The sequence below is a fragment of the Nostoc sp. LEGE 06077 genome (assembly GCF_015207705.1).
GTDB lineage: Bacteria > Cyanobacteriota > Cyanobacteriia > Cyanobacteriales > Nostocaceae > Nostoc_B.
This window is the reverse complement of sequence record NZ_JADEWI010000013.1, coordinates 57,672-115,342: the sequence shown is the minus strand read 5'-3', so window position 1 is coordinate 115,342 and position 57,671 is coordinate 57,672. Positions and strand designations below refer to the sequence as shown.

The 57,671-nt window shown below is 41.8% G+C and carries 57 protein-coding genes and 2 pseudogenes (2 of these 59 cut by a window edge); 36 read left to right on the top strand and 23 right to left on the bottom strand.

The window, feature by feature from the left end:
• The 6 genes from IQ244_RS11835 to IQ244_RS11810 form a co-directional block, all read left to right on the top strand.
• A protein-coding gene (locus tag IQ244_RS11835; protein WP_416209770.1) for an HNH endonuclease crosses the window boundary here: on the top strand, positions 1-350 show its final stretch. 388 nt of this gene lie to the left of the window's left edge; 350 of the gene's 738 nt are visible here — the last part of the coding sequence; its start codon lies beyond the left edge, outside the window; the stop codon is at positions 348-350.
• Between the two features lie 107 nt (positions 351-457).
• On the top strand, positions 458-601 hold the full coding sequence (locus IQ244_RS11830) for a hypothetical protein (RefSeq protein WP_228058866.1): 144 nt from the start codon (positions 458-460) through the stop codon (positions 599-601).
• 1 nt (position 602) lies between these two features.
• The gene (locus IQ244_RS11825; RefSeq protein ID WP_193893977.1) at positions 603-827 is read left to right on the top strand and encodes a DUF433 domain-containing protein; all 225 of its coding nucleotides are present in this window, start codon (positions 603-605) and stop codon (positions 825-827) included.
• Positions 828-949: 122 nt separating this feature from the next.
• Positions 950-1,180, top strand: a complete 231-nt coding sequence (locus IQ244_RS11820) for a hypothetical protein (protein ID WP_193893974.1) — start codon at positions 950-952, stop codon at positions 1,178-1,180.
• A 407-nt stretch (positions 1,181-1,587) separates the two neighbouring features.
• Positions 1,588-2,952, top strand: a complete 1,365-nt coding sequence (locus tag IQ244_RS11815; protein ID WP_322746056.1) for a radical SAM protein — start codon at positions 1,588-1,590, stop codon at positions 2,950-2,952.
• A 24-nt stretch (positions 2,953-2,976) separates the two neighbouring features.
• Positions 2,977-3,303: a hypothetical protein gene (locus tag IQ244_RS11810; protein ID WP_193893968.1), complete on the top strand. Its 327-nt coding sequence runs from the start codon at positions 2,977-2,979 to the stop codon at positions 3,301-3,303.
• A gap of 3 nt (positions 3,304-3,306) precedes the next feature.
• Here IQ244_RS11810 and IQ244_RS11805 read toward each other — a convergent pair whose 3' ends face one another.
• The 3 genes from IQ244_RS11805 to IQ244_RS11795 are packed head-to-tail and all read right to left on the bottom strand — an operon-like array spanning position 3,307 to position 5,667.
• Positions 3,307-4,185 (bottom strand): aspartoacylase, encoded by an 879-nt coding sequence (locus IQ244_RS11805; protein ID WP_193893965.1) that lies wholly within the window; start codon positions 4,183-4,185, stop codon positions 3,307-3,309.
• A gap of 4 nt (positions 4,186-4,189) precedes the next feature.
• Positions 4,190-4,894, bottom strand: a complete 705-nt coding sequence (locus tag IQ244_RS11800) for a Uma2 family endonuclease (protein ID WP_193893962.1) — start codon at positions 4,892-4,894, stop codon at positions 4,190-4,192.
• Positions 4,895-4,923: 29 nt separating this feature from the next.
• Positions 4,924-5,667 (bottom strand): hypothetical protein, encoded by a 744-nt coding sequence (locus IQ244_RS11795; protein WP_193893959.1) that lies wholly within the window; start codon positions 5,665-5,667, stop codon positions 4,924-4,926.
• A 116-nt stretch (positions 5,668-5,783) separates the two neighbouring features.
• Between IQ244_RS11795 and hemE the strand changes: the two genes are divergently transcribed.
• The 6 genes from hemE to IQ244_RS11765 all read left to right on the top strand — a co-directional run bounded on the left by hemE (position 5,784) and on the right by IQ244_RS11765 (position 9,678).
• Positions 5,784-6,845, top strand: a complete 1,062-nt coding sequence (gene hemE / locus IQ244_RS11790) for a uroporphyrinogen decarboxylase (protein WP_193893957.1) — start codon at positions 5,784-5,786, stop codon at positions 6,843-6,845.
• An 83-nt stretch (positions 6,846-6,928) separates the two neighbouring features.
• On the top strand, positions 6,929-7,120 hold the full coding sequence (locus tag IQ244_RS11785) for a type II toxin-antitoxin system HicB family antitoxin (RefSeq protein WP_193893954.1): 192 nt from the start codon (positions 6,929-6,931) through the stop codon (positions 7,118-7,120).
• A gap of 12 nt (positions 7,121-7,132) precedes the next feature.
• The gene (locus IQ244_RS11780; protein ID WP_193893951.1) at positions 7,133-7,708 is read left to right on the top strand and encodes a Uma2 family endonuclease; all 576 of its coding nucleotides are present in this window, start codon (positions 7,133-7,135) and stop codon (positions 7,706-7,708) included.
• A 97-nt stretch (positions 7,709-7,805) separates the two neighbouring features.
• Positions 7,806-8,762, top strand: coding sequence for an NAD-dependent epimerase/dehydratase family protein (locus IQ244_RS11775; protein ID WP_193893948.1), 957 nt, complete (start codon positions 7,806-7,808; stop codon positions 8,760-8,762).
• Between the two features lie 119 nt (positions 8,763-8,881).
• On the top strand, positions 8,882-9,244 hold the full coding sequence (locus IQ244_RS11770) for a hypothetical protein (RefSeq protein WP_193893946.1): 363 nt from the start codon (positions 8,882-8,884) through the stop codon (positions 9,242-9,244).
• A gap of 11 nt (positions 9,245-9,255) precedes the next feature.
• On the top strand, positions 9,256-9,678 hold the full coding sequence (locus IQ244_RS11765) for a type II toxin-antitoxin system VapC family toxin (RefSeq protein WP_193893943.1): 423 nt from the start codon (positions 9,256-9,258) through the stop codon (positions 9,676-9,678).
• Between the two features lie 16 nt (positions 9,679-9,694).
• On the opposite strand, the gene IQ244_RS11760 is transcribed toward IQ244_RS11765, so the two are convergent.
• Entirely contained in the window at positions 9,695-10,309 is a 615-nt protein-coding gene (locus IQ244_RS11760; RefSeq protein ID WP_193893940.1) for a Uma2 family endonuclease, read from the bottom strand.
• A gap of 207 nt (positions 10,310-10,516) precedes the next feature.
• Here IQ244_RS11760 and IQ244_RS11755 point away from each other — a divergent pair, with 207 nt between their 5' ends.
• From IQ244_RS11755 to IQ244_RS11745, 3 genes are all read left to right on the top strand, one after another.
• Positions 10,517-12,106: a B12-binding domain-containing radical SAM protein gene (locus IQ244_RS11755; protein ID WP_193893937.1), complete on the top strand. Its 1,590-nt coding sequence runs from the start codon at positions 10,517-10,519 to the stop codon at positions 12,104-12,106.
• An 80-nt stretch (positions 12,107-12,186) separates the two neighbouring features.
• On the top strand, positions 12,187-12,750 hold the full coding sequence (locus IQ244_RS11750; protein WP_193893934.1) for a Uma2 family endonuclease: 564 nt from the start codon (positions 12,187-12,189) through the stop codon (positions 12,748-12,750).
• Between the two features lie 529 nt (positions 12,751-13,279).
• Positions 13,280-13,528 (top strand): hypothetical protein, encoded by a 249-nt coding sequence (locus IQ244_RS11745; protein ID WP_193893931.1) that lies wholly within the window; start codon positions 13,280-13,282, stop codon positions 13,526-13,528.
• Positions 13,529-13,655: 127 nt separating this feature from the next.
• On the opposite strand, the gene IQ244_RS11740 is transcribed toward IQ244_RS11745, so the two are convergent.
• Together IQ244_RS11740 and IQ244_RS11735 are read right to left on the bottom strand one after the other, a co-directional pair.
• The gene (locus tag IQ244_RS11740) at positions 13,656-16,790 is read right to left on the bottom strand and encodes an efflux RND transporter permease subunit (protein ID WP_193893928.1); all 3,135 of its coding nucleotides are present in this window, start codon (positions 16,788-16,790) and stop codon (positions 13,656-13,658) included.
• Positions 16,791-16,873: 83 nt separating this feature from the next.
• On the bottom strand, positions 16,874-18,439 hold the full coding sequence (locus tag IQ244_RS11735) for an efflux RND transporter periplasmic adaptor subunit (protein WP_193893926.1): 1,566 nt from the start codon (positions 18,437-18,439) through the stop codon (positions 16,874-16,876).
• Positions 18,440-19,212: 773 nt separating this feature from the next.
• On the opposite strand from IQ244_RS11735, the gene IQ244_RS11730 reads away from it, so the two are divergent.
• A complete protein-coding gene (locus tag IQ244_RS11730) occupies positions 19,213-20,184 on the top strand; it encodes a sodium-dependent bicarbonate transport family permease (RefSeq protein WP_193893923.1) in 972 nt (323 codons plus the stop codon).
• A 4-nt stretch (positions 20,185-20,188) separates the two neighbouring features.
• A complete protein-coding gene (locus IQ244_RS11725; RefSeq protein ID WP_193893920.1) occupies positions 20,189-20,497 on the top strand; it encodes a P-II family nitrogen regulator in 309 nt (102 codons plus the stop codon).
• Between the two features lie 152 nt (positions 20,498-20,649).
• Here IQ244_RS11725 and IQ244_RS11720 read toward each other — a convergent pair whose 3' ends face one another.
• From IQ244_RS11720 to IQ244_RS11710, 3 genes are all read right to left on the bottom strand, one after another.
• Positions 20,650-21,780, bottom strand: coding sequence for a CO2 hydration protein (locus IQ244_RS11720; RefSeq protein WP_193893917.1), 1,131 nt, complete (start codon positions 21,778-21,780; stop codon positions 20,650-20,652).
• A 69-nt stretch (positions 21,781-21,849) separates the two neighbouring features.
• Complete coding sequence (locus IQ244_RS11715; protein WP_193893912.1) at positions 21,850-23,343, bottom strand: NADH-quinone oxidoreductase subunit M; 1,494 nt, start codon at positions 23,341-23,343, stop codon at positions 21,850-21,852.
• A gap of 54 nt (positions 23,344-23,397) precedes the next feature.
• Positions 23,398-25,254, bottom strand: coding sequence for an NAD(P)H-quinone oxidoreductase subunit F (locus IQ244_RS11710; RefSeq protein WP_193893909.1), 1,857 nt, complete (start codon positions 25,252-25,254; stop codon positions 23,398-23,400).
• A 659-nt stretch (positions 25,255-25,913) separates the two neighbouring features.
• Here IQ244_RS11710 and IQ244_RS11705 point away from each other — a divergent pair.
• The 10 genes from IQ244_RS11705 (at position 25,914) to IQ244_RS11665 (ending at position 34,896) form a co-directional block, all read left to right on the top strand.
• Complete coding sequence (locus IQ244_RS11705; protein ID WP_010995042.1) at positions 25,914-26,222, top strand: carbon dioxide-concentrating mechanism protein CcmK; 309 nt, start codon at positions 25,914-25,916, stop codon at positions 26,220-26,222.
• Between the two features lie 84 nt (positions 26,223-26,306).
• Positions 26,307-26,654: a carbon dioxide-concentrating mechanism protein CcmK gene (locus IQ244_RS11700; protein WP_015111750.1), complete on the top strand. Its 348-nt coding sequence runs from the start codon at positions 26,307-26,309 to the stop codon at positions 26,652-26,654.
• A gap of 6 nt (positions 26,655-26,660) precedes the next feature.
• Complete coding sequence (locus IQ244_RS11695; protein WP_193893906.1) at positions 26,661-26,963, top strand: EutN/CcmL family microcompartment protein; 303 nt, start codon at positions 26,661-26,663, stop codon at positions 26,961-26,963.
• A gap of 45 nt (positions 26,964-27,008) precedes the next feature.
• The gene (locus IQ244_RS32980) at positions 27,009-27,140 is read left to right on the top strand and encodes a hypothetical protein (RefSeq protein ID WP_265578930.1); all 132 of its coding nucleotides are present in this window, start codon (positions 27,009-27,011) and stop codon (positions 27,138-27,140) included.
• Between the two features lie 18 nt (positions 27,141-27,158).
• A complete protein-coding gene (locus tag IQ244_RS11690; RefSeq protein ID WP_193893903.1) occupies positions 27,159-28,826 on the top strand; it encodes a ribulose bisphosphate carboxylase small subunit in 1,668 nt (555 codons plus the stop codon).
• Between the two features lie 286 nt (positions 28,827-29,112).
• Complete coding sequence (locus tag IQ244_RS11685; protein WP_193893900.1) at positions 29,113-29,859, top strand: transferase; 747 nt, start codon at positions 29,113-29,115, stop codon at positions 29,857-29,859.
• Positions 29,860-30,061: 202 nt separating this feature from the next.
• A complete protein-coding gene (locus IQ244_RS11680) occupies positions 30,062-30,853 on the top strand; it encodes a BMC domain-containing protein (protein ID WP_193893897.1) in 792 nt (263 codons plus the stop codon).
• 276 nt (positions 30,854-31,129) lie between these two features.
• Positions 31,130-32,059, top strand: a complete 930-nt coding sequence (locus IQ244_RS11675) for a LysR family transcriptional regulator (protein ID WP_193893894.1) — start codon at positions 31,130-31,132, stop codon at positions 32,057-32,059.
• A 95-nt stretch (positions 32,060-32,154) separates the two neighbouring features.
• Entirely contained in the window at positions 32,155-33,774 is a 1,620-nt protein-coding gene (locus tag IQ244_RS11670; RefSeq protein WP_193893891.1) for a mucoidy inhibitor MuiA family protein, read from the top strand.
• Between the two features lie 138 nt (positions 33,775-33,912).
• Positions 33,913-34,896 (top strand): GntR family transcriptional regulator, encoded by a 984-nt coding sequence (locus tag IQ244_RS11665; RefSeq protein WP_193893888.1) that lies wholly within the window; start codon positions 33,913-33,915, stop codon positions 34,894-34,896.
• A gap of 145 nt (positions 34,897-35,041) precedes the next feature.
• Here the strand turns inward: IQ244_RS11665 and IQ244_RS11660 are convergent.
• From IQ244_RS11660 to tig, 5 genes and pseudogenes are all read right to left on the bottom strand, one after another.
• Positions 35,042-35,698, bottom strand: a pseudogene (locus IQ244_RS11660) (Uma2 family endonuclease); the annotation flags it as partial.
• Positions 35,699-35,841: 143 nt separating this feature from the next.
• The gene (locus tag IQ244_RS11655; RefSeq protein ID WP_193893885.1) at positions 35,842-36,762 is read right to left on the bottom strand and encodes an alpha/beta fold hydrolase; all 921 of its coding nucleotides are present in this window, start codon (positions 36,760-36,762) and stop codon (positions 35,842-35,844) included.
• Between the two features lie 128 nt (positions 36,763-36,890).
• Positions 36,891-38,231, bottom strand: a complete 1,341-nt coding sequence (gene clpX, locus IQ244_RS11650) for an ATP-dependent protease ATP-binding subunit ClpX (protein WP_193893882.1) — start codon at positions 38,229-38,231, stop codon at positions 36,891-36,893.
• A 9-nt stretch (positions 38,232-38,240) separates the two neighbouring features.
• Positions 38,241-38,939, bottom strand: a complete 699-nt coding sequence (gene clpP, locus IQ244_RS11645) for an ATP-dependent Clp endopeptidase proteolytic subunit ClpP (RefSeq protein ID WP_193893880.1) — start codon at positions 38,937-38,939, stop codon at positions 38,241-38,243.
• Positions 38,940-39,312: 373 nt separating this feature from the next.
• Positions 39,313-40,743: a trigger factor gene (tig, locus tag IQ244_RS11640; protein ID WP_193893877.1), complete on the bottom strand. Its 1,431-nt coding sequence runs from the start codon at positions 40,741-40,743 to the stop codon at positions 39,313-39,315.
• A gap of 599 nt (positions 40,744-41,342) precedes the next feature.
• Between tig and IQ244_RS11635 the strand changes: the two genes are divergently transcribed.
• The 3 genes from IQ244_RS11635 to IQ244_RS11625 all read left to right on the top strand — a co-directional run bounded on the left by IQ244_RS11635 (position 41,343) and on the right by IQ244_RS11625 (position 45,447).
• Positions 41,343-42,386, top strand: coding sequence for an aspartate-semialdehyde dehydrogenase (locus IQ244_RS11635; protein ID WP_193893874.1), 1,044 nt, complete (start codon positions 41,343-41,345; stop codon positions 42,384-42,386).
• 139 nt (positions 42,387-42,525) lie between these two features.
• Positions 42,526-43,410 carry a 4-hydroxy-tetrahydrodipicolinate synthase gene (gene dapA / locus IQ244_RS11630; RefSeq protein WP_193893854.1) on the top strand — a complete coding sequence of 295 codons (885 nt, stop codon included), beginning with the start codon at positions 42,526-42,528 and terminating at the stop codon, positions 43,408-43,410.
• Positions 43,411-43,677: 267 nt separating this feature from the next.
• Entirely contained in the window at positions 43,678-45,447 is a 1,770-nt protein-coding gene (locus IQ244_RS11625; protein ID WP_193893851.1) for a ribonuclease J, read from the top strand.
• A gap of 51 nt (positions 45,448-45,498) precedes the next feature.
• Here IQ244_RS11625 and IQ244_RS11620 read toward each other — a convergent pair whose 3' ends face one another.
• The 4 genes from IQ244_RS11620 to IQ244_RS11605 all read right to left on the bottom strand — a co-directional run bounded on the left by IQ244_RS11620 (position 45,499) and on the right by IQ244_RS11605 (position 49,700).
• Entirely contained in the window at positions 45,499-45,696 is a 198-nt protein-coding gene (locus tag IQ244_RS11620; RefSeq protein ID WP_193893848.1) for a hypothetical protein, read from the bottom strand.
• A 50-nt stretch (positions 45,697-45,746) separates the two neighbouring features.
• The gene (locus tag IQ244_RS11615) at positions 45,747-47,261 is read right to left on the bottom strand and encodes a peptidoglycan-binding domain-containing protein (protein WP_193893845.1); all 1,515 of its coding nucleotides are present in this window, start codon (positions 47,259-47,261) and stop codon (positions 45,747-45,749) included.
• A 309-nt stretch (positions 47,262-47,570) separates the two neighbouring features.
• On the bottom strand, positions 47,571-48,032 hold the full coding sequence (locus IQ244_RS11610; protein ID WP_193894046.1) for an SH3 domain-containing protein: 462 nt from the start codon (positions 48,030-48,032) through the stop codon (positions 47,571-47,573).
• A 153-nt stretch (positions 48,033-48,185) separates the two neighbouring features.
• A complete protein-coding gene (locus IQ244_RS11605; RefSeq protein WP_193893828.1) occupies positions 48,186-49,700 on the bottom strand; it encodes an AAA family ATPase in 1,515 nt (504 codons plus the stop codon).
• A gap of 237 nt (positions 49,701-49,937) precedes the next feature.
• Here IQ244_RS11605 and def point away from each other — a divergent pair, with 237 nt between their 5' ends.
• From def to IQ244_RS11590, 3 genes are all read left to right on the top strand, one after another.
• Positions 49,938-50,501, top strand: coding sequence for a peptide deformylase (gene def, locus IQ244_RS11600; protein ID WP_193893826.1), 564 nt, complete (start codon positions 49,938-49,940; stop codon positions 50,499-50,501).
• A gap of 10 nt (positions 50,502-50,511) precedes the next feature.
• A complete protein-coding gene (locus IQ244_RS11595; RefSeq protein WP_096583337.1) occupies positions 50,512-50,715 on the top strand; it encodes a hypothetical protein in 204 nt (67 codons plus the stop codon).
• A 197-nt stretch (positions 50,716-50,912) separates the two neighbouring features.
• Positions 50,913-51,110, top strand: coding sequence for a hypothetical protein (locus IQ244_RS11590; RefSeq protein WP_096585629.1), 198 nt, complete (start codon positions 50,913-50,915; stop codon positions 51,108-51,110).
• Between the two features lie 6 nt (positions 51,111-51,116).
• Here the strand turns inward: IQ244_RS11590 and IQ244_RS11585 are convergent.
• Positions 51,117-51,347 (bottom strand): annotated as a pseudogene (locus tag IQ244_RS11585) (Uma2 family endonuclease); the annotation flags it as partial.
• Between the two features lie 123 nt (positions 51,348-51,470).
• On the opposite strand from IQ244_RS11585, the gene IQ244_RS11580 reads away from it, so the two are divergent.
• Positions 51,471-52,214, top strand: a complete 744-nt coding sequence (locus IQ244_RS11580) for a dienelactone hydrolase family protein (protein WP_193893823.1) — start codon at positions 51,471-51,473, stop codon at positions 52,212-52,214.
• Positions 52,215-52,333: 119 nt separating this feature from the next.
• Positions 52,334-53,239, top strand: coding sequence for a S1 RNA-binding domain-containing protein (locus tag IQ244_RS11575; RefSeq protein ID WP_193893820.1), 906 nt, complete (start codon positions 52,334-52,336; stop codon positions 53,237-53,239).
• Positions 53,240-53,263: 24 nt separating this feature from the next.
• Here the strand turns inward: IQ244_RS11575 and IQ244_RS11570 are convergent, their stop codons facing one another.
• Positions 53,264-53,749 (bottom strand): hypothetical protein, encoded by a 486-nt coding sequence (locus tag IQ244_RS11570; RefSeq protein ID WP_193893817.1) that lies wholly within the window; start codon positions 53,747-53,749, stop codon positions 53,264-53,266.
• Positions 53,750-53,907: 158 nt separating this feature from the next.
• On the opposite strand from IQ244_RS11570, the gene IQ244_RS11565 reads away from it, so the two are divergent.
• A complete protein-coding gene (locus tag IQ244_RS11565) occupies positions 53,908-54,120 on the top strand; it encodes a helix-turn-helix domain-containing protein (RefSeq protein ID WP_062293164.1) in 213 nt (70 codons plus the stop codon).
• Positions 54,121-54,156: 36 nt separating this feature from the next.
• Here IQ244_RS11565 and IQ244_RS11560 read toward each other — a convergent pair whose 3' ends face one another.
• The 3 genes from IQ244_RS11560 to IQ244_RS11550 all read right to left on the bottom strand — a co-directional run.
• Positions 54,157-55,230: a glycosyltransferase family 4 protein gene (locus IQ244_RS11560; RefSeq protein WP_193893814.1), complete on the bottom strand. Its 1,074-nt coding sequence runs from the start codon at positions 55,228-55,230 to the stop codon at positions 54,157-54,159.
• A 105-nt stretch (positions 55,231-55,335) separates the two neighbouring features.
• The gene (asnB, locus tag IQ244_RS11555) at positions 55,336-57,267 is read right to left on the bottom strand and encodes an asparagine synthase (glutamine-hydrolyzing) (RefSeq protein WP_193893811.1); all 1,932 of its coding nucleotides are present in this window, start codon (positions 57,265-57,267) and stop codon (positions 55,336-55,338) included.
• 9 nt (positions 57,268-57,276) lie between these two features.
• Positions 57,277-57,671: the end of a glycosyltransferase gene (locus tag IQ244_RS11550; RefSeq protein ID WP_193893809.1), read on the bottom strand. It continues 679 nt past the right edge of the window; the window shows 395 of its 1,074 coding nt (coding positions 680-1,074); its start codon lies beyond the right edge, outside the window — the gene reads right to left on this strand; it ends in the stop codon at positions 57,277-57,279.

Sequence of the window (57,671 nt, the reverse complement as noted above, 5' to 3'; positions counted from 1 at the left end):
ATGTAGGTGCAGGTTTTATTAAGAAAGAGATTGGCACCCTATGGTCTAATTATGCAAACTATCCTGTCACAACTGAAGTGGTTCGTTTTAGCGGAAAGTTGATAGCTGAGTTGGTAATTTACAAAGATTCCCTAAGCCCACATTCCTATGAGCTATATCAAATTGATCAGGATAGATATGTTGTCTACTATAACTATATCCATCGTGCAGATTATGGGTGTGCAAAACTCATTGGTGCAAATCTTGACATTGATCCAGATCCACCTTTATCACTAGAGGAAGTACAGATACTATTCCCAGAACTTGTAACAAAAGCAGGGTTATCTCGGACTATGAATCTAGAGTTTTAGTCGCAGCCTAACCCCGCTACAGCAAAGAAGAATTTGCTAGGCGTGGTGACGAAATATACGAATCTCAGGTTCGTCGCAAAGTCGAAGCAGGTAATCACGACAAAATTGTGGTGATTGATATTGAAACTGGAGATTTTGAAGTTGACACAAGTGAAATAGCTGCTTGCGATCGCCTTGAAGCTCGTCACCCAGATGGGCATTTATTGTATAGGCTAAAATATTACAACATATCACTGCTAATCAATAATTGATATGACAGCCACAGCACGTGTTATTCATAGTGACCCTGACATACTGGGAGGAACCCCTATTTTTGTCGGAACTCGTGTGCCAATGAAAACGCTGCTTGATTATCTTGAAGCAGGCGATACACTAGATGAATTTTTAGAGCATTTTCCAAGTGTTAGGCGTGAGCAAGCGATCGCAGCCCTTGAATTAGCAAAGGAAATGCTGACAGCCTGTGCGAATCCTACTTGATAAATGTGTCCCACTTTCCCTGATATGAACTCCGAGTTGCAGAACCCGATCAATTGCTCTAGCTGGCAGGGATTAACCGATAAAATAAAAGTAATTTTAATTGAGTTATTCCCAGATAATTTATGTCTTCGCCGACTATCTCCACAATCATCAAAATGGTTGAATCTCTGCCTGATGAATTACAAGAGCGTGTTGCAGAGCATCTTCGTGAGTTCATTGCCGATTTGGAAGATGAAGCACGATGGGAGTCTTCCTTTAAAAAGACGCAGAATAATCTAATTGCCGCAGCCCAGTGTGCCAAGCAAGAAATTGCAGAGTGTCAGTCGGTTCCGATGGATTACGAACAGTTATGAAGTCCGCAACGCTGCCATCATTTTGGGCAGAGAATCCATTTCATACGTCTTTACATTTCAAATGTATCAACAGTGATGAAGCGATTTGGGCAGTTCGCGTAACACGCAGCTATCGTGCGCTTGGAGTTCTTGAAGGTGACACGGTGACGTGGTTTTGGATAGGCAGTCATGATGATTATGAGCGATTTTTCTCATGATTTGCCAGCAGTAGAACAATAAGCAATTTTGCTAATTTGAGTTTTTCTGTATACATTTAAAGCTATTTTTCAGTAAATAAACTATGCTTTCTTTTATCTCACGCAGAGACGTAGAGACACAGAGAAGAGTGTAAGAGTAGAAATATTATGAATCCTACAAGAAACTACCTTTTTTATGCTTTAACAAATAGCATTTGCTCAAAATGCCTTGTGAAAGTCGAAGCTAAAATTATTTTTCAAGATGGTTGTGTTTATATGATTAAACACTGTCCGACGCATGGACAGGAAAAAGTTTTGATCGCAGATGATATTGAATATTACAAAAAATCATTAGAATTTATTAAACCAGGGGATATGCCTTTAAAGTTTAATACGCCAATTAAACACGGCTGTCCTTATGATTGTGGGTTGTGTCCTGACCATGAACAGCATAGTTGTTTAACTTTAGTGGAAGTAACAGATAGATGCAATCTTTCTTGCCCGATTTGTTATGCTGATTCTGGTGCGGAAGAGGTTTCGGAAATATCTCAGCAACCCCGTCGCCATCGCAGTTTGGCACATATCGAAAAAATGATGGATGCGGTGGTGACAAATGAAGGTGAACCGCAGATAGTCCAACTAAGTGGCGGTGAACCGACTATTCATCCAGAGTTTTTTGAAATCTTAGATATTGCTAAAACTAAGCCAATTAAGCATTTAATGATTAATACCAATGGTGTGAGAATTGCCAAGGATAAATCATTTTGCGATCGCCTGAGTCAATATATGCCGGGAATTGAATTATATCTGCAATTTGATAGTTTTGAAAAGGTAGCTTTAGAAGAATTACGCGGTGCGGATTTGCGTGAAGTTCGAGAGAAAGCCATTGAAAACCTCAACGAATATAATATTTCGACAACTTTGGTTGTGACTGTCAAAAAAGGACTTAATGATCACGAAATTGGTAAAATTATCGATTATGCTTTAAAACAAAAATGTATTCGTGGCGTAACTTTTCAACCGATTCAAGTAGCAGGTAGATTAGAAGGATTTGATGCAAAACGAGACAGATATACTTTAACCGAAGTGCGGCGGTCAATTCTGGAACAAAGTCCTCATTTTAAACCAGAAGATATTCTACCAGTTCCCTGTCATCCTGACTGTTTAGCAATGGGTTATGCTTTGAAACTTAACGGTAAAGTTATCCCGTTAACTAGCTTAATTAATCCTGATGTTTTTGTCGATATTGTACCTAATAGTGTACTTTATGAGCAAAATGAAGAACTCAAAAAGCATATTTTTCAATTGTTTTCTACCAGTCACTCACCGAATTCTGCGGCGATGTCTTTAAAGCAGCTTTTGTGTTGTTTACCTATGTTACCGGTTCCTGAAGGGATTAACTACAGTAATGTATTTCGAGTTATGATTGTGCAGTTTCTTGACCCTTTCAATTTTGATGTGCGTTCAGTCAAGCGTTCCTGTATTCATATTGTTCACCCAGATGGGAGAATTATCCCCTTCGATACTTTCAACATTTTTTACCGCGAAGGTAGTGCTGGGTATGACTTGGTAAATCAGAAATACTCTTTAGTTTGATTAATATAAATTCAGGTTTAATTAATGTCGCAAAGAAATCCCAGTAATGAAATTTTTCAAACAATTTTAGGTATTCTATTACTTTTAGGATGCCATATTATAGCCATTATCATAATCTTTGGGCTTGGTTATGTCTTGGAGTTAAATTCCCGCTCTGGTAGCTATGTTGGCGTACAAGTTTGGATTATTGGTGGTGTTGGCTTTTTATTCTGGCAACTTCTATATGTAATACCCCTTTGTATTTTTCTACAACGGAAACGACAAATAGCTATGAGGAATGGTGTCGTGATTGGTGCAGCTATTACGGCTTTATTGAATGGTGGCTGTTTTTTGCTAATGAATGTACGTTAAAAGTTAAATCTCTATGGTTTTATTTTCGGTTAAACACATGGCAATTCCTTTTTCATAATATGCAGCTTCGTTGATAAAAATAGGATAAACTGTGGATGTGCCTTGATAGGCGATCGCACTCCCCTCAAAGGTTAAAAATATCGGTTCATCAGGGTTAAGCGGTTCATAATCTCGAAACTGGAGTTGTGGATGAATCATCGCTTGAATTTCTCCAGCTTCGTTACGTGGATAATCAATGACTCCCGCATATTGATAATATGTAAGGGTAGTATTTTCTGGTTGTTCTAAGCCTTGATTGTAACTTTCTATATAATCTAAAACTTGATAAATTAATGCTTCAGTTTTTTGAAATAACTCAGCATTTAAAACTCCCTGTGCTACAGGCCCTACTTCAATAGCAAAACCTAATTCAGATATTGAACAAAGAAAGTTAGAATCTCTGGTAGGTTGAGAATAACAAATTCTCACTTCAGGATTAATTGCGCTTAATTGGGCAGCTAATTTTAGTAAAAATGGATGTTTACTTCCTAAAATGATAGTTAGCTGCATATTGGCAGTTGAAGTATGTAAATCAATAATAACTTGTTGCTGATTTTTACTTTCTTCTGCTAACAAATAATAAATATTTTTAGCCAGAATATCTTCATAACTCGCAAGTTGGGGATTTTGTAAGTCTGCTGTTGCAAAGCAGCGATTTAAGTCCTTTTCAATATAACGTCTAGCTACTGCAAATGCTTTAGGATTACTCAATAAAACGCGCGTATTAAAACTGGAACGCTGAATTAAGTTAGGAAACTGCCCAAACTTTTTCCCCAAATATATGCCTGTAAATTCATTGCCATGTGTGCCAGTAGCAATCACCACTGAATTAATGTTTCCCATAGTTTTAAAGATTGTTTGGATCGATTCCCTTTTGTTGTAATTTAGCTAGGAGTTCTTGAAGCTGATTCTGAGTTTCTTCTAATTGCTGTTGTCGTGCAGTTGCTAATTCTTCTGGTGTGGAATATCGCCTACCATTTTCGTCGTACCAATATAACCATTCTCGTGTTATTCCTTGATATATTCCGCGTTCATGTCCAATACCTAAACCTACTTCTGGCATCCAAACTTTATCACCAGATTGTAAAATGTATTCTCCATCAACTAAGTGATAAACTTCGAGACGTTGGCGCTTCCGCCGCAAGCGTGTTGGGGCGTAAATAACATAATACAACACTCCTAATTGAGCATTATCTAATTTCTTTTGTTCATACGCGTAGTTATAAGATTGGGACACAATTTCTAACGTAAAAATTGGCGGGATGCCATCTTCTTCCCACATCACATAACTAGAACGTCCATTTTCGCCAATAAAACGTTCGACACCTAAGCTTAAAAATCCATCAGGTACGATCGCAGGTGTACTAGCTGCATAATAAATTCCCATATTTATGCCAAAAAACCAGTCCTCGCGTGTCTGCCAAATACTGGTTAAAATTGATAATAATAAGCTGGGAATTAATATTTGTAATTCATTATCCACAGGTGTATCGTCAGAGTCGGGTAATTCTGCTGAGGAAGGTAAACATTCTAATGGGTTGTAGTGAAACATAAGTGTATTTCCTACTAAAAAGTTTCTGCTTAACTTGCTTGAGTCTGTCTTGGTAAGCGTCTTTTTAAACTACAAAAACTAATTGCTGGTACTATTCCTAGGATAATTGCTGTAAATCCTTGTTGACTGCCATACAATATTGCTTCAGGAATAAAATTTTGCATAAATGATAGCAACCAAACCAAGAGACTAATCAACAAAAAAGCAACTGAAGGGACAAAAATCCACCACCAAGCTTTGCTTGCGTAACGCCACACGACTAACCATTGAATTAATCCCAACCAAATTCCTGAAAAAATATAAGCAATTGTTGATAAGAATCCAAAGATAATAACTAACTCAGAAGATAAATTTTCATTAAGCGAACTGGCTATGGAGGAAATATAATTAATCCAAGCTGTCGCAACACAGTCAGCAGTTAGCCAACCTATGGTAGTAGCAACCATCCAACGCCAACCAGAGAGATAGCGTCGCATGACTAAAGCTTGGTCGCCAGCAAAAACTAAGGCAAACACAATATTACTGAGTAATCTTATCCCATAACTCCATGTTTGCAATTGTACAGACCCAGCCGCAGCTAGACTTTGCGTGAGAATTCTTTCGAGCGCCAAACTAGCTACACCACCTACTACCCAACCCAAAACTGTCATAGAAGTAAACAATAAAAAAAACTTACGCCGTTGGGTGCGGGGAATGAAAAATTTTACTGATGGAGAATTGCTATTAGTAGCTGCAACATTAGAAGGATTTGGATTATTAGAATTAGTTTGCATATTAAGTTAAGTAAAGCTAAGACTTGGGCTTTTCAAGCAAGCCTTCTGAAAAAGCGTAATCCCAGAATGATAAGCTAAACAGTGACATAACAAAGTGACTTAGGATGAAGTGTTAAATGGGTGTTTCGTCAACGGCCCCTCATCTCCTGCGGGCTGCTCGTGGTGAAATAGTAGATCGTCCCCCCGTATGGATGATGCGACAAGCGGGACGATATATGAAGGCGTACCGAGACTTAAGGGAAAAGTATCCTTCATTTCGCGATCGCTCCGAAATTCCTGAAGTAGCGATTGAAGTATCCCTGCAACCTTGGAGAGCCTTCCAGCCGGACGGAGTGATTTTATTTTCCGACATCGTAACTCCATTGCCTGGTTTGGGCATTGATATGGACATTGCGGAAGGTAAAGGGCCAATCATTCATTCGCCCATTCGCACTCAAGCACAAATTGATAGCCTGCATACCTTAGAACCAGAGGCGGCTCTACCGTTTATTAAACCCATCTTGCAGGCATTACGCCAAGAAGTGGGCGACAAATCAACAGTATTAGGCTTTGTCGGTGCGCCGTGGACGTTAGCTGCTTATGCAGTGGAAGGAAAAGGTTCTAAAACCTATTCCATCATCAAAAACTTGGCCTTCTCAGACCCGGCAATTCTACACCAACTGCTGACAAAATTGGCAGATGCGATCGCTATTTACGCGCGTTACCAAATTGACTGCGGCGCTCAAGTAGTGCAAATGTTCGATTCTTGGGCGGGACAATTAAGCCCTCAAGATTACGATACCTTTGCCCGTCCCTATCAGCAACGCGTATTCCAGCAGGTCAAACAAACTCACCCTGATACACCGTTAATTTTATTAGTTAGCGGTAGCGCAGGTGTATTGGAAAGAATGGCTCAATCTGGTGCTGATATCGTCAGCGTCGATTGGACTGTAGACATGGCGGATGCTCGCGCCAGATTAGGCAAGCACGTTAAAGTACAAGGTAATCTTGATCCTGGTGTACTCTACGGTTCCAAAGAGTTTATCCGCGATCGCATTCATGATACCGTTCGCAAAGCTGGCAATTGGGGTCATATCCTCAACCTCGGTCATGGTGTATTACCAGATACTCCAGAAGAAAACGTCGCTTTCTTCTTTGAAACAGCCAAGCAACTCAGTACAGCAGCACTGGTGAGTTAATTATCTTTGTGTCTTTGTGGTAACAATTGGTTAACCACAAAGACATAATAATTGGATTGCTGAGACAGAAAAGTCTATTTTTTATGAAAACTTTTACCGCGATCATCGAACGAGATCCTGACACAAATCTATATGTTGGGTACGTTCCTGGTTTTCCTGGAGCGCATTCTCAAGGTGAAACATTAGATGAGTTAAACGAAAATTTACGCGAAGTAATTGAGATGCTACTAGAAGATTTTATATGTCGTACTGCTAGTAATTGTGAAAATAGATAACAATTTACTTGTATGACTCTTAGCCAATCTCACCCCTATCTTTCACCAGAAGAATATCTAGAAAATGAAAAATCTAGCCCCATTAAACATGAATATATCCAAGGGCAGATTTATGCAATGGCGGGAGCAAGTGACGCTCATGTAACTATTACTGCTAACTTAGTTACATTACTGAGAAATCACATTCGCGGAACTGGGTGTCGTCTTTATGTCGCTGACATGAAAGCACAAATCGAATCTCTGAATGTGTTTTACTATCCTGATATTATGGTGACTTGTGACCAACGAGATACAAATTTTGAATATTTCAAACGCTATCCCAGTTTAATTATTGAAGTTTTATCGCCTTCCACTGAAGCTTTAGATAGAGGTGATAAATTTAGTGACTATCAAGAAATAGAAATATTGCAAGAATATGTATTAATCAGTCAAAACCGTCAGAGGATTGATTGTTTCCGACGGAATGCAGAAGGGAGATGGGAACTTTATAGTTATAAAGGGAATCAAGAATTACACTTTAGTAGTTTGAATTTCTCTTGTTCTCTCACTGATGTTTATGAAGATGTATCCTTAAAAGAAACTTTGTAAGAATTAACTAACCAGAAGTTGTAAATTCAGGCGGTAAAAATAAATTTTCAAGCGGAACATTTCATCTTATTTTTAACTCTAAATTAAAAAACTCACTATGAGTCAGAAAAGAATTTTAGTTACAGGCGCAAGTGGCTGCATCGGTCATTACATCTCAGAAACATTAATTCAAAATACAAATCACGAGCTATTTTTACTAGTTAGAAACCCTAATAAGCTGCAAGTCAATACGCAATATCGCCCAGGTGTTACTGTCTTGCAAGGCGATATGCAAGAAATTAAACACTTTGCGGATTTGTTATCGACAATTGATGTAGCAGTGTTAACAGCAACAGCCTGGGGCGGCGATAATACGTATGATATCAATGTCTCGAAAACGCTAGAATTACTAAGTTTGCTAGATCCAGAACGCTGCCAACAGGTAATTTATTTTTCTACAGCTAGTGTTTTAGATAACAAAAATCAACCTCTGAAAGAAGCAGGTGAGATTGGCACAGATTATATTGGTTCTAAATACCAATGCTTGCATGAAAAAGAAAAACTAGCGATCGCGCCTAAAATTACCACAGTTTTTCCCACATTAGTGTTAGGCGGTGATGCTAGTAAACCATATTCGCACCTCACCTCTGGCATACCCGAAGTTACAAAATATATTAATTTAATTCGCTTTTTACAAGCCGACGGCAGTTTTCACTTTATCCACGGAAAAGATATTGCTACCGTCGTGGAATATTTAATTGAAAATCCACCCGGAAGCAAGGAACAACGCAAGTTAGTTTTGGGTCAAGAAAGACTCACCGCCAACCAAGCAATAGAAGAAACCTGCGCTTATCTGGGTAAAAAAATTTATTTTCGTATTCCTCTATCTATATCATTAGCTAATTTGATTATTGCCGTCTTCCGCATTCAAATGGCAGCTTGGGATAGATTCTGTATGAACTACCGCCATTTTACATATAAAAATGCCGTCAATCCTGCTAGTTTTGGCTTGCCAAATTATTGTGCAACCATGAGTGATGTGTTGAAAATTAGTGGTGTGCCAATAAAAAACTAACCTGCTAAGTGGTGTTTTTTCAGATATAGCTAACTCTAGAAATGGTTTTGGCGATCGCCTACGGTCGGCAATTACATCATCTACAGTAGAATGAGAAAGACACTTAAAGTGTTTCAAACATGGTCATCAATATAAATGTAAGGCAATCTCAGCCATCAGCTAACCTTAAGGTGACACTCCTAATAGAAACCCTCAAAAATGGTCAGTTTGCTGCATCTATTTTTGAATTTCCCAACTTTCGCGTCGAAGCACAAACACGAGAAGCCGCGATCGCCCAACTGCAAACCACCTTTTTAGAACGACTCAGCCACATCGAAGCTATTTCCTGGAATGTACCACTACTAGACGCTTCAGAACCTACCTGGATGCAATTTGCGGGTGTCTTTCAAGACGATCCAGATTTTCAGGAAATCATGAATGAAATTCGAGCGCAGCGAACCTCAGATGATGAAGCTGAAATTGACTCCTCATACTACTTGTAGCGGTCACTTGAGTGTCTCGATATATTCTCGATACTGACCATGTTTCACTAATTCTTTGCAATCACCCTCAAGTTATCGCCAATGCTTCTCTGCATCAAATTGCTGTTACTGTAATTACGGTTCAAGAACTTTTCAACGGCTGGATTGGTAGAATTAACGATCCATCAACAGTGCATAATCTCCCTGCACTTTACTCAAAACTTTGGACAACAGTCAAATATCTCCAAACAGTTGAGATCCTAGATTTCACACCCCTAGCTGATGACTGTCTCAAACACCTGTTGAAAGAGAATCCTCCCCTGCGAAAAAATCGTCTGCAAAAAGATATGCGAATAGCTGCGATCGCATTATCTCTTAATGCCACAGTCGTTACTCGTAATCAACGAGATTTTGGTCTAGTACCCAAACTAGCAATCGTAGATTGGACGCTGTAAGCATGATGATCTGAATTCAACCCCACACCCGACGCAAATCTAAAACAAAACCCGGTAACATTGTTTCCTCCGACAACTCAACCGGATTTTCCAACACTTCCACTACCAAATTGGGACGATGAATTTCCACCCGCTGCTGTTGTGGATCGATTAACCAACCGAGTTTCGCGCCATTTTCCATATACTCCCGCATTTTCTCTTGCAGAGACTTGAGAGTATCTGAACTTGAACGTAATTCAACTACAAAATCTGGACAGATATTTGCAAAAGTTCCTTTTTGTTCGGGAGTCAGTGCTTCCCAACGTTCTTCACTTACCCAAGAAGTATCGGGAGAGCGAATCGCACCGTTAGGTAAGATAAAGCCAGTGGAGGAATCAAAGGCTTGACCAGGTTCACCCGCATTTCGCCACCATAAATATAATTCTCCCGAAATGGTCACATTACGTTTACCAATCTCCCAACCTGTAGGCGGATTCACTATTAATTCTCCTTTTGCAGTTCTTTCCAGCCGCAAATCTCGATTAGCTGCGGCTAAAGCGGTAAACTGTTCTTGAGTGACATACAGTGCGATCGCTTTAGGTAACTCAATCAATAGAGTTTCGCTGTCTGGGTTTGGAGATACCTGTACCATCTTGACCTCTTACACAATAGGGAATCGAGGATCATCCTATTTTTGACAATATTGAATATTCTTGACAACTAAGGTAGAAAATTTCTAGTTAATAATTGCAGAGTTAAATCTATTAACGGTAAGCTAAAGCCAATAATAGTTAAAAGTCAATAAGTAATTATTTTCGTTAGAGTGGGATAACAATTAGAGTGTGAGGATTGCTACTACATGAGAATTTTATTAGTTTATCCGATATTTCCTAAAACCTTTTGGTCATACGAAAAGATTCTAGATTTAGTTGATCGCAAGGTTTTGTTACCACCTTTGGGTTTAGTCACTGTAGCAGCAATTCTGCCCCAAGAATGGGAATTCAAACTGGTCGATCGCAACATTCGCCCAGCAACAGAAGCAGAATGGGAATGGGCTGATGTCGTGATTTTATCGGCGATGATTGTCCAGAAGCAAGACTTACTGGAGCAAATTCAAGAAGCAAAACGCCGTGGTAAGTTAGTCGCAGTTGGTGGCCCTTACCCAACCTCCACACCTTCTGCTGTGCAAAACGTTGGCGCAGATTTCCTGATTCTGGATGAAGGCGAAATCACCTTACCAATGTTTGTGGAAGCAATTCAACGAGGTGAAAAATCCGGGACTTTCCGCACTGCTGAAAAACCTGATGTGACAAGTACACCAGTACCCCGCTTTGATTTATTAGAATTAAACGCCTATGACATGATGTCGGTGCAATTTTCGCGCGGTTGTCCCTTCCAGTGCGAATTTTGTGACATTATTGTTCTCTATGGTCGTAAACCACGCACCAAAACCCCAGAACAACTTTTAGCAGAGTTAGATTCTCTCTATGAACTGGGATGGCGGCGGGGTGTGTTCATGGTGGATGACAACTTTATCGGTAACAAACGAAATGTGAAATTGTTGCTGAAAGAGTTAAAAGTTTGGATGGAGGAACACCAATATCCCTTTAAATTTGACACCGAAGCTTCTGTAGATTTAGCCCAAGACGAAGAATTGCTGGAATTAATGGTTGAGTCTGGTTTCTCGGCGGTGTTTTTGGGAATTGAAACCCCAGACGAAGATAGCTTGCAATTAACCAAGAAGTTTCAAAATACCCGTAGTTCTTTGACAGACGCAGTACAAACCATCATCAAAGCTGGGTTGCGACCAATGGCTGGGTTTATTATCGGGTTTGATGGCGAAAAAGCCGGCGCAGGCGATCGCATCGTCCGTTTTGCCGAACAAGCAGCTATTCCTTCAACCACCTTCGCCATGTTACAAGCGCTACCAAATACAGCACTGTGGCATCGCCTGAAAAAAGAAGGCAGATTGCGGGAAAATACCGAAAGTAACATCAACCAAACTACGTTGATGAACTTTATTCCCACCCGACCTTTAGAAGAACTTGCCAGGGAATATGTCGAGGCTTTTTGTGCTTTATACGACCCAGTACAATACTTAGATCGGACTTATCGCTGCTTTTTAATGATGGGTACACCAAAATGGAAAGCACCTTTCAAAATGCCAGAGTGGGTAGTAATTAAAGCATTGTTGATTGTAATTTGGCGACAAGGAATTAAACGGGAAACTCGCTGGAAATTCTGGCATCATTTGTTCAGTCTCCTCAAGCGGAACCCTGCTGTTGTTGACCACTACATTGCTGTTTGCGCCCATAACGAGCATTTCTTAGAATATCGCCAGATTGTCCGCGATGAAATTGAAAGCCAACTAGCTGTATATTTGGCACAAGGTGCTGAAAAACCTTATGTCCCAGTAGTCGCAGAAAAAGCCGAAGCGATCGCGAGTTAAATTTAAAATAGGGTGTAGGGAGTGGAAAATAAAGACGAAAATGCACTCCCTAAATCCAAAATCGGACATCCAAAATTTGTATGACTTCTACTGCATCAGAACAAATTCGTTGGACAACGGCTGACTTAGAGTTATTTCCTGACGATGGCAAGCGTTATGAGATAATTGACGGAGAATTATTTGTGACTAGAGCGCCTCATTGGAAACATCAAAATGTTGGTGATAATATTTGTACGCAGCTAAAACTCTGGTCTAGAGAAACAGGGTTAGGTGATGCTGCTACTGGTGTGGGAATTATTTTCACCGATACTGATAACGTAATTCCTGATGTAGTTTGGGTGAGTAATGAACGTTTATCAGAAATATTAGATGAAGCTGGACATTTAACAGGTGCGCCAGAGTTAGTAATTGAAGTGCTTTCTCCTGGCGAAGTGCAGAAGAAACGAGATAAGCAGTTAAAGCTGAAGCTGTACTCAGTTCAAGGAGTACAAGAATACTGGATTTTTGACCGCGAAAAAGAGACAGTAGGAATTTACCGTCGGGAAAATGGTGTTTTAAAATTAGCGGCTACTTTATATAAAGAAGATAATTTAACTAGTCCAGTTTTGCCGGGATTTAGTTGTGCTGTTAAAAGTTTGTTTTAGTTAGCGATCGCCTGATAATTGCATAGCAAAGATACTGAGTATTAATTTGATTGTGACGAGCTTCATCTTGATTACCTTATGCTCGACACATAACGACCAAACTCACCGAATGCAGATAACTTTTGTAACTCAAGTAACTATATTTCGGCGTTCCGGGGAAGCGATTTGTTAGCCTCAAATTTAAAAGGGTTCGGTCTTGCTCACGAGTTAAAAATCCCCTTAAACGCGCACCCATATTTTTGGTACCGATGTAGATACATTCTCCGCCTTTACTTATCTTTACATAGTTTGGGTTTTTCGTGCCTACTTACTTAATGCCAATTCACCAAAATATTGATACACATACAAGTTCTTGTAGGGGTAAACGTTCGTAACTGATAGGAAGGTAGAGCCTGCACCTCTACAGAGATGTTTTCAACAATCAAACCTCACTGCTATCGGAATTTTTATAAATCTGCATACTTATGTGATGTTCTTCCTATTAACAATTGTGGCTTGATGTCAGCATTATTCATCTGAGGAGGATACTATGACAACACAATTGTACTCCAAATTAATTACCTCCTCTCTTGCATCTGGATTAATCGCTTTTGGTTACTCTGTGCCTGGGCAAAACCTTTATACCGAAACAACTTTAGCTATAAACACTCCAGCCAATCAAACCCATCAAGCATTCTCAGAAACATCAATACATCAGATGTCTGCGTCTATAGTGCAACCAGGATTTATGTTAGATGGCGTACTTCCTGAACGATTAGTTATTGCTGGTAGTCGTTAGTCAGGTTGAGGTACTCAACAGTGAGTCTCACGACACCTCAACAGGACTTATGCACAAAGGGTTTATGGGGGTAAGGGTAAAGGGGTGTCAGGGGATTTTGGCTAAAATCCCCATATACATAACTGCCTCAGTGCATTGTTTTTTCTGGATGTGGCTTCATCAATCGTTCTGTGAAAGATTTAATCACGATGTACAACACAGGTACGACAAACAAACTTAAGAATGTGGCAATTAACATCCCACCAAATACCGCCGTCCCCAAAGATTGACGGCTACCTGCACCTGCACCAGTCGCCACGGCCAAGGGAAAAATCCCCAAAAGCGTAGAAAAAGCAGTCATCAAAATTGGGCGTAAGCGTTCTTGAGAAGCTTCAATTACGGCTTTAGTAATCGAAAGCCCTTGTTCTCGCAATTGGTTAGCAAATTCCACAATCAAAATCGCATTTTTACTGGCCAAACCAATCAACATGACTAGACCAATTTGACAGTAGACATCGTTAGCGTAACCCCGCATTGACTGGGCTAACAGTGCGCCAAAAATCGCTAAAGGCACTGACAGCATAATAATTAAAGGGTCAATGTAATTTTCGTATTGGGCTGCTAGAACTAAGAAGACAAAAACTAATCCTAAGCCAAAAATTACGGGTGCTAAACCACCAGATTCTAGTTCTTCTAAGGCTGTACCTGACCATTCATAACCGTAACTGGATGGTAAAACTTCTTGAGCTACCTGTTCCATTTTTTGGATAGCGTCTCCCGAACTAGAGCCTGGTGCTGCGGAACCATTGATTTCGATGGAGCGAAATAGATTGTAGTGGTTAATTGTTTGCGCTCCTGTGGTAGGAGTAATTTTCACCAAATTACTCAAAGGTATCATTTCATTCTTGCGAGAACGAACATATAATTGCCCGATATCTTGAGGGTTAGAGCGAAACTGTTCATCAGCTTGAACATACACCCGATAGTTACGCTGCTGGAGGTTGAAATCGTTGACATATTGCGACCCTAAAGCAGTTTGCAAGGTGGTAAATATATCATCTACATTCACTTGTAGCGCATTGGTTTTGTTGCGGTCTACTTCTACAAGTAGCTGGGGTGTATTAGCGGCAAAGGTGGTGAATACAGCTTGTAGTCCGGGGGTTTGATTGGCACGACCTAGCAATTGACCCATTGTTTGAACTAGGTTGTCTAAACCGCCATTACCTCTGCGGTCTTGGAGTTGAAAGGTAAAACCACCAAAGTTACCTAAACCTTGAATCCCTGGAGGATTGACAGCAAAGATTCTCGCTTCGGGAATGGCGAAAAATTTGCCTTGTAATTTACCGATAAGGGCTTTGACTGCCTGATCTGGTCTTTCACGCTCTCCCCAAGGCTTTAAGGTGGTAAAGATGATACCGCTGTTGGCAGTACTACCACTGAAACCAAAGCCACCAACTGCAAAGGTGCCAACAACTTCGGGAATTTGCAGAATTTCTTTTTCTACTTGGGACATGACATCGCTGGTATATTGCAGCGACACCCCTTGTGGCCCTTGGATAATTGTGATGAAATAGCCTTGATCTTCTTCGGGGAGAAAAGCTGTAGGTACGCTTGCATACAACCAAGCAGTCATTCCCAAAGAGACGATAAATAATCCGATAATGACGCTTTTAATCCCTGTGAGAAAATTGAGCGATCGCCGATATCCTTGCGTTACCCAGTCTAAAAATCTGTTAATTTTGTTGAAAATCCAGCCCAGCCAACCCGTAGGTTCTTGCCCTTGACGCAGTAGCAAGGCACACAATGAAGGTGTGAGGGTCAAAGCTAAAAAAGTGGAAATAGCAATGGAGAAGGCGATGGTTAAGGCAAATTGCCGATACAATGCACCTGTGGTTCCTGGAAAAAACGCCACTGGCACAAACACCGCCATCAACACCAAGGAAGTAGCGATGACTGCACCAAATAATTCCGCCATTGATTCACTGGCGGCACGGCGGGGATTTATACCTTTATCTTGAATAAAACGGCTGATTTGCTCAACCACAACGATCGCATCATCTACCACCATCCCTGATGCTAAGGTCAAACCAAATAAGGTCAAACTATTAATCGAGAAGTTAAATACTTTGACGAAGGCAAATGTCCCTACCAATGCTAGAGGAATTGTGAGCGCTGGAATCAGCGTCGTTCGCCAGTCTTGCAAGAATAGGAAAATAACGATAACCACCAACACCACAGCTTCAAATAGAGTCTTGATTACTTCTGCCAAAGACTCTTCCACAAACATAGTTGTGTCAAAAGCTACTTGATATTTCATCCCCGGTGGAAAACTTGGAGCCAGTGCAGCGATCGCTGCTTTCACTCCCTTGGCTACATCTAAGGCATTACTCCCAGGAACTTGATAAATACCCAATCCGACGGCATCCTTAGCCCGATATCGCAGAAATGTATTGTAATTTTCTGCCCCTAATTCGGCTCGACCGATATCTTTGAGTTTGACTAAAGTCCCATCATCTTCGGATCTAATAACAATTTCTTCAAATTCTTTAGGTTCTGTGAGTCGGCTGGCTGCACGGACATCAATTTGATACTGTTGTCCTTTGGGGGCTGGTTCTTGACCTATTCTCCCCGCACCAATTTGCAAGTTTTGTTGTGCTAGTGCTGTTGTGACATCTTCTGTGGTCAATCCCCGCGTCGCTAACCGACTGGGATCTAACCACAGGCGCATAGCATAGCGGCGTTCACCAAAAATGCGGACATCACCTACGCCTTTAACTCGTTTGAGCGCATCTGCTACGTACAGGTCAGCATAGTTGCTTAAAAATGTATTGTCATATTCTTTATTGTCGGTATATAAACCAATTCCTAAGAGAATATTGTTAGATTGCTTGCTGACCCTAACACCTGTACGCTGGACTACATCTGGTAATTGTGCCTCAGCAATAGAAACACGATTTTGGACATCAACAGCAGCCAAATCTTTATTGCGTGAGGCATCGAAGGTAACTGTAATACTACTTGTACCATCGTTGCTGCTGCTGGAGGTCATGTATCTCAGACCTTCAACTCCATTAATTTGTCTTTCTAAAATATTAGTGATGCCGCTTTCTACTACCTCAGCACTGGCTCCACTGTAGTTGGCTGTAACGTTGATTTGGTTAGGACTAATATCGGGAAACTGGGCGATGGGTAGTGTGGGAATACTAATTAATCCCACCAGTAAGATAATGATCGCGCAGACTGTAGAAAAGACTGGTCGCTTGATGAAGAAATCAACAAACATAAATATGAAGTGTGAAGTATGTAGACGCGCAGCGGCTTGCCGCAGGCTAGTATGAAATTTTCCCCTTTATCCTTCAGCCTTTTTTAGGGAGAGGGAATTATCGGTGCGCCGTTGGTGAGGTTGAGAATACCGGAAACTACGATTTTCTCTCCTGCTTTTAGCCCTTCTAATACTTGGTAATTACTACCCTCAATGGCTCCTAACTTGACTGGTTTTTGCAAAGCTATTAACGATGGCGCTCCTGGTTTGGGATTTTCTGGTGCTTGCGCTACAAATACGAATGTTTCTCCACCCAAGCGTGATAACGCTGTCACCGGAATTAAAATTCCGGGGCGTTCATCCCAAATGATTTTAGTTTGGACTAACTGACGATTGACTAATTGTCTGTTGCCATTACCAAAAACTGCCTTAGCTAAAACTGTTTGCGAATTAGCAGTGGCATTGGGTGAAATGAAACTGATTTTACCTGTAGCGGTGGGTTGACCTTGAGTATCGAGCATTTGCACAGGTAAGCCAACGCGCAATTGCTGGCTTTCATTAAGTGGCACAGATATATTTAATTCCAAGGAATCATTTCTAGTCAAAGTGGTGAGGTTGTCTGCTTTGCTGACAAATTCTCCAACTCTGACAGGAATATCGCCCACAATACCTGTAAACGGAGCGCGGACATTGGTATATTGCAACTGTACTTCGGCGGCTTTGACTTGAGCCGCCGCTTGGGTAACTTGCGATCGCGCTTGGGCTATTTCTTCTTGACGAGGGCCGTTTTCTAGTTGTCTAACGTTTTGTCTTTGTTGTTCAGCGGCCGCTTCTAATTCATTGATGTTGGAACTTCTCCCTTTACTTAGTTGCTCTAGGCGTTTTTGGGCGGCCACTAATGAGGCTGCGGCGCTACGTTGTTCTTTCAGATAGCCATCCATCTGATCTTCGGAAATAGCCCCTTGTTTTTGTAAGTTTCCATAGCGTACAGCGCGTGACTTGGCTAGTTCTAAGTCAGATTTAGCGGCCTCAATTTGGGCTTCGGCTTGGGCCATTTCTTCGGGACTCGACCCTGTTTGAGCATCTCGCAACCGCGCTTGGGCTTGGACTAACTGCGCTCTGGCTTGGGCAATTTCTTCTGAGCGCGTACCGGCTTTGAGTTCGGCTAAACGTGCTTGAGCTTGTTCCAGTGAGGCTTTGGCTTGGAGTAACTGCGCTTGAGCATCATCACTTTGCAAACGAATGACTACTTGTCCTTGGGAAATGCGATCGCCTTCTTTATATAAAATTTCTGTGATGCGTCCGTCAATCTCTGGTTTGAGTGTGACTGAGCGTGGTGCATCTAAAGTCCCTACAAATTCTGAAGCTTGCTGGATAGTTGCATTCTCAACGGTGGCTAACTTTACAGGAATTCCCATCGGTTTACCAGCCGCTGCTCCAGCCGGTGCATTACTGGCTTGGCTAGTTTGCCACCATCGCCAACCCACACCAATACCAGCAATTAACAAAACTACACCTAAAATCACTGGCCAAGGCCGCTTTTTATGGAGTATGGAGATGGGTTTTGGGTCTGCGGAAGAATCTGTTGGTTTAGCCTGATTAGAGTCGGTAGCAGCAGGCTGTTCTCTTTCAACCGGAAACTGTGAATCAGGGAACTCAGACTGGGACATTTTTGTTTTCTCTTCGATAGACTGAAACTTTTGGCAACTTGGCTAAAAATTAAGAATGCTTGGGTGAGAAACTTATCAACCGAGCTTTTAATATTAATTATTTTTTATCTAGGAATCTTTAATCAGCCAAAGTTTCTGCTGATCAAGCGCCTATTTGATTCAATTCTGGGGATTTCGATTTTAAGTTACCTGATTCACCCCAGTCATCCGAGCAAATTCATCGGCGGTAGCTTTTGTTAAACCTGCATTTGCAAATACCTCGGTTGTCGCTTTAATCCGCCTTGCACGAGTTTATCTGTACTTTAACGCTAAATTTTGGTGATTCATGCAAGTGCTTGCTTGCATTATATATTTGTCGGTCAAAAAAGTGTATAAACTACTTCAAGCCTTAGCGATCGCTTCCATAAATATCTGCTTTTCTGTCACCAGCCCTAAATTCGTCAGTGTGCCAATAAGTTTTGATTATATTTAATTTGAGTAAAAGCCTTATGTTTATTCAAAATTCAGATAAATAAAAGCTATTGCTTGACTATTGCCTCAAATATTTTGACAAAGATATCGGCAAAAACCATGCATAGATGAAGTATTTTAGCAACGATAATGGGTTGGACTTTAAATTCTGAATTCTGTCTTCTGACTCCTGTTTATATACCCTTTTTTACCATTCATCTTGCCAATAGCTCTGATACATCAAAAGAATTTTAGATATGTCCGATATTACCCTAAACTGATTTATGAGTATTTAGCTAATTTATTGGAGGCATGGTGGAATTATGGATGTCAGCCTAATCATATCTAACATCTTAAATCCACCCGTATTGGCTTTCTTTTTGGGAATGTTGGCGGTGTTAGTCAAAACAGACTTAGAAATTCCTGCACCCATACCTAAAATTCTATCTTTATATTTACTATTTGCCATCGGCTTTAAAGGTGGTGTGGAACTGGTCAAAAGTGGCATTAATCAAGCAGTTGTCCTCACCCTTGTAGCGGCAATACTGATGGCTTGTATTGTCCCAGTTTATACATTTTTTATTCTTCGACTTAAACTAGATACTTATAATTCAGCGGCGATCGCGGCAACTTATGGTTCTATTAGTGCGGTAACATTTATCACAGCCAGTTCCTTCTTGACCCAACTTGGTATGGCTTTTGATGGGTTTATGGTTGCAGCCTTGGCCTTGATGGAATCACCAGCAATTGTTGTAGGTTTAATATTAGTTAAAGTTTTCACTGTCGATGAAAGCGATCGCGAATTCAATTGGCCAGAAGTATTACAAGAAGCCTTCCTCAATAGTTCTGTATTTTTGCTCGTGGGTAGCCTTGTCATGGGTCTCCTGACTGGAGAACATGGTTGGCAAACGTTAAAACCTTTTACCCAAGATTTGTTTTACGGTGTGCTGACGTTCTTTTTGTTAGATATGGGACTGGTGGCGGCGAAAAGAATCAGAGATTTGCAAAAAGCAGGTATTTTCCTGATTCTGTTTGCGATACTAGTACCAATTTTAAATGCCGGCATAGCTTTATTAATTGCGAAAGCGATCGGAATGCCAAAAGGAGATAGTCTATTATTCTCGGTGCTATGTGCCAGTGCTTCCTATATTGCTGTACCAGCCGCCATGCGCCTAACTGTCCCAGAAGCTAATCCTAGTCTGTATATTTCGACTGCTTTAGCTGTGACTTTCCCTTTTAATATCATTGTAGGTATACCGCTATATCTATACGGCATTAATCTATTTTGGAGATAAGACAATGCAGGCTGTAAAACGGATCGAAATATTTGCCAACTATGTCGAACTCGGTAAAATTTTAGAATCTTTAGAAAAATCAGGCGTAGCTGGACATTCAGTTGTCAAAGATGTCGCTGGTAAAGGGACAAGAGGCAAAGTCACCCACGATTTAGCTATGACAATGCTTGACAATGTTTATATCATTGCCTTTTTTGCCCCCGAAAAATTGCCATTGGTCGAGTCAAATGTCCGACAAACTCTCAATAAGTTTGGCGGAGTTTGTTTTATCTCTGATGCAATGGAAGTCGAGACTACCAGATGTGTGGGTTGAAGTATAAAGTGTGGAGTCTGAAGTAGGGGAAAACCCTTGTATAGTCAGCTTGAGGGCTATTTTTCATAGGTGCTTTGTTCACGCGCCTAGCTGACCAGTATTTTTCTCAGCACGGGCTAAACGCCCCGCTACCGCTTACAGCACTCAGCACTTTAACTATTAACATCACTTAAGCGTGAGGTTGTAAATCTATCCATCCACTTTTCTAGATAAACTCGATTAGCATTTTGTTCAGATGGATCTTGAGTCTCCAAAGGATAAGGCATTAATCCTAAAATTGCGGCTGTAGTCACGCAAAACATTGACTTTTGGAAACTTATACAGATTTGTACTCGTAAGTCATCTTCACCCCGCAGACCACGGCGATAAATAGTGTGCAAATATTCTGGTAGATAATGGCGCATATCTTGCATCAGCAAGGTAGGCGGAATACCAGCACCGCCAATAGGTAAAGGATCAGCGTACAATGCACCATACTGAAATCGACCTTGATCTGGAGGAATTTGATAAGCTTGGGCATTGTAAGAAACTGTGCCATGAAAAGGAGTTCCCCGGAAGAAAACAGCCTCGACATAAGGCACTGCTGTATCTGCTAAAAATGTTAAGCCAGTCTTTTGAGGAATAATATCGTATACTTTATCTTGAATTTTTACCGAGTATGTAATTGGCTTCATAGCGTCTGCTACCAAGCCTGCTTTAATGTGGTCTACAACTTGGGGAATTGTTTTAATTTCACCTTGATCATAGCGGTCTGATAAGGTGAGGAAAATGTCAGCCATCACCCGCCAGAATTGACCTAAACCACTGTAGTAAGCAGAAACGCGCAATTGTTCAGTTAAAAATTCGGGGAATAATTGATTTAATCCCAAAATAAACGGATTATTTTTAAATTTTGCAGTGATAACGGCTTTTGCTCGTTCTTGAAATTCTTTGGTATCTAAATAAGCGTCTAAACCACCGCCACCATGCCACATCATGGCTTTCATACAATATTCTGCATATTCGTAATTAATGCGATCGTGCCACCAATGACGGAATAATTTCGCAACAGAGAATTCGGCGTTAAAGTATTTAAAAAAAGGAAAAAATATTAAAAATTGATGGTCAGCAATGTAGATGAGGTTGTTGGAGTAAGCATCTAAAACCACGCCATAGCTTTTAAGAATGCCTACTACTTCTAAAACATTTTCTGGACTATCAGGTAGTAATGCTCCTCCTGTTTGTAATCTTGCTACATACTCAGCTAAAGGATGTAAGCCAGGTTTATTTTTAATAGTTACCATTGCCAGTTCTCCAATTTGGGAATGAGTAAGTAAAAAGGCAAAAGTAAAAATATTTTTACCTTTTACTTTTTACTTTGATTTTTCTACAGAGACTGTTGCCACTACCTTATCTACACTCATCATGGCGGTGATTGTTGGTTCAGTCCAGCGAGATAACCAAGCGGGTTGAATACCGAAAATCACAATTAATACAGCTAAAACGACAGATGGCAGGCGATCGCTCCAATAGACTCGTGGTAAATTAATTACTTGTGTCGATAAGCGTCCAAAGAAAGCCCGATTCATCAAAATCAAGAAATACACCGCAGTTAAGCCAGTTCCTAGCATAGATAGTAGGGTTTGCAGGGGGAATACCGCAAAACTGCCCCGAAAAATCACAAATTCGGAAATAAAGCCTACCATTCCTGGTATACCTGCGCTGGCCATCACTCCCAAAACCATCAAGCTACCAATAACTGGCATTCCGCGTTCAGGGTTTAATAGTCCGCGAATAACTTCTAAATCTCGGCTACCAGCTTTTTTATATACTACTCCTACCAACAAAAACAGTAGGGCGGAAATTAAGCCGTGGCTAATCATTTGCATCACAGCACCTAACACACTTAATGGTGTAGCGGCGGCGGCGGCCAATAGTACATAGCCCATGTGTCCAACTGAACTATAGGCTACCATCTTTTTCATGTCAGTTTGGGCGATCGCGCAGGATGCACCGTAAAGCACACTGACTACAGCCCAAGTGGCTAACCAAGGTGCTGCATAACTCCACGCATCGGGTAACAAGTTCATCCCAAACCGCAGTAAGCCATAAGTTCCCAATTTCAATAACACTCCCGCTAACAGCACCGAAATGGGTGTAGAAGCTTCAACGTGAGCATCGGGCAACCACGTATGGAAGGGAACCAACGGTATTTTAATCCCAAAACCAACCAAAATACCCGCCAGTAATAACAGTTGAGTTGCTAATGGCAAGGATGCAGCATTCAAGTTTGCTAAGGCAAAGTTTGAACCGCCACTCAGCCAAACCATACCGAGAAAACTTGCCAACAGCAAAATTCCTGATGTGGCTGTGTAAATCAAAAACTTTGTCGCTGCATAACCTCTTTTCTCACCACCCCAAATGGCAATTAGCAGGTATAGGGGTATTAGTTCTAGTTCATAAAACAGGAAAAATAAGAGTAAATCCTGTGCTAGAAAGGCTCCTGTGACTCCAGTGCTTAACAGGAGGATGAGCGAGTAATATAGTCGCGGACGTTGTAGGGAAATATCACTACTGGAGATAGCAATACAAGTCAATAGTCCATTTAACACCAGCAATGGTAAAGATAAACCATCTACTCCGAGGTTATAACTTAAGCCTAGAGCATCTACCCAAGGAATAAACTCACTAAACTGTTGACTAATTTCTGCTGGGTTGAATTTAATGGCCAGAAAAACCGACCACAAGAAAGTAACGCCAGCAAAGACAAAAGCTGTAATTCGGGCTATTTTGGCATCAATAACAGCAGGCCAAAAACCGATGATAGTTGCGCCTAATAATGGCAGCAAAATTAATGCACTCAACATAATTTGGAGAGAATTAGAGGGTAGTAGTAGTCTTTTTACTCAGGACTCAGCACTTTAAAAATGCAAGTGATTGAGCAGTCCTAATGACCAGCTAATGAAGAAACCTAGGGCGCTGATAACGAGGAGGATGGTAAACATATAGCCTTGGGACTGGCCAGAAATGCTATACCTTAAGCTTTGCCCACCGAGAATGGTGAAAATCCCCACCAAGTTTACTAGGCCATCAACTAGATAGCGATCGCTCCAAGCAGATATCCTAGACAGGAATGCTACTGCTCCAACTACTGTCAATCGATAGATGCGGTCTATGTAAAAATCATAGCCAAGCAAATCCTGCAAAAATCGCCATACCAAAATTCTGGATCTTGACCAAGCTTTATGGAGGTACATTGTCGAACCTATCCCGACTCCTAGGACCGTTGAGGTCAATAATATGCCTACCACGTACCAGTTAATACTGCTTCTATCTGGTAGTAAGTACCATTGCTGAAGCATGAGGGGTAACAGTAAGGTCAGGACGGTCAGCGTCACCATTGGAAATGCCATCTGCCAGCCAACTTCCGGTGAACGGCGGGTTTTTTGTTGTGGTGTACCCCAAAAGATTAATCTGAATACCCTTGTCAAGTTTAAGGCTGTGAGGCCATTAACTATCACTAAAATGCCAATTACCCAAGGGCTAATTGCCACTAAACCATCAGCCCATGACAGCATTGCCCAAAAGCTTCCCAGTGGCAGCAATGTAATCATTCCGGCTGAACCTACAATAAAGGCGGTTGTAGTAGCTGGCATCCGCGACCATAAACCACCCATCTCTGTTAAATCTTGAGTGCTGGTGGTGTAAATCACCGAACCTGAACTCATAAATAATAATGCTTTGGCGATCGCATGAGTTAACAGCAACATCACAGCTACACCCCCTTGCTGCATTCCTACCGCCAAAAACACTAGTCCCATATATGCACTAGTGGAATGAGAAAGCGCCCGTTTAATATCAATTTGCGCCAGCGAGACTAACGTCGCACCCACCGCAGTAATTGAACCCATGACGATTAACGCATTCAACGCTACTGGTGACAAAGCCAATATTGGTTGTAGCTTGTACAGTAGATAAGCACCACCTGCTACCACCAGGGAATTTCGCATCACTGAAGCGGGATTAGGCCCTTCCATTGCTTCATCTAACCACAAGTGCAAGGGAAACTGCGCGCACTTACCTGCTGGCCCAGCAATTAATCCCAAACCCAATAAAGTTGATGTCATTGGGCTTAAATTCGCTGTTTGCGCCCATTCATACAAATCAGAGAAATTCAAGCTGCCTGCCCAACTCGAAAGCGTTACCACAGACATCAGCAATAACAAGTCGCCCACACGCTTTGTCAAAAAAGCATCCCGTGCTGCTGTCACCACTAAAGGTTGAGCATACCAAAATCCTACTAGCAAGTAGGTAGAAAGGGTCAGGACTTCTAACAAAGCATAACTGAGAAATAAAGAATCACTAATTGCTAAACCACTTAATGCTGCTTCAAAAAAACCAAGTAGCGCAAAAAAGCGTGCCAGTGACCAGTCTTTCTCTAGATAACCCAAGGCGTAAATTTGCGCCAACAAACTTAATCCTGTAATTAAAACTGTTGCCCCAACACTCACAGGCGAGAGTTCTAATGCAAAAGATAAGTTTAAATCCGCAGCTTGAAACCAGCTAACCAGTAAATTTTCTGGTTCTCTGTCCCAAACACCTTTAAAGACAAATAAGCTATGAGCAAAAGCCAAAACAGTCGTCAACAAGTTAAAATAAGCCGCTGGTCTAGGCCCTGTCCTGCTAATTATTCCCATCCCCCACGGCAAAGTTAAAAATGCGCCTATCAAGCTATATAAAGGCACACACCAACTTGTTGAAAATAGAAACTCATTCATTTAATTTGCTTACCTTTACAACTCAGCCTTGATTTTTTTAGCCCTTTGAGAAACAATTGTGTACTGATTTTTTTAAACTCAAAATGTTTATTAAATTAGTTTTCCACTAGATTTTTCATGAGTCTTTATGACTCAAATTATCGGAAATAGAGTGCAAAAAATAAACTGAATTTACATATTCAAATTTCCCACCTTCTACTTAAATTATGATCATTTGTAAATTTCTATTTCTACTTTTCAGCAGAGAGTTTTATAAGATATATTTGAAAAAGTTATAAGCTTTTTAGATATTCCTATTGACATACTACAAAACTGAGGAAAGATAGAAACTGTAAAAGATCCAGTAGTTTTATCTTCCTCGCCAGACAGAATCAGTCATGGCTATGAACAGGGTTTTGTATATGTAATAAAGAAATTATAAAGCATAAGCGCCTGCTCTTGTAATCAGTAGACTTAAAGAGGAGCAGAAACACGGTATGACAAAGAATTAAGTTTTTTAAAACTTTTTTATTATAAACTATTATACTAATTTATATTGCCAGGGGAGCCAACCTTTCCTATGCTTATTGTTGGAAGTGTCTTTTAGCTCAAGATGAGCTTCCCCGTCAAAATTTTCAACCCACCGTACTGATTGGATTAAATTTTTAGGAGTTTCTGCGATGCCAATTGCAGTTGGAATGATTGAGACTAAGGGCTTTCCAGCAGTAGTAGAAGCTGCTGATGCGATGGTGAAAGCCGCCCGTGTAACTTTGGTAGGATATGAAAAAATTGGTAGCGCTCGTGTCACCGTAATTGTACGGGGTGATGTTTCCGAAGTGCAAGCCTCAGTCGCAGCCGGAATTGAAGCGGCAAGAAGAGTCAATGGTGGTGAAGTGGTCTCCACTCATATCATTGCCCGTCCCCATGAAAACTTAGAATATGTATTGCCGATTCGTTACACAGAAGCTGTGGAACAATTTCGCACTTAAAAGCTGAGAAGACAAAGTAACTGACGGGGTTGCTTGAGCTTTGCTTTTGCTCTGTTGAAAAACTTTAATTAAGGATAAGAACTAATGTCAATTGCAGTGGGAATGGTAGAAACGCTTGGCTTTCCAGCAGTAGTAGAAGCTGCTGACGCAATGGTGAAAGCTGCCCGTGTAACCTTAGTAGGTTACGAAAAAATTGGTAGTGGTCGGGTGACAGTCATCGTGCGGGGTGATGTTTCCGAAGTGCAAGCTTCTGTAGCAGCAGGTGTAGAATCAGTTAAGCGAGTCAATGGTGGACAAGTGCTGTCTACTCACATCATTGCTCGTCCCCATGAAAACTTGGAATATGTACTGCCAATTCGTTATACAGAAGACGTAGAACAATTCCGGGAAAATGTCAACGCAATTCGTCCTTTCGGCGGCAGAAGACCATAACAAATAATGCAAATTGCCAAAGTACGTGGCACAGTAGTTAGCACTCAAAAAGAACCAAGTCTTAGGGGTGTGAAACTACTGCTGTTGCAGTTAGTGGATGAAGAAGGAAACATCCTGCCACAATACGAGGTAGCAGCGGATACGGTGGGAGCGGGAGTAGATGAGTGGGTACTAATCAGTTGTGGTAGTGCTGCTCGTCAAATTCTTGGCAACGAACAACGCCCTTTAGATGCAGCAGTAGTGGCGATAATTGATACTATTCATGTTCAAGATCGCCTTATTTACAGTAAAAAAGACCAATATAGATAGTCAACAGTCAAGAGCCAAGAGTCAGTAAACTATGGACTATTGACTATGAATTCCAAGGGTTCGCCAGTTGCTTTAAGTCGGGAAACCCGACGACAGTTGCTTCAAGTCGGCAAAGCCACCTACAGCGCTGTCTCCGCAACGCACTGGCTCACTATTGACTATTTACAAAAAGCTTAATTCAGGAGGAATCTCGCGATGGCAGTCAGCAGCACGGCGGCACCCCCAACCCCGTGGTCAAGCAGTTTAGCTGAGCCAAAAATCCACGAAACCTCATTTGTACACTCATTCTCCAATATTATTGGCGATGTGCGAATAGGTGCAAATGTAATCGTTGCTCCGGGGACTTCGATTAGAGCGGATGAAGGTACACCTTTTTATATCGGTGAAAAGACCAATATCCAAGATGGTGTAGTGATTCATGGTTTAGAGCAAGGCCGAGTCATCGGTGATGATGGCAAAGAATACTCGGTCTGGGTTGGCAATAATGCTTCCCTAACCCACATGGCTCTGATTCATGGCCCAGCATATGTAGGGGATAATTGCTTTATTGGCTTTCGCTCTACGGTATTTAATGCCAGAGTGGGTGCGGGGTGCATCGTGATGATGCACGCTTTAATTCAAGATGTAGAAATTCCCCCTGGTAAATATGTACCTTCGGGAGCGATAATTACAAGCCAGCAGCAAGCTGACCGTCTGCCAGAAGTGCAAGATCAAGATGAGGAATTTGCCCATCATGTAGTGGGAATTAATCAAGCACTGCGGGCTGGTTATCGCTGTGCTGCGGATAGCAAATGTATTGCACCCATCCGGGATGAATTAGCTAAATCTTATACAGGTAATGGTGTTACGGTCTTAGAGTTGGAAAGGAGTAGTGAAGTGGCAAGCAATCGCTTGGGTGCAGAAACAGTAGATCAGGTACGCTATCTATTAGAGCAAGGTTATAAGATTGGCACGGAACACGTAGACCAAAGACGGTTCCGCACTGGTTGTTGGACTAGCTGCCAGCCCCTTGAAGCGAGATCTGTGAATGAAGCTTTATCAGCGTTAGAAAGCTGTCTAGCAGACCACAGTGGTGAATACGTGCGTTTATTTGGGATTGACCCTAAAGGTAAACGTCGGGTGTTAGAAACGATTATTCAACGCCCAGATGGTGTGGTAAAAGCAGCCACCAGCTTTAAAGCACCTGTGAGTGCAGGTACTAGTAGCTATAACGGTAATGGCAATGGCAATGGTAACAGTAACGGTGCTGGTATTGGCACAATTAATGCTGAAACTGTAGAGCAAATCCGTCAACTGTTGGCTGGTGGTTATAAAATTGGTACGGAACACGTAGATGAGCGTCGTTTTCGGACAGGTTCTTGGGCAAGCTGTAAGCCCATAGAAGGTAGTTCGACTAATGACGTTGTGGCTGCGTTAGAAGAATGTATTGGCAACCATCAAGGCGAATATGTGCGCTTGATTGGCATTGACCCAAAAGCTAAACGTCGAGTATTAGAAAGCATTGTTCAAAGACCAAATGGCCCAGTTGCGGTATCTAGTGGTCAAAAATCCTACGCTAGTGCAGGTAATACGACCTCAGCAACGGCAACGGCTACCAGCAACCGCTTGAATACGGAAGTTGTAGACCAGTTACGGCAATTACTGGCTAGTGGTTATAAAATTAGTGCTGAACACGTAGACCAAAGACGTTTCCGCACTGGTTCGTGGACAAGTTGTGGACAAATTGAGGCTAGATCGGAAAGAGATGCGATCGCAGCGTTAGAAGGATACTTATCTGAGTATCCTGGTGAATACGTGCGGTTGATTGGGATTGACTCCAAAGCCAAGCGGCGAGTATTGGAAACAATTATTCAACGTCCATAGTAGTGCTGAGTTGAAAGTGCTGAGTGCAGAAGTAGTGCTGAGTTGAAAGTGCTGTAAGCGGTAGCGGGGCGTTTAGCTCGTGCTAAGTAAAGACACGATTAATTTTGTCTCTACAAGCATAAAATGTTTAGTTATCGAACCTAAACTCAAGTTTGGGAACAAAATTTTTACTCAGCAATGCTACTTGCTAAAAGGCCAAAACGGGGAGTAACCTCCGCGGTGCAGTGGTTCCTCAGCACTCAGAACATAGCACTTAGCACTTCTATCTTCCGAGGTTTAATTTTCCATGTCTGTGCCGCCACTGCGCCTCCACAATAACTTTGAGCCTTACATTAGTGGCGATGTGACTATTCATCCCAGTGCAGTGCTAGCACCGGGTGTGATAATCCAAGCAACTACCAACAGCAAAATCATTATTGGCCCTGGTGTCTGTATTGGTATGGGGTCAATTCTCCAAGTTAATGAAGGAACCCTGGAAATAGAAGCAGGCGCTAATCTGGGAGCGGGATTTTTGATGGTGGGAGGAGGCAAAATTGGTACAAATGCTTGTATTGGTGCGGCAACAACAGTTTTTAATTGTTCTGTAGAACCGGGAAAAGTAGTACCACCCAGCTCAGTGGTAGGAGATCCTAGTCGTCAGATTAGTCTCACCCAACCACAAGAACCACCTACTCATTATGCTGCTTCTACTGATGCCCAACAGCAACAACCAGAAAGCAATAATTTAGGTGAAAGTGAGGAAAAATTAATTTCTATTTCTTCAACAAATCTCTCAGTTTCGGCTTTCTTGGAGTTCAAACACGAGTCTGTTTCTGTTCCTCAACCTTCGCCCACACCGTCTGCCCAACCGCCTCCAGTCCAGCAAGATGAAACTGGTACTAGTTCATCGGAAATAAGTTCAGAGAATCCCGAATCATCAGATATTTTTGGCACTCAAATTTATGGGCAAGGAAGCATTCACAGGCTATTAACGACATTATTTCCTCATAGGCAATCCTTGAACAATCCGATTTCTGACGAACCGCCCGAATAAGTGTTAATTGTTAGTTGTCCTCTAAAGTATGAAGTATGAATTATGAAGGATGAAAAAACTAATTTCATCCCTTATCCTTTATTCTTCAGCCTTTTACTTTCAGCCTTTAGCCTACCCAACCCTGTGGGTTTTCCTCTGGAGTACGGGAAAGTTGCTCAAAGGGCATCTACATTATTGACTGTGAGTATCCTGGAGAATTCACATGGACACATATAATCAACAGTCCCTTAGCACTGTTCGGGCATCGTCGCGTCGGCAGGATAGCTTTAAGGATACCGCCTTGGGTTTGGTATCTACCCTCAGCTTTCCAGCGATAGTGGGAACAGCTGACATGATGTTGAAATCAGCTGGGGTTCACCTAGTTGGCTATGAAAAAATTGGTAGTGGTCACTGTACGGCAATTGTTCGGGGTGGAATTGCGGATGTACGCCTAGCTGTAGAATCAGGTGTGCAAACTGCGGAACAGTTTGGACAATTGGTTTCTAGTTTGGTGATTCCTCGCCCTTTTCCTAATCTAGATGTAGTGCTGCCAATTACTAATAGATTAAGTAAATATATGGAGGAAGGGAGTTATAGCCGTTTAAGTAACCTAGCTATTGGATTAGTGGAAACGCGAGGGTTTCCAGCGATGGTAGGAGCCTGCGATGCCATGTTAAAATCTGCTGATGTGCAGTTAGCCGCGTATGAAAAAATTGGTGCGGGCTTATGTACAGCCATTATTCGTGGCTCTGTGGCGAATGTGGCAGTAGCAGTAGAAGCGGGAATGTATGAAGCAGAACGGATTGGGGAATTGAATGCAGTAATGGTGATTCCTCGGCCACTGGATGAATTAGAAATAACTTTGCCTGTGGCAAGTTGCTGGATAGAAGAACGGCAACCAATTAAGATGCCAGTGAATATTAAGGAGCAAGTCGCTGAATTAGAGGTACTCCAGTTGCCTGATTTGGCAAAGTTACCAGCAAAAGTTACCGAAGAATTATGGAAGGATGAATGATGAATTATGAATCGTGAGTGATGAATTGTGGGAAAATTATCATCACCATCCAGTATTCAGCATTCATCTTCGGCTGGAAGGCATCTTACGCTTCGCTTGTTGTTTTGATCATAACTTTTACGGACTATAAGTCAAATATCTTTCTTTTAATAGCGAACATAGATTTTTATCTATACTAAAACTCATAACTTCGTATGAGCGATACGCCATGATTTGCAGGTGTTCAGTGATACTAGTTTTATATCTATAAAGATCGCTATTAGAGGAGAATCACCTTTGAACCAAGCGACGCTACACCAGTTGAAGGTATTTGAGGCGGCGGCTCGACATGGTAGCTTTACTCGTGCTGCGGAGGAATTATTTCTTACCCAGCCTACAGTTTCCATGCAAATCAAGCAATTGACAAAATCGGTAGGCTTACCGTTATTTGAGCAGGTTGGGAAACGCTTGTATTTGACGGAAGCAGGTAGAGAACTTTTTGCTACTTGTCGACAGATTTTTGAAACGATCGCCCAGTTTGAGATGAAAGTTGCTGATTTGAAAGGGCTAAAACAAGGGCAATTACGTTTAGCAGTCATCACCACAGCCAAATATTTTATCCCACGTTTATTAGGGCCATTTTGTCAGCGTTACCCAGGAATTGATATTTCACTGCAAGTAACAAATCACGAGAAAATTATTGAGCGGATGATGCAGAATCTGGATGACTTGTATATTATGAGTCAGGTTCCAGAACATTTAGATGTTAATTGTGAGCCATTTTTGGATAACCCTTTGGTAGTTTTTGCCCCAGTAACTCATCCCCTAGCAAAGGAGAAAAATATCCCCATTCACGAGCTAAATAATCAGCCTTTTATTATGCGTGAACCAGGTTCAGGAACTCGCCGCGCTGTGCAGAATCTATTAGAAGAACACGAGATAAAAGTGAACGTCAAGCTCGAATTGGGGAGTAATGAAGCCATTAAGCAAGCGATCGCTGGGGGTTTAGGAATTTCTGTATTATCTCGCCATACTTTGCTCTCAGATGCCTCAGAGTTCAGCATTTTGGATGTGCAGTACTTCCCGATTAAACGAGCTTGGTACATGGTTTATCCGGCTGGTAAACAGTTATCCATCGTAGCTCGGACTTATTATGAGTATCTACTGGATGCAGCCAAGACTTTTGTTGAGCAGACTGAAATTCCTGTTTACAGTACTGTTGATTGAGTTTTGAAATCTCAGCTTCAACTTATTTGTCTGGAAGCATCTGAAGCATGACAAAATTAACCAGCAGATTCATTTGATATGGGAGAAAGCTGGCAGTGACAAACCCGGAAACTCCTTCTATGAGAAAAACAGTTCCCACCCAGGTAGTAGCTGTGACGGTATACAGCGATCAAGCCCTAGTTACACGACGAGGTGTAGTTTCTTTAACAGGGGTGGAAAGGGAGTTAGTGATTAATTCACTGCCAGTGACTCTAGAAACTGATTCTGCTAGGGTGGGCGGTAGAGGTACTGTCGGAGTAAGCTTGTTGGGAGTTAGTAGCGATCGCATCTACACTACAGAACCTGTCGCCGAACGAGTAGCACAAATCACCCGCCAAATTCAACAAATAGAAGCGGAAAAACACAATCTGCAAGCGCAAATCGATGCTTTAGGATTACAGGCGAGATTTATTGAAGGCTTGCGGGAAAAAACCGAAGAACCATTTGCTCAAAGTTTGTCCCGTAAAAATCTCAGCCTCAGCGAAACTTTAGATTTTTTGAACTTTTTGGGCAGCCAGTATAGTGAATATGCGATCGCCTCTGGAGATTGTCACAGCCAACAACAAGAACTAGACAAGCAACTACAGGCACTCCGCGCTAAATTACATAACATTCAAACACCCCATCCCCAAGAAAGTTTTAACTTGGTTGTGGGTGTAGAAGTTGCTGGCGCAGGCGAGTTTGAACTAGAAGTATCCTATATTGTCAACTGTGCTGGCTGGATTCCCCTTTATGACTTGCGAGTAGATCGTACAAGTCAAACAGTACATTTAAGCTACCTGGCAGAAATAACCCAAAATACTGGCGAAGACTGGTTAGATGTAGCTTTTACCCTCTCAACTGCTAAACCAGGATTAGGTACACTCCCACCGAAACCAGAACCTTGGTATATTGACACCCTCCGTCCACGCATAGCGCAACGGGTATTACCTCGTCCATCATTGCCTAGCATAGCGACTATGCCTGCATCTGAGGGAATTTTTGCCCAAGAGCAAGAGGATTCAGGCAGTGATGCTCTTGTGACAGCAGAAAATATGGGAGCAGCAGTTTCTCAAGCTGGAAGTATCGTTACCTTTAAACTCAATGGTGGTGGGAAGATTCCTAGTGATGGCGCACCCCATAAAACAACAATTTTCCATGATGATTATCCCTGTACTTTTGATTATGTGGTAATGCCACGCTTAGTGAGCTTTGCTTATTTACAAGCTCATGTCAAAAACAGTTCTGAGGGTGCAACTTTATTACCAGGGAAAGCCAATATTTTTCGAGATGATGTTTTTGTGGGTGGAACTAAATTAGAAAACATTGCCCCTGGACAAGAATTTATCTTGAACTTAGGCATTGATGAAGGTGTAAAAATTGAACGGAATTTAGTTGAGCGCCAAGTAGATAAAAAGATAATTGTGAATCAACGTCGCACTACTTATGCTTATCGACTATTAATTACAAACTTACTCAATCAAGAAATTAATTTAAAAATTACAGAACAATTACCCGTTAGCCGCAATGAGCAAATAAAAATTCGCCTCACTCGCATTCAACCGCAAATTCAACTTGGGGAAGTGGGAATTTTAGAATGGGAGTTAAGCATTTTACCTCAAGAGCGACGAGAGGTATATTATCAATTTACTCTAGAACATCCGCCTGAATTAACGGTAGTTGGTTTAGATATGTAGATATTGGCCAAACCCAGATGAGATGGCTTTATACTTGACCTGTATCGGATCTTACTTGTTGAGTGTTACAAATAAAAAATACTACAAGTAGCAAATGTAGCTGGTTGCTAATTGTTACTTGATTTAGGAGTTTTGTTAATGATTCAATTTCGTATTCAGCCAGACAGCGAAATTCCCGCTTCTACCCAGTTATTTAATCAAATCCGGTTTGCGATCGCTTCTCGGCAATATCCACCAGCTTACAAATTGCCTAGCACACGGGCATTAGCAATGCAAACTGGATTACACCGCAATACAATTAGCAAAGTTTATCGCCAACTAGAAGATGAAGGCTTAGTAGAAAGTCTCGCTGGTTCAGGAATTTATGTCCGCGCTCAAGGTCATGAGGGCGGTAGCAAATTGCAATCACCAATTCTCCAAGCCCACCCTGAAGCATATAAAGTTGTCCAGCAAGCACTTGACCAACTCCTCGCCCAAGGCTGTTCCCTTAGCCAAGCGCGTGAGCTATTTTTAGCCGAAATGGATTGGCGTTTGCGCTGTAGCGCCCAGGTGCTAGTTGCAGTCCCTTCTCAAGACCTTGGTGCTGGGGAACTGATGGTGTACGAATTAGAGCAATCTCTGAAAATACCCATCCAGTTAATCAGAATGGAAGAATTAGCCGCGGTGTTGGATAAAACTAACTCAGCTACAGTCGTTACCAGTCGCTATTTTATTGGTGAAGTCGAACAAATTGCTGCGCCAAAAGCTGTCAGAGTTATTCCCCTAGATATCTATGACTATAGTAAAGAACTGAATCTAGTCAAAAACTTAGCAAAAGATCATTGTATAGGCATAGTCAGCCTGAGTACAGGCATTGCCCGTGCTGCCGAAGTTATCCTCCACGGTTTACGAGGAGATGAACTACTAGTGATGACTGCACAACCAAAAGATGCTTATAAACTTCAGGCAATTGTGAAGCGGGCTGAATTTATTATCAGTGATGTTGCTAGTTTTCGGTCAGTGCAACTAGCAGTGCAAGCTGCTGCGGAAGATATTATTCGACCACCAAAATTAATTAAGGTAGAAAATTACATCGGACTGAATTCAATTAACTTACTAAAACGAGAACTAGGTTTGAGTTAATATCCAACACCGACACGGATAGCTAAAACAGCATTACTTGGATGAAATATACAAATTTTTTAGCGATCGCCTTTTTATTTTCCTACTCAAATCACCAAGCGATCGCTCTTCAACTTTCTCGCATATGTAAAATTACTATTAATAATTACTCTTCATCTGTCAGTGCTGCATCAAAAACCTGTTGTGCAGTAAAGTTAAGGTTAGGGAACGAAGGCGAGACAATCACATCATTGCCACGAAACATTCTTTTGATATATTCCCCATCCACCAGTTCGCAGATAAAAATCGTCGGTTCTTTAGGATTACCAATAAATTCCCGTCTCCCCAACGCGGCATAATCTACAATCCAGTACTCAGGTACACCAATGATTTCATAGTCCGCAAACTTTTTATGGTAATCGTCACGCCAGTTGGTGAGGCAGTGCGTTGGACGGGTTCCCCGGTTTGAAGCAACTGCCGTACTAACAATCTCAATAATTAAGGGTATTGATGCACCGTCCATCACGGTTGATTCTTTTTTCCACAGTGGTTCGTTAACAAGATTTTTCCGATTTAGTAGCAAAATATCAGGAGAGTAGCCTGATTCGTTTTCGGGTGGTTTGACTAGCGCAGTTTTTGGTAAGAAGTAAGGTAATTTTAACCGTTTGTATTCTGGCACAACCTCTTCAACTAAAAAACCAATAATGCCTTCATGACCTCCAAGTGGTTGTGCCATTTCCACAATTACTCCATCATGCAGTTCATAACGCCCCCCTTCTGGTCGCCACGCAGCAAATTCTGCAAATGTTAATACTTTAGTTAGGCAAAGCTTGAGTCATAACTACAACCTTACTTGCTCTTATGAATGCGTTGTTTAAATTCGCGTTTAGCAGTTGTATGGTCGGAAATTAAGGTGTATTCTTCGAGTAAAGAAATATTAAGTTCTTGTAACAACTCACTGCTTAATCAACTCAGAACCTTGTCGGCTGATGGAATTTGCAAAAACTCTCGCACCCGTTGCAAGTAAGTCGGCACATCTTCCAACATTGGGAAATGCGCTGTATTAGGAATTAAGGCAAACTCAACTTTGTCATTCATTGCAGCGGCTTGTTTTCCCATTGCTGCTGGAATAATCTGGTCATATTCTCCAGCTACTAGCAAAGTCGGCACGGTTAACTTAGCAAATTCTTGTGGCATTAATTCAGATTGTGCCTTGCTAACCGAAGTGAAAATTGTACCTAAAGCAGCATCATAATCTGCTTCGAGAAAATCTTGTAAAAAAGCCTGACGTTCAGATTTGGGGATAGAACGATGTAGGAATCTCGCCATAAACATCCGATCAACAAATGGAATTTTACCTAACCACTTGGAGCGAAATTTAACTACATAACCACCAAATTTATGAAAGGCAGTAAAGGCTTTTTCATCGTATTCAAAAATCCCACTACAAGTTAAAATGCCTCGCTCTATCCGTTGAGGATAGCGGTTAAAAAATAACGTTGCAACAGACGCACCCATTGAATGAGCATTGATATAAACACGCCCAAGATGCAACTCATCTAAAAGCACCGCTAAATCATCAGCATATTCTTCCAATTCATAAGTTAACTCTTGAATTGCTGCGGATGTTTCTTGACTAGACTCAGAAGCAGCCACAGATTCACTAGCTGGAATTATCGTCGGTTTACCACCCGAACGCCCAAACCCACGCATATCATAGAGTAAACAATCAAATTGGTCTGATAAAGCATTTGCCGTACTGTTCCAGTACCTTGCTGAACCAGCCCAACCGTGAACGAATACCATTACGGGTTTAGTCAAAGAAGTAGATGGTTGCTTCACCCACTCATAGTAATGTTCAACACCACGAACATTGATGTAAGGCATTTTTGAGATTTAGCATTTGTAAGATAAAAGTGAGGAGTTTCGAGCTTGTAATTACTTCCTCACTCAAAACCCCTCTTTCCTAACTTTAATCAATACTCAGCACTTAGAACCCAACACTTAGCACTAATTTACGCTGATTCTGGTTTTGGTAGTGAGGATGGATGTACTATGAGTTCGGCAGTAGAACGTTTTTCTACCATTTCCCGCGTTACTGTACAGCGAGTCACATCTTTACGCGATGGTAACTCATACATCACATCTAGCATCAGTTCTTCTACAATACCCCGCAATGCTCTTGCACCCGTTTTGCGGCGGTAAGCTTCTTGAGCGATCGCCCTTAAAGCATCTTGTTTAAAATCTAATTGGACGTTATCCATCTTCAGCAGTTTTTGGTACTGTTTCACCAAAGCACTGCGTGGTTGAGTCAAAATCGCCATTAGTGCTTCTTCATCCAGAGGATCAACCACTGCCACCATTGGTATCCGGCCAATAAACTCTGGAATCATCCCAAATTTCACTAAATCATCTGGTTCCAGGTTGTGCAACACATCAGCAGCGCGTTTTTCTTTTGATTGGCCTTCTCCTGGCTGCACAAAACCGATTGACTTTTTACCGGCTCTTTGCTCTACAACTTTTTCTAAACCAACGAAAGCGCCACCACAAACAAATAGAATATTACTGGTATCAATTTGAATGCAGTCTTGATAAGGATGTTTACGTCCCCCTTGTGGTGGTACGTTGGCGATCGTGCCTTCGAGCATTTTCAGTAAGGCTTGCTGTACACCTTCACCAGAAACATCTCGTGTAATTGATGGGTTTTCACTCTTGCGGGCAATTTTGTCAATCTCGTCGATGTAGATGATTCCGCGTTGCGCTTCTTCCACATCTAAATCTGCCACTTGCAACAGTCGCAATAAGATATTTTCTACATCTTCGCCGACATAGCCTGCTTCTGTTAGTGTGGTCGCATCAGCAACAGCAAAAGGCACATCTAAAATTTTGGCTAGGGTTTGGGCTAAGAGCGTTTTGCCGCAACCAGTTGGGCCAATTAACAAAATATTAGACTTTTGCAGTTCTACTGAGTCTTCTGCCCCGTTTTTGCCAGTGCCTTTAGACTGTAGGATTGCCAGCCGCTTGTAGTGATTGTAAACTGCGACTGATAATACTTTTTTGGCTTCGTCTTGGCCAATGACATGCTCGTCGAGATATTTTTTAATCTCTCTTGGCTTGGGTATTTGATTAAATGAGAGATTAGCCGAACGATTCCGACGTTTTTGAGGTGCTTCAGACTTTGGCGCTGGTTGTGGCGCTACACCGTTGGTGTCCAGTAACTCCTCATCTAGTATTTCATTACACAAGTCAACGCATTCGTCGCAGATGTATACTCCCGGCCCTGCGATCAATTTACGCACCTGCTCTTGAGACTTGCCACAAAACGAACATTTTAAATGGGAGTCGTACTTAGACATACCAGCCTCTTATTTCAGAATGGTGACGTTTTCCCCAGCTGTGGGAAGATTTTGTCGGGAGATGACCTGATCAATCAAACCGTAGTTTTTAGCTTCTTCTGCCGACATGAAAAAGTCTCGGTCTGTATCTGTTTCTAATCTCTCTAGAGGTTGACCCGTATGATGGGCCAATAACTGATTTAACTGACCTTTGATATAAAGAATCTCTCTGGCTTGGATTTCTATATCAATGGCTTGACCTTGAGCGCCACCCAATGGTTGATGGATCATAATCCGCGAATCAGGTAAAGACATCCGCTTACCTGCGGTTCCTGCTGCTAACAAAAATGCCCCCATGCTTGCGGCTAATCCAAAACAGATAGTAACAACATCAGGACGGATTTGTTGGATTGTATCATAAATTGCCATTCCTGCGTAGACAGAGCCGCCAGGCGAATTAATGTACAGTTGAATATCTTTTTCTGAGTCTTCCGAATCCAAGAATAACAACTGAGCCACAATTGAATTGGCAACGTTATCATCAATGGCAGTTCCCAGAAATACAATTCGCTCGCGCAGCAGGCGGGAGTAGATATCAAATGCTCTTTCTCCCATACCAGACTGCTCTACCACAGTTGGCACAATGCTGTTGGGGCCATTCAGATGGGAGTTAATAGCTAGGTTACTGGAACTGATGATGGGGTAATTTCCCGACTGCGATAAAAGCATAGGAGAACATCTGAAAATGAGTAGGACTTAGTTTAAGGCAACGATCGCTGCTTTTTTAACGGATGAGATTTTAATTTGAGCTATGTGTTAACCATTATGCCTCATCCAGATTTTTCTCGTGTAACACGGTATCAAGCTCAGGTATTTACAGATAACGGATTTTATTTAATATTCCAGCAATATTAAGCCTCCATTAAATCTTGATGACTGAGTGCTGAGTAATAATTGTTCATATTTCCATCAGGCACTCACCACCCTAGCCTACTTTATGAGCAGTCATGTGACGATCTCTCAAAAGTAGAGATTGCGGCAGGAAAGTGCTGAGTGCTGAGTGAATACATATCACTCCTTACACCCCCGCACCCTTACACCCTTATTCCCCTGCTTCTGATTCTGCCGTAGCTTCGCTGCTGCTTGCCTCAGTCTCAGGTGCAGTTGCTTCTGCATCTTCAGATTCTTCTTCCTTGGCGCTTAAAGTTCCTTCCGGGACTAGTTCAACTGATGAGTTTTCTAAGAGCCAATTGATGATCTTTTCACTCAGCAGTTCGTTTTCCACCATAGAACGAAGTTTATCTTCGTCAACCTCTTCTTCCGCATACTGCTCTAGAAGTTCTGTGACTCTAGTTTCTAGTTCTGCCAGTGTGACAATGAGAGACTCGCGTTTGCCGATTTCCCGCAAGGCTAAAGAACGTTTTAGGCGTTCAATGGCCTCACCGCGCGATCGCTCCCGCAATTGCGGCAAAATATCTTGAGTAAACAGCTTTCTCACATCCAAACCCTGTTGCGACAGGCGGATGGCTGTTTGTGTCAGCATTGCATCGACTTCTTGGTCAATTAAGGTTCCTGGCAAGTCAATTTCGACATATTTGAGCAGTTCTGCCAGCAATGCTTCTTGTTTGTTGGTTTTAGTTTTGTCCTCAGCTTCTTTTTGATACCGTTCTTCTAGAGATTTTCGCAGTTCTTCTAAGGTTTCAAAGTCACTGACTTCTTGGGCAAAGTCATCGTCCAGTTCTGGCAGTTCTTTTTCCTTCAGTTCTTTGAGGGTGACTGTAAACAGTGCGGGTTTGCCAGCTAACTCTTGGTTAACGTAAGGATCGGGGAATTGTGCAGAAATTTCCTTCGTTTCGCCAGGATTCATCCCTATTATGCCTGTGACAAAACCGGGGATAAATTTATCTTCCTGCAACTCTACTTGAAAATCAGCTGCATCACCACCAGGAATGGGTGTTGGTTCTGCATCTGGGTCTTCACCTTCAGCTTTGGCTATCACCCCTGTAAAATCTACAACGGCAACATCGCCAATTTGGGCTACTCTTCCTTCTACCGGAATCAAAGTTGCCATTTGTTGGCGTTCTTTTTCCAGAACATCATCTACCTGTGCTGGGTCATATTTAACTTCCTCAGCTTGGGCTTGCAAACCAGTGTATTGGCTGAGATTTACTTCTGGTTCGACATCAACAGCAGCCAAGAAAGTGAAGGGTTTCCCTGGCTCATAATTATTGATCAAGTCCTCAAACGAAGAACGCAATTGTGGCTGACCAATTGCTTGAATGTCTTCTTGTTTGACTGCTTCTTCTATGCCATTTTGAATTAATTCGTCTAGGGCGGCTGCCTTAATGCGGGCGATTCCTAAGCGCTGAAGCAATATTTGCCGAGGCACTTTACCTTTACGAAACCCAGGAATATTTGCAGTACCGGATAAGTTTTTAATAACTTTATCGTAGGTTTGCTGAGTGATTTCTGGTGTAATCTCTATTTCTAGCCCTATCTGGCTGGCGGGAAGTTTCTCCTGGGTAACTTTCATGCTTCGTCTCTATTTGTATTTTTAACTCCAAGTACACACAAGCGAATATGGAACGCTTATGTGGTTTGATATCTCTAGGTGGGAATGGCAGGTGCCTTCAGTAGAGATCAAGTTTACTGCCAATGGCCAAGGACTTGACACTTTCCCACAATAAATTTATCTATACACCCTCTCATCTTTTTTGAGGTCTGTTTGCCTCAGAAATCCAATTTAACTATGTGCTTACCGCATAGCTTGGTAATTTACTGTCCTAGCTAGATGCCATCTCGGATCATAGTACATTGATCGCCTGCCTAAATCCAAGTCAAGGTTAAGGCAATAATGGTTGAGCCGCAATTGCTGTCCGTTTTTCCCTGAGCAGTAATTTGTTGTACAATAATATATACTTTTTTAATTGGTAGACAATTTATTGGGTAATTATATAAAGATTGTCACGTGACTCAATTATTTATTAAGATATGTAACCCAAAAATTAACCTACTGTGATCAAAAAGCTGGCATAGAATCAAAGAATTATTCAAAATCTGCTACTGCTATTACAATAAATCTCAATTTCAAAATATTACTCATCACCTCTTAAATTAAAGGAGGAAGTTCATTTGTCTAAAACATATCGTGTAGCTATTTTAGGTGCGACTGGTGCTGTAGGTACAGAGTTGCTGGAATTATTAGAAAGCCGAAATTTTCCCATTGCGGAATTAAAATTACTGGCATCTGAGCGGAGTGTAGGGCGATCGCTGAATTTCCAAGGAGAGACTTTAACAGTAGAATCAGTTAGCGATCGCGCCTTAGAAAATGTCGATATAGTATTGGCTAGTGCTGGCGGTTCCACATCGAAAAAGTGGGCTCCAGTGGCAGTCGCAAAAGGCGCAGTCGTCATCGACAACTCCAGTGCTTTTCGGATGAATCCAGAAGTACCATTAGTTGTCCCAGAAGTTAATCCCCAAGCCGCGGCCTCTCATCAAGGCATCATCGCCAATCCCAACTGCACGACAATTTTGATGACAGTGGCACTATGGCCGTTGCATCAAGTACAACCAATCAAAAGGATTGTTGTCGCCACCTACCAGTCAGCCAGTGGTGCGGGTGCCAAAGCAATGGCAGAAGTTAAAACTCAAGCTAGTGCCATTTTGCAAGGACAAGAACCAGTCGCTGAAATACTACCATATCCATTAGCATTTAATTTATTTCCCCATAACACCCCAATCAATGATTTTGGGTACTGTGAGGAAGAAATGAAAATGGTAAATGAAACTCGGAAGATTTTTGGTACCCAGGAAATCAGAATCACAGCAACTTGTGTACGGGTTCCCGTACTGCGCGCCCATTCAGAAGCCATTAACCTAGAGTTTGCCACTCCATTTAATCCAGATACCGCTAGAGAAATTTTAAGCCACTCCCCTGGGGTGAAACTGGTAGAAGATTGGCGGGCAAATCATTTTCCGATGCCCATAGAAGCAACTGGCCGAGATGAAGTTTTAGTGGGAAGAATTCGGCAAGATATTTCTCATCCCTGCGGTTTAGAATTATGGCTTTGTGGTGATCAAATTCGCAAAGGTGCAGCGTTGAATGCAGTCCAGATTGCGGAATTATTAGTGGAAAAAAATCTCATAAAATCAGCAGCAGCTTATGTTTCTCAGTAGTTTTGTGTCATCAGTTAAACATGAATGGCAAAAAACAAATGAGCGCATCACTCTTGAAAGTAATTGGCAAATAAGCTATTACATTATATAAAACCACCAAAGATAAAAAACCAAGCAGGTAATCAGGAGTAAAAAAAGGGTGGGAGATTTTGGTAGAGTTTTAACCGCTATGATCACGCCGTTCAAAGCAGACGGTAGTGTTAACTATGGTGTAGCGGCGGAACTAGCAGCGCATCTAGCGAATAACGGAACGGATACATTGGTGGTATGCGGTACAACAGGAGAATCTCCAACCCTAACTTGGGAGGAGGAATACCAGCTATTTTTGGAAGTATTGCAGGCAGTGTCCGGCAAAGCTAAGGTGATAGCAGGATGTGGTTCCAATTCCACCAAAGAAGCGATCGCTGCTACCCAAAAGGCGGCTAAAATAGGAGTACATGGTACATTACAAGTTGTACCCTATTACAATAAACCACCACAAGCTGGTCTATATCAACACTTTCAGGCAATTGCCCAAGCTTGTCCCGATAGCCCACTGTTGTTATACAACGTTCCTGGTCGTACCGGTCAAAATCTCAGTCCTGAAACAGTTGTCAAATTAGCTGAAATTGATAATATTGTTGGAATAAAAGAAGCCAGTGGTAATTTAGATCAAGCAAGTGAAATCCGTCGCTTGACATCACAAGAATTTCAGATTTACGCTGGAGATGATTCCCTAACCCTGCCCTTGTTAGCCCTGGGGGCAAAAGGAGTTGTCAGTGTGGCTTCTCATCTGGTAGGCAACCAACTACAGCAGATGATTCAAGCTTTTAATGCGGGAAAAATTGCCGAAGCCAGAGATATTCATCTTCAACTCTTCCCGTTATTTAAAGCTTTATTTATAACTACAAATCCCATTCCCATTAAAACAGCACTCAAATTTCAAGGTTGGGAGGTTGGTTCAACTCGTCTGCCGCTGTGCGACGCTGATTCAGAAGTTAGCAAAATACTAGAGGCAGTGCTTCAAAAACTAAATTTAATTTAGTCCGTATATGGTTGGCAAGTTGCCGCAAATCAAATGTGTATATGAATAATGGGCAGATTTTGAGGAAGCACTTTCCCAAATTGTGCTAAAGCTGCTAAAAAATATTTACGATGAATCATTCAGTGTAAATTTCGATTTTATTGCACGAACAGTTGAAAATCTAAATGAAATTTGACTGCTTTCTGAAAGAAAGCCAGTGTTGTTTTTAATACAAGCTTGCTAACCTGCAATTTATTAACACTAAAAAACAATCTAACTAAGGAGAAAATGGCTAAAAACGAAGCTAACTCCGCCCTAAAAATTATTCCTTTGGGCGGTTTACATGAAATTGGCAAAAATACCTGCGTTTTTGAATACGATGATGAAATTATCTTATTAGATGCGGGTTTAGCTTTCCCTACAGAAGCAATGCACGGTGTGAATATTGTTTTACCTGATACTAGTTATCTCAGGGAAAACCGTCACAAAATTAAAGGTATGATCGTCACCCACGGTCATGAAGATCACATTGGTGGCATTGCTTTTCACCTCAAGCAATTTGAAATTCCGGTGATTTACGGGCCAAGGCTGGCAATGGCCATGCTAGAAGGGAAATTAGAAGAAGCAGGAGTACGCGATCGCACAGAGTTGCGTTCAGTTCTGCCTCGTGATTTAGTCAGGATTGGCGAACATTTCTTTGTCGAGTACATCCGCAACACCCATTCCATCGCTGATAGTTTTACCGTTGCTATTCATACTCCCCTGGGTGTCGTGGTTCACACAGGGGATTTTAAATTTGACCACACCCCAGTCGATGGGGAAAAATTTGACGTGCAACGTTTGGCAGAACATGGTGAAAAAGGCGTGCTGTGCTTGTTGAGTGATTCCACAAACTCAGAAATTCCCGGATTCACCCCTTCCGAACGTTCGGTATATCCAAATCTAGATCGGGTATTTAGTCAAGCCACTGGGCGATTGTTTGTCACTACCTTCGCCTCCTCAGTGCATCGCATCAACATGATTTTGCAGCTGGCACAGAAACACAACCGAGTAGTTACGGTTGTTGGGCGTTCCATGCTGAATTTGATTGCCCATGCCCGCAATTTGGGTTATGTCAAGTGTGAAGATAATTTACTGCAACCACTGCACATGGTTCGCAATCTGCCGGGCGAAAACGTGTTAATTCTCACCACAGGTTCTCAAGGTGAGACGATGGCAGCAATGACCCGGATTGCTAACCAAGAACACCCCCATATCAAAATCCGGGAAGGCGATACCGTTGTCTTCTCCGCCAATCCAATTCCTGGTAATACGATCGCAGTTGTCAACACCATTGATAAGTTAATGCTTCAAGGTGCCAAGGTGGTCTATGGACGAGACAAGGGAATTCACGTTTCTGGTCACGGCTGTCAAGAAGACCAAAAGCTGATGATTGCTTTAACTCGTCCCAAGTTCTTCGTGCCGGTTCACGGCGAACATCGGATGTTGGTGAAACACTCCGAAACTGCCCAAAGTATGGGTATCCCCGCAGAAAATATGGTGATTATCCAGAATGGGGATATTGTTGAACTGACAGAAAATTCCATCCGTGCGGCTGGTAAAGTGCAGGCGGGGATAGAATTGGTGGATACTTCTAGTTCAGGGATGGTCAGTGCCAAAGTGCTGCAAGAACGGCAACGTATGGCAGAAGAAGGAATTGTGACTATTGCCGCAGCAATTGATTGGACTGGTAAACTGATGGCCAAGCCAGAAATTCACCTGCGGGGTGTTGTCACCAGTGTAGAGCGATCGCTGATTCAAAAATGGGTACAACAACGCATTGAAGAACTCCTCAACGTACGTTGGTCAGAATTTGCCTCTTTGGAAGGTGAACAACCAGAAATAGACTGGGGTGGATTGCAAGGAACTCTAGAGCGAGAATTAGCCCGTTCAATTCGCCGGGAATTGCAATGTCAACCAACTGTGACACTATTAATGCAAATTCCTGATGAACCACCTGTGAAAGTTGCTGATGGTAGAAGACGACGGACTCGCACGGCGGCACAAGTGGCATCTTGAGGAGTGCTGAGTGCTGAGTAAATAATTTAGAGACGTTGTATCGCAACGTCTCTAAATTAATGGTCTAATTACTTGATATAACAAAACAATCACAATTGGGACGATAATCGGGATAGTTACAAGTAGCCCCCATTTATCAAAGCGAATTTTTTGGCCTTCCGATTTGAATAGTGCGATGACAGCAATTGCTCCCATCGCTATCCAAACAAAGCCAAAGACAATAAAGATAATAAATGCTGAATCTGGCATTCTTTTGCTGGTATTTGATCTGACAGCCTAGATACTAGACTAGCGAAATGTTAAAGAAATTGCACTTTAGCATTTAAACCTTTGGCGCGTAGCATTTTTGTGAGATTTTCGGCAACGGAGCGATCGCTAAATGCCCCAGCATTCACGTAATTTCCTGACATAGACATATCTGGAAAAGCATTGGGGACAAAGAGCCGTACTTTGTTGAGTGTATCGCTATTTTGCATTGGCACTGCCGCCACATAATAACGGTTACTCACAGGACGATTTGTCGCCACAGAATTCTCAAAGCCTAATGCTTGCCAAGTTTGCCCATCAACTTTCCCAGTGGGATTTAAGCGATAATCTTTTTGGAATTCTAAGACAGAATTTTTCGTATATTCACCAAAAACTCCATCCAAAGAGCGGTTAAAGTAACCTAACTGCGACAAACGCTCTTGAACTGCCTTGACATTCTCGCCTTTTGCACCCGTGGCGAGAACTGTTCTTGTGGGTTGATTAGAATATCTCGCTTCCCAGGCTTGGCGCACGGCTTTCACAAGTTGGGCATCAACAATGCCATCAGCGGTTAGTCCCTTGTCCCGTTGAAATTGGGCGATCGCATCTCTTGTGAGAGTGCCGACAGTACCTGTAGGAGCGCCGTTATAGTACCCTAAATCTTGTAGCAGTTGTTGTACATCTCTAACTTGCTGAGTCCCAGTATTGGTGTTGCCTGGTACCTGAGCAGAATTATATAGTGCATCCCAAGTTTGGGCATTAGCAACCCCAGTTGCTGGTAAGCCTGCTTTGCGTTGAAAAGCAATTACGGCATTTTTCGTGACGCTTCTAAAATTCCCAGTAGGATTCATCTTGAAGTAGCCTAAATCCCGCAAACGCTGTTGTAATTTTGTCACCGCTGGGCCATTGCTACCTTCCGAAAGGAGGGGATATTCTCCACCTACACTTAAATTACTTTGTAGTGCTTGGGCTGTGCGACTATCTAGAACCCCATTGGCGGGGATTTGAGACGCTTGCTGAAAGCGGATGAGTGCTTGGCGAGTTTGCGAACCAAAATATCCAGTTTTGGGGCCGTTAAAATAGCCTAACTGGCGCAGATTTTGTTGCAACTGGGAAACGGCTTGACCTTTACTCCTAACTCGTAATTGACCATTGCTACTTTCACCCTTGATTTGGCTTGGGCATGATTGTTGCAAAGCTTGTTGAGTTTTCGCACCAACAATTCCATCAACAGCTAATCCTTTAGCTTTTTGAAAGCCAATTACTGCTTGCTGAGTTAAACTCGCAAATTTACCAGTTATGGGGCTAGTAAAATAACCTAAATTTTTTAAGCACTTCTGAATATTTGTGACTTCTGTTCCACGACTCCCGATTTGCTGGAGTGCTAACGTTTGGTCAGCTACATTTAAAATTCCGATACTCAGTGCTACAGATAAAAGACGCATGGCTACTGGGCTAGACAGTTTAGTCCAATGCAAAAATTTGAATTCTAATTTGAGCGGTACAATTTCAATGTTTTCCGATGCTTCGTAGGCTGAGGCGACATGAAGATAACCAATGGCTTCCATGATTTTTTACCAAGTTGTTGGCTGATGACAATTCCCTGAGTAAAAGAGTTTTTTGACTAACTTGTTATCGAGTTTTATAGGTTGTACTATTTGTTAACATCACAACGTGCAAAAGATTTTTCGGTAAGAGGCTAAAATTTTGATTTTAAATTAGTTGGAATTGGAAGTAAGTAGAGATTATAATTTTTTACTGCTAATTACACTAGTATCTGTATATAAAAATATACCACTTTTCATAGACAGTAATTGTGGCTTTTGCTAAAAAAATATGAAGTTTAGGGGTAAGGAATAGGTTGCAGACTTCAAACTTCAGTTAACACGTTCAATGTTGCCAATTTTTACCCAACCTTCTTGCTCGCTATCTTCTGGGCGAATCTTAACCCAAGTTTTATCTGGGTTTTCTTCCAAAACTGTGATTTTTTGATTGAAAGTTACTCCTCCTACTTTTTCTGCTTCCTGATTCGGTTCTGCACGTAAACTTAGCCCTTCAGACCAAGTAACACGTCCGGGATAAGCGCCAGGGGGTAATTGTTTAGTAGGTGTTGGAGTTGGGGTGGGAGTGGTAGTTGGCTCAGGTTCGGTTGGAGTTTCGTCTTTGGCTTCTTTAGTAGCTTGGTTTTTCAAAGAGGGATTATCGTTGGCAAAAATAGGTTTGGTCGGTGGGATGGCAGTTTGATTGATGAAATAAAGCGCCACTGTCAGACCTGTACCTAATAAAACAGCGATCGCTAAAACAAAACCTAAGATTAACTTTAGTAAACCAGAAAGCATAGTTAGTTTAATAGTCAATAGTCAATAGTCAATGGTCAACGGTCAATGGTCAATAGTCAATAGTGAAGTGTGAAGTATCAAGGATGAAGTATGAAATTGTTCAGGCTTCATCCTTTTGGGACAATGGACTATTGACTGTTGACTTGGGACTAATTACTGTAATTGTCGGTGAATACGGTCACTCAATGGGCTGTGTTTTGAGGCTAGACGCGCTCTTCCCGCCGCAGCCCATTCTTGCAGTTTTTGAATTTGTTCTACAGCAGTTCGCGCCAAGGGAATGATTTGACTAGCGGCTTCTAAAATATCATCGGTATTAAAATCACGGTTTTGGCTAAATCCAATGTGCATAGCTTCAATTAAAGTTTGCTCAATCTCCGCCCCAGAAAAATCAGGTGTTTCATAAGCTAACCTATCAATGTCATAGCTTTTCAAGTTATGGGGGCGCAATCGGGATAAATGAACGTTAAAAATGGCTTTTCTTTCTTCTTGGGTAGGTAAACCGACAAAGAAAATTTCATCTAATCGCCCTTTTCGCAACATTTCTGGCGGTAGGGCTTGAATGTCGTTAGCTGTAGCCACCACAAATACAGGAGAGGTTTTCTCGGCTAACCAGGTAATAAAAGTCCCAAATACCCGGCTCGTTGTTCCCGCGTCACCTTTGCTACCCAAACCAGAAAAGGCTTTGTCGATTTCATCAATCCATAAGATGCAGGGGGCGAGGGCTTCGGCGACTTGAATCATTTGGCGTGTGCGTGATTCTGATTCACCAACTAAACCACCAAATAACCGTCCAACATCTAAGCGTAACAAAGGTAAGTGCCAATGATGGGCGATCGCTTTGGCTGTTAATGATTTTCCAGTTCCTTGAATCCCTACCAACAATAAACCACGGGGATGGGGTAAGCCATACTGACGCGCCCTGTCGGTAAATGAACCACCACGCCGTAATAGCCAATCTTTGAGATTATCCAAACCGCCGATATCCGAAATTTGCTCGGTGGCGGGGTAAAAATCGAGAATTTGGGTTTGACGGATAGTTTGACGCTTTTCTTCCAAGACTAAATCGACATCTTCTGGTTGTAATTCGCCATGAGTGGCGATCGCTCTGGATAAAACTCGCCGAATCCGTTCCAGGGAAAGCCCTTGACAAGAGCGCACCAAATCATCTACAACTTTGCCAGCCAGAGAATTACCTGTAGATTGGAGTAAACGTTCTATCTCGGTTTTAATTTCCGGCGCGGCGGGTAAAGGAAACTCCACAACCGTTAAAACTTCCATTAAATCGTCAGGAATAGCAATGCGGGGCGACAGCAGTACAATATTTTTCGGTTGCGATTTGAGGATTCGGGCGAAGTTGCGGAGTTTACGCGCGATCGCTACATCATCTAAAAAACGATGGTAATCTCGCAAAATTACTACTGCTGGCGCTGAAGCGGGTAATTTTTCCAGAAATTCTAAAGCTTGCAAAGGATTACGTCGCCCAAATCCTACATCATTGGGGTTTCCTTGATAGCCATCCACAAAATCCCAAGTGTAAACAGGGCGATTACCTTGATTGGTGGCTTCTTCCCGGATGGCTGCTTCGACTCGTTCTTCTTCGTAGGTGGGAATATAAATTAGTGGGTAACGGGCGCGTAGTAGCAATTTAAACTCTTCACGGAAGTTCATATTAAAGCTGCTAGTTATGAGTTGCTCTTGATGGCAATGTACAACTTTCTTTAACCAATCAGCTATAAGTCCGCCCAGGCGTTAGGGAGTTTTTTTAACGCGAAGTTACGCTGAGGTAGGTGCAGAGGTACGCTAAGTAATTCATGAGTGGGTTTTAGAGTAAAAATTATGAGGTTTAACTGAGATTGATAGAATTGGGTTAGTAGGAATTTGCACAATTGAGCCATTGAAATAATCATGCCCTCTGAAATTGCTGTTGAGAAAAAAAAGTTAAAAAATCCGCCTTTGAAACTGCACTATCTGGGCGATCGCGCATTACGTCAACCTGCAAAACGTATTACAAAAATTGATGATGAACTGCGGCAACTGGTACGGGAAATGTTGCAAACTATGTACAGCAGTGATGGCATTGGTTTGGCTGCGCCCCAGGTAGGAATTCATAAACAACTCATTGTTATAGATTGCGAACCAGATAACCCAGACAATCCACCACTAGTACTGATTAATCCCACAATTAAACAGGTAAGCCAAGAAATCTGCGTCGCTCAAGAAGGATGTTTGAGCATTCCCAACGTTTATCTGGATGTGAAGCGTCCAGAAGTAGTAGAAATTGCGTACAAAGATGAATATGGCCGTCCCCAGACATTAAAAGCTACGGATTTACTCGGACGCTGCATTCAACATGAGATGGATCACCTCAACGGTGTAGTATTTGTAGACCGGGTAGAGAATTCCTTGACTTTGGCACAGGAGTTATCTAAAAATGGCTTCTCGTATCAAGCGGTGAAACCAGTAGCATAGGGGGCTAGTAGTGTATTTAACTCCAAAAAGCGGTTTGTTTCTCGGTGCATCTTGTGTAACAGCGATCGCCGCTGTCGGTTCGGTGTTTGAACTCAGTTATGGACAACCGGATTTAGGCTTCCAAACCACTGCAATTATCCTAGGATTAAGTATTCCTCTGACAGGATTATTTTTTATTGCCGCAGTGAGGGACGCAAGGGCTAACATTAAATAAGCATCAGGTATATAAAAAGGTAAAAGGATGACAAAAACAAAAGTTCACCCTTTTACCTTTTATTTTTCGAGATTGCAACTCCCCAGCCTCTAGTCTCTGTTCTAAACTTCGGTAACTCAGCACTCAAAACTTTTCAACTAAGCAGGTAAAATTTATCTTGGGGGGAAGAAAACACCCTAATGAGAGAGGAATTGACTGTGGAGCCGAAAATTAACTGTGCGGAAGCCTGCGTTAGAGGTTGCGTTTTAGGCGATAAATGTCCCAATATCGAGTTTAGAGAAGCCGCATCACAATTCATCCAAGAGACTTCTTTGGACGAAATGCTGGCGATGGCTGAAGAACGTAGGCGGAAAAAAATGATGGAACCGCCAAAATGGGTACTACCGGAAGATTAGTAGCTGCTAAATAGCATCTGGATCAATATTTAATTCTCGCAGTTTTGCCGCTAGGCGATCGCTACGTTGTTGTGCTTGTTCAGCACGTTCTCACTCCTGTTGAGCAACTTCTTCTGGTGTCGGAACTAGTTGTTCTTCAGGAGTGTAAAACCGTAATTTTTCTTGATAAACACCCAAATATAACTCAAGCTGCTGACTCCACAATAAACCTTGCGAATTTGGGTCTATTGGTTGGTATCTTAATTTTCCGTTTTTTTGCGTAAGTTCTATTTACTTTAGTAGTTGATTAATTGTGAGGAATAGCCTAAACATACTGGCATAGTTAGATCAAATCACCGAGCAACATTAGTAGAAATAACTATGACAGAACTAGCAATAGGCACCTCATGGGTTAAGCTTTTAGAAAATAATCTGCAAATATCGGCTTATTTAGCACAACCGGAAGAACCCGGTACTTACCCAGGAATTATTGTGTTACAGGAAATTTTTGGTGTTAATAGCCATATTCGAGATGTAACAGAGCGAATTGCCAAGCTAGGGTATGTAGCGATCGCACCTGCAATATTTGATCGGTTCGCTCCCGGTTTTGAGGCTGGGTACACCCCAGCAGATATTGAAGTTGGCAGAAAATACGCTTGGGAGCAAACTACAGCACCAGAATTACTCAGCGATATTCAATCAGCCATTGATTATCTCAAAGCTCTACCCCAAATCAAACCGAATGCCATTGGTTGTATTGGCTTCTGTTTTGGCGGTCATGTCGCTTATCTTGCTGCCACTTTACCAGATATTAAAGTCACCGCATCTTTCTACGGTGCTAGAATTACGAGCAACACACCGGGCGGCGGTGCTGCTACTTTAACGCTTACTCCCCAAATTCCCGGCATAATTTACGCCTTTTTTGGGATGGAAGATGCAAGTATTCCCGCAGCACAAACAGAGGAAATTGAAGCAGAGTTAGAAAAATACAAAATTCCTCATCGTGTCTTCCGCTACGATGGAGCTGACCACGGATTTTTTTGCGATCGTCGTGCCAGCTATAATCCAAAGGCTGCTGCGGATGCTTGGGTTGAGGTAAAACAATTGTTTAGTCAATTGAACTGAAACCTGATTAGTCCTGGGTCATTGGTCATTGGTCATTAGTAATACCCCATGACCAATGACAGATGACTATCTAAAAAATCCAGTGGTGTTAGTTAAATAACAATTAATTTTCATTAGTCATGAATTCCGAATCGAATCTATCTCAAAAAGCCAATTCGTCTTTTACAATGGACGATTTTGCCCAAGCACTCGAAAAACACGACTACCAGTTTCAAAAAGGGCAGGTGGTTCACGGTAAAGTGTTCCAACTTGACCCCGATGGCGCGTACGTCGATATTGGTGGTAAGGCATCTGCGTATATTCCCCGCGATGAGGCTTCTTTGAGAGCAGTAACCGATTTATCGGAGGTACTGCCGTTGCAAGAAGAATTAGAGTTTTTGATTATCCGAGAACAGGATGCAGAAGGTCAAGTAACTCTTTCTCGACGGCAGTTAGAAATTCAACACATCTGGGAAAAATTGGTCCAAATGCAGGAAAGTTCCCAGACAATCCAAGTCCGGGTAACAGGTGTGAATAAAGGTGGTGTCACTGTCGATTTTCAATCTTTGCGGGGGTTTATTCCGCGATCGCATTTAGCTGAACGTGATAATTTAGAAGCACTTAAAGGTCACACTTTAACCGCTGGCTTTTTGGAAGTAGACCGCAACAGTAAAAAACTCGTACTTTCTCAACGTTTAGCTACTCGTTCGAGTAACTTCAGTTTGTTAGAAATTGGTCAGCTAGTTGAAGGTAAAATAACTGGCATTAAACCATTTGGGGTATTTGTTGATTTAAATGGGATGAGTGCTTTGCTGCATATTAAGCAAGTCAGCCAAAAATTTATCGAATCTCTCGAAAAAGTCTTTCAAGTCGGTCAAACTATTAAAGCTGTAATTATTGACTTGGATGAAGGCAAAGGTAGAGTCGCAATTTCTACCAGAATTTTAGAAAATTTCCCTGGTGAAATGCTAGAAAATATGGATGAAGTGATGGCTTCAGCAGAAGCACGCGCTCATCGTGCAGCGAATAAGAGTGCTGAGTCCTGATTGCTATTAGCGGGGCGTTCAGTCCTAATTTAGCAATGATTTTTCTAGGCGATAGCTCTTTCTCATTTCCTGCAAAGTTTCTTCAGGGAAAGCAAATTTAATTAAAGCGATTAATTCACCCCAACTTTGCAAGATATCTTGAGAAAGAGCTTGCCAAAATTCATTTATAAAAAATTCTGTCCACCACTCAGGTGCTTGTTTTCTATAAGCATATTCATGTTGTTTACGCCACCGCCTACGCCATTTGATTAACTCGACTGGGCTGGGTGGCGTTACCCCAACAATTGGGGGAAAATCTGCATAACTAACAAATCTGCTAATGCCTTTGGCGTGAACATAAACCATGTAGCGCCAGCATTCTATTGTATGTATATCACCAAAGCCAATGCGAAACATCAAACAAATTGCTTCTTCGGTAACAAATCGAGCTAGTGAGTTAAGAAATAACGATTTATGAACAATTTTCGATGCACGGATGACAAGCTCTCGTGGCTTGAGTGATGATACCATGAAAATACCTGTAACTTCGGTAGAATTTACCCTATCGGTGTTTACGGGATGCTTTTTGTAAACAATGCGATCGCCTTTCAGTTTTGTAGGCCGGAGGGCGATCTTTTTATATAGTATAATTATTAAAAGACTTATATCAGTCAGTTGTCAAGTAACTTATGGGAATGATTCGGCTGAAGATTAGAGAGTTTGCTGCGGAGAAAGGCTGGACATTAAAAGAAGTATCTGACCGTTCTGGTGTAGTTTACAGCACTCTCAGAACTTACGCGCGATCGCCTGGATTAGCAACTGTAGATTTTACCGCGATTCAGAAGTTAGCCAGGACTTTTGATGTGATGATTGAGGAATTGGTAGAAGTAGTCCAAGAATAATTATAGTACTATTACCTATTCCCCAAGACATAATTTTTAGAGATAGCGTGATAAAACTTCAACAGTGGCATTACCAGTATTTTCCCAACTAAATAAATTTGCTCTGGCGATACCTTGAGTCAAAAGATGCGATCGCAATTGAGCATCTGTAGCAATCAGGTGCATCGCCTCAGTAATTTCTGCGGTTTTGTAGGGGTTAATCAGAATTGCTGCATCTCCAGCGACTTCCGGTAGAGAAGAAAGGTTAGAGGTGATGACGGGTGTACCACAAGCCATTGCTTCTAGAACCGGGAAACCAAAACCTTCCCAAAGACTAGGAAAGACAAGTGCGATCGCACCATTGATAATTATTGGTAATTCTTGATAATCAATATAGTTGAGAAACTTTACTTGATGAGTTATCCCCAATTCTTCAACCTGTGCCTGTAAAAGCGGTGTGTAACGTGCATCGGTGGGGCCGGCTAACCATAGTTCATAATCACTATTGTTGGGGAGTGCAGTAAAGGCACTAATCAGACGTTGTAAATTTTTATAAGGGTCTTGTCTACCGATGTAGAGAAAATAATTGCGCGTTGGTAAATTGAGATAGCAGAAATGAGTGTGATCGTGTGCTAGGGGAATAGGAGTAATTTTACTAGCTGGAATTTGGTAAAAACCAATAATATCATCAGCCGTAGCCTGAGAATTACAGATAATATGTTGTGCTTGCCGAAGCACTTGGGGAACGTAGTAACGTTGATAAAGTGTTATCGGTGAAAAGCGTTTAGGAAAACGCAACGGTATCAAGTCATGAAACATCACAACAGAACTGCATTCGTCAGATAAAGGCGCTTCTGGTAAAGGACAAAATAAAACTTGAGATTTCAACTGCTGATAAATTTTTGGCAATTGAATTTGTATCCATAATAGGCGGTGGAAATGGCCTATTGCACCTTGTTCTGCGGTTTGCCCACGGGGAACTGAGTAGCAGTCATAACCAGGAATATTTTCTGCAACTAACAGTATTGGGTGCAGTTTTTGTAAGTAAGGCAGTAAATTGAGGGCGTATGTCGTAGTTCCTGTGGGGCGAGTTAGCAAAAATGATAGATTAATCAGTAAACGATTCGGCATTATTATGATTTCAGCTTTTTCGAAACTGCTGCTTTAATAAAGTGAGGATAAGCGCCAAAAACTAATAATTTCTATAATATTTTTATTGGTATATTCGGTTATTTATTACTCAAAAGTCACAGCTAGATTTTCCGCCCAGCGGATTAAATTCACCCAACGCCAAATGCGAAAATCAAATGCTGATTTCCCTGCGAGAACTGCTTGAAAATCTGTTTGCATCTGTTGTACATTCAGAGCGGGAATTTGGGCTGCCATTTCACTATTTAGCACATTTTCTACCCACGGGCTTAAAACTTTTAGCCAACTTTGTTCTGGTGTAGCAAAGCCGATTTTATCTTGACGATTTAATATGATGTCAGGAACAATACCCCGCATTGCTTCACGAAAAATAGCTTTGGAAGTGACATCATTGGCAATAATAAATTCTTCTGGTAAAGAAAAGACAAAATTTACTATGGCTGGTGTAAGAAAAGGAACTCGGCTTTCAATAGAGTGTGTCATAGAGTTGCGGTCTTCATAACGCAACAGCATTGGCAAGCTATTTTCTACCACGGCTTGATGAAGTTCTGCCCGTAATATTTCTTGCCCTTTTTTGCCGTGATAAACTTTAGGCTCAATACCATGTTTGGTAAACCAATGATGATTTAACCAATTAGGGACAACATCTTTTTTGACTAACTGTCTGACTGGTGCTTGCAAACTAGGTGGTAAAAGAAGTCCGACAGCACGCAGTAAGATAGTTTGTTGACTAGTTCCCGGTAGCTTTAAGGCTTTTTGTAAAAATTCGCTGGCTTTTCCCCATTCTCCTTGACGTAATAAAGAAGCAAACCGTGTCGCCAAATAGGCGCGGTAGCCACCCAAAAGTTCATCGGCTCCTTGCCCGTCTAACATCACCTTGATATTGGCTGCTTTTGCCAATTGAAACACTCGATATTGAGCATAGATGCTAGTGCTACCAAAAGGCTCATCTTGTAGTTCAATCAGTTTATCGAGGTCTGCTATTAGTTCTTCAGGAGATGGTTTGACTTGATATTCTATGACAGATGCTGCTTGTGCTACTGTCTCTACCCATTTTGCTTCGCTCAGAGAAGGTTCTGAAGCAATATAACTAAATGTATGTAGTTGTAAGTCGTTGCCTTGTAAATGTCGCATTGCCATAACAATGGCAGAAGAATCGATACCTCCAGACAAGGCTGCGCCTACTGGTACATCGCTACGCAAATGTAGCCCAACACTTTCTAAAAATAAGTGGCGTAGATGTGCGGTAGCTTCGGGGAATGTAATATCTAAAGTTTGATTTAACTCTATTTGCCAGTAACGGGAAATTTGTGGCTTTTGGGGATTTGCTAAAGAGACTTTCAGAAAATGGGAGGGAGGTAACTGCTGGATATCAGCAAACAGAGTTTCGCTTCCATAGTCTGTCAGCCCAGATTGTAGATAGTCATATACTCGCTGCGGATTAGCATTGCGGTTAATCCCAGGAAGTTGCAGCAGGGCTTTAATTTCGGAAGCAAAAGCTAGTCCGTCTTGCCAGTAAGTGTAGTAAAGGGGTTTAATGCCAAAAAAGTCGCGGGCTAAAAATAAAGTACGTTCCCAAGTATCAAGGATGGCAAAGGCAAACATTCCTACGAATTTACTTAAGGCATTCACACTCCATTGAGTATATGCAGCCAGCAAAACTTCAGTATCTGAATGGGATTGAAATTGATGTCCTAAAGCTTGTAACTGAGTTTGTAATTCGAGGTAGTTGTAAATTTCCCCATTAAAAACAATATAATATCTGCCGTTAGTTGTACCCATTGGTTGCCAACCAGCCTCACTCAAATCCAGAATCGACAAACGACGATGTAATAGGTAAAGTTGGCTATTTTCTAGAGTTTGAGGATTGCGAGATATAGAAACAGGTCTAGTTTCTGACCAACCCAAGAAGCCAAATTCATCAGGGCCGCGATCGCTCAAGGAATGACTGATAGATTTTAAAATGCTGACATCGACCTGTGACTTACTCCCTAATAGTATGCCTGCAATCCCACACATATTTTAAAATCAACTCGATTCATATTTTTCTTTAGTTAAACTAGCTACATATTTTGGATCATGCCATCTATTGACATATTCCAAAGCCGCTGCTGAATGGTGGTATAACTTTTGTCTATTTTCTATACATTGTCGGATAACTTCATAAATATTATTTTGGTCAGCATTAATAATAGTTTCTAAAACATCAGATGCCATTTGTTGAGGTAAAAAATGTAAATCTTCCTTGGCAATTCTAGCGATTACAGGTTTTCCCATCTGCATTGCTTCCACTGCGAATCCTCCATACCAACCGATGAGGATTTGGTCGATGATTAAATCTGCTTGCTGATAAATCTGTATAGCTTGTGCATGAGGGATATTTTCTACTAGATCCACCTCTATATATTCTGCATGAGTCTGTT

Bases quoted from the DNA above. Each gene is read 5' to 3' on its own strand.
- IQ244_RS11825 (WP_193893977.1), top strand. From the start codon at position 603: ATGACAGCCACAGCACGTGTTATTCATAGTGACCCTGACATACTGGGA.
- IQ244_RS11820 (WP_193893974.1), top strand. From the start codon at position 950: ATGTCTTCGCCGACTATCTCCACAATCATCAAAATGGTTGAATCTCTG.
- IQ244_RS11810 (WP_193893968.1), top strand. From the start codon at position 2,977: ATGTCGCAAAGAAATCCCAGTAATGAAATTTTTCAAACAATTTTAGGT.
- IQ244_RS11805 (WP_193893965.1), bottom strand. From the start codon at position 4,185: ATGGGAAACATTAATTCAGTGGTGATTGCTACTGGCACACATGGCAAT.
- IQ244_RS11800 (WP_193893962.1), bottom strand. From the start codon at position 4,894: ATGTTTCACTACAACCCATTAGAATGTTTACCTTCCTCAGCAGAATTA.
- IQ244_RS11795 (WP_193893959.1), bottom strand. From the start codon at position 5,667: ATGCAAACTAATTCTAATAATCCAAATCCTTCTAATGTTGCAGCTACT.
- hemE (WP_193893957.1), top strand. From the start codon at position 5,784: ATGGGTGTTTCGTCAACGGCCCCTCATCTCCTGCGGGCTGCTCGTGGT.
- IQ244_RS11785 (WP_193893954.1), top strand. From the start codon at position 6,929: ATGAAAACTTTTACCGCGATCATCGAACGAGATCCTGACACAAATCTA.
- IQ244_RS11780 (WP_193893951.1), top strand. From the start codon at position 7,133: ATGACTCTTAGCCAATCTCACCCCTATCTTTCACCAGAAGAATATCTA.
- IQ244_RS11775 (WP_193893948.1), top strand. From the start codon at position 7,806: ATGAGTCAGAAAAGAATTTTAGTTACAGGCGCAAGTGGCTGCATCGGT.
- IQ244_RS11770 (WP_193893946.1), top strand. From the start codon at position 8,882: ATGGTCATCAATATAAATGTAAGGCAATCTCAGCCATCAGCTAACCTT.
- IQ244_RS11760 (WP_193893940.1), bottom strand. From the start codon at position 10,309: ATGGTACAGGTATCTCCAAACCCAGACAGCGAAACTCTATTGATTGAG.
- IQ244_RS11755 (WP_193893937.1), top strand. From the start codon at position 10,517: ATGAGAATTTTATTAGTTTATCCGATATTTCCTAAAACCTTTTGGTCA.
- IQ244_RS11750 (WP_193893934.1), top strand. From the start codon at position 12,187: ATGACTTCTACTGCATCAGAACAAATTCGTTGGACAACGGCTGACTTA.
- IQ244_RS11745 (WP_193893931.1), top strand. From the start codon at position 13,280: ATGACAACACAATTGTACTCCAAATTAATTACCTCCTCTCTTGCATCT.
- IQ244_RS11740 (WP_193893928.1), bottom strand. From the start codon at position 16,790: ATGTTTGTTGATTTCTTCATCAAGCGACCAGTCTTTTCTACAGTCTGC.
- IQ244_RS11735 (WP_193893926.1), bottom strand. From the start codon at position 18,439: ATGTCCCAGTCTGAGTTCCCTGATTCACAGTTTCCGGTTGAAAGAGAA.
- IQ244_RS11730 (WP_193893923.1), top strand. From the start codon at position 19,213: ATGGATGTCAGCCTAATCATATCTAACATCTTAAATCCACCCGTATTG.
- IQ244_RS11725 (WP_193893920.1), top strand. From the start codon at position 20,189: ATGCAGGCTGTAAAACGGATCGAAATATTTGCCAACTATGTCGAACTC.
- IQ244_RS11720 (WP_193893917.1), bottom strand. From the start codon at position 21,780: ATGGTAACTATTAAAAATAAACCTGGCTTACATCCTTTAGCTGAGTAT.
- IQ244_RS11715 (WP_193893912.1), bottom strand. From the start codon at position 23,343: ATGTTGAGTGCATTAATTTTGCTGCCATTATTAGGCGCAACTATCATC.
- IQ244_RS11710 (WP_193893909.1), bottom strand. From the start codon at position 25,254: ATGAATGAGTTTCTATTTTCAACAAGTTGGTGTGTGCCTTTATATAGC.
- IQ244_RS11705 (WP_010995042.1), top strand. From the start codon at position 25,914: ATGCCAATTGCAGTTGGAATGATTGAGACTAAGGGCTTTCCAGCAGTA.
- IQ244_RS11700 (WP_015111750.1), top strand. From the start codon at position 26,307: ATGTCAATTGCAGTGGGAATGGTAGAAACGCTTGGCTTTCCAGCAGTA.
- IQ244_RS11695 (WP_193893906.1), top strand. From the start codon at position 26,661: ATGCAAATTGCCAAAGTACGTGGCACAGTAGTTAGCACTCAAAAAGAA.
- IQ244_RS32980 (WP_265578930.1), top strand. From the start codon at position 27,009: ATGAATTCCAAGGGTTCGCCAGTTGCTTTAAGTCGGGAAACCCGACGA.
- IQ244_RS11690 (WP_193893903.1), top strand. From the start codon at position 27,159: ATGGCAGTCAGCAGCACGGCGGCACCCCCAACCCCGTGGTCAAGCAGT.
- IQ244_RS11685 (WP_193893900.1), top strand. From the start codon at position 29,113: ATGTCTGTGCCGCCACTGCGCCTCCACAATAACTTTGAGCCTTACATT.
- IQ244_RS11680 (WP_193893897.1), top strand. From the start codon at position 30,062: ATGGACACATATAATCAACAGTCCCTTAGCACTGTTCGGGCATCGTCG.
- IQ244_RS11665 (WP_193893888.1), top strand. From the start codon at position 33,913: ATGATTCAATTTCGTATTCAGCCAGACAGCGAAATTCCCGCTTCTACC.
- IQ244_RS11655 (WP_193893885.1), bottom strand. From the start codon at position 36,762: ATGCCTTACATCAATGTTCGTGGTGTTGAACATTACTATGAGTGGGTG.
- clpX (WP_193893882.1), bottom strand. From the start codon at position 38,231: ATGTCTAAGTACGACTCCCATTTAAAATGTTCGTTTTGTGGCAAGTCT.
- clpP (WP_193893880.1), bottom strand. From the start codon at position 38,939: ATGCTTTTATCGCAGTCGGGAAATTACCCCATCATCAGTTCCAGTAAC.
- tig (WP_193893877.1), bottom strand. From the start codon at position 40,743: ATGAAAGTTACCCAGGAGAAACTTCCCGCCAGCCAGATAGGGCTAGAA.
- IQ244_RS11625 (WP_193893851.1), top strand. From the start codon at position 43,678: ATGGCTAAAAACGAAGCTAACTCCGCCCTAAAAATTATTCCTTTGGGC.
- IQ244_RS11620 (WP_193893848.1), bottom strand. From the start codon at position 45,696: ATGCCAGATTCAGCATTTATTATCTTTATTGTCTTTGGCTTTGTTTGG.
- IQ244_RS11615 (WP_193893845.1), bottom strand. From the start codon at position 47,261: ATGGAAGCCATTGGTTATCTTCATGTCGCCTCAGCCTACGAAGCATCG.
- IQ244_RS11610 (WP_193894046.1), bottom strand. From the start codon at position 48,032: ATGCTTTCTGGTTTACTAAAGTTAATCTTAGGTTTTGTTTTAGCGATC.
- IQ244_RS11605 (WP_193893828.1), bottom strand. From the start codon at position 49,700: ATGAACTTCCGTGAAGAGTTTAAATTGCTACTACGCGCCCGTTACCCA.
- def (WP_193893826.1), top strand. From the start codon at position 49,938: ATGCCCTCTGAAATTGCTGTTGAGAAAAAAAAGTTAAAAAATCCGCCT.
- IQ244_RS11580 (WP_193893823.1), top strand. From the start codon at position 51,471: ATGACAGAACTAGCAATAGGCACCTCATGGGTTAAGCTTTTAGAAAAT.
- IQ244_RS11575 (WP_193893820.1), top strand. From the start codon at position 52,334: ATGAATTCCGAATCGAATCTATCTCAAAAAGCCAATTCGTCTTTTACA.
- IQ244_RS11570 (WP_193893817.1), bottom strand. From the start codon at position 53,749: ATGGTATCATCACTCAAGCCACGAGAGCTTGTCATCCGTGCATCGAAA.
- IQ244_RS11565 (WP_062293164.1), top strand. From the start codon at position 53,908: ATGGGAATGATTCGGCTGAAGATTAGAGAGTTTGCTGCGGAGAAAGGC.
- IQ244_RS11560 (WP_193893814.1), bottom strand. From the start codon at position 55,230: ATGCCGAATCGTTTACTGATTAATCTATCATTTTTGCTAACTCGCCCC.
- asnB (WP_193893811.1), bottom strand. From the start codon at position 57,267: ATGTGTGGGATTGCAGGCATACTATTAGGGAGTAAGTCACAGGTCGAT.